Annotated in this window: 59 protein-coding genes (1 of these 59 only partly in view); 12 read left to right on the top strand and 47 right to left on the bottom strand. The window is 74.8% G+C overall.

Going from position 1 to position 55,494, the window contains the following annotated elements; translation table 11 throughout:
- Positions 1-909, bottom strand: partial view of a Mur ligase family protein gene (locus FHL79_RS12160; protein WP_138758850.1) — the 5' portion only. The gene continues 609 nt to the left of window position 1, outside the view; only the first 909 of its 1,518 coding nucleotides appear in the window; the start codon lies at positions 907-909; the stop codon falls past the left edge of the window.
- A 108-nt stretch (positions 910-1,017) separates the two neighbouring features.
- Here FHL79_RS12160 and FHL79_RS12155 point away from each other — a divergent pair, with 108 nt between their 5' ends.
- The gene (locus FHL79_RS12155) at positions 1,018-1,458 is read left to right on the top strand and encodes a hypothetical protein (RefSeq protein WP_138758849.1); all 441 of its coding nucleotides are present in this window, start codon (positions 1,018-1,020) and stop codon (positions 1,456-1,458) included.
- Here the strand turns inward: FHL79_RS12155 and FHL79_RS12150 are convergent.
- Positions 1,433-1,765, bottom strand: a complete 333-nt coding sequence (locus FHL79_RS12150) for a YnfA family protein (RefSeq protein WP_138758848.1) — start codon at positions 1,763-1,765, stop codon at positions 1,433-1,435. The two genes, FHL79_RS12155 and FHL79_RS12150, sit on opposite strands and share 26 nt — an antisense overlap.
- A gap of 49 nt (positions 1,766-1,814) precedes the next feature.
- Between FHL79_RS12150 and FHL79_RS12145 the strand changes: the two genes are divergently transcribed.
- A complete protein-coding gene (locus FHL79_RS12145) occupies positions 1,815-2,633 on the top strand; it encodes a DUF998 domain-containing protein (protein WP_138758847.1) in 819 nt (272 codons plus the stop codon).
- A 219-nt stretch (positions 2,634-2,852) separates the two neighbouring features.
- On the opposite strand, the gene FHL79_RS12140 is transcribed toward FHL79_RS12145, so the two are convergent.
- Complete coding sequence (locus FHL79_RS12140; protein ID WP_138758846.1) at positions 2,853-3,212, bottom strand: ArsR/SmtB family transcription factor; 360 nt, start codon at positions 3,210-3,212, stop codon at positions 2,853-2,855.
- A 96-nt stretch (positions 3,213-3,308) separates the two neighbouring features.
- On the opposite strand from FHL79_RS12140, the gene FHL79_RS12135 reads away from it, so the two are divergent.
- Together FHL79_RS12135 and FHL79_RS12130 are read left to right on the top strand one after the other, a co-directional pair.
- Positions 3,309-4,733 carry an FAD-dependent oxidoreductase gene (locus FHL79_RS12135; RefSeq protein ID WP_138758845.1) on the top strand — a complete coding sequence of 475 codons (1,425 nt, stop codon included), beginning with the start codon at positions 3,309-3,311 and terminating at the stop codon, positions 4,731-4,733.
- Positions 4,730-5,938: an MFS transporter gene (locus FHL79_RS12130; RefSeq protein WP_246080691.1), complete on the top strand. Its 1,209-nt coding sequence runs from the start codon at positions 4,730-4,732 to the stop codon at positions 5,936-5,938. Before FHL79_RS12135 ends, FHL79_RS12130 begins: the two co-directional genes overlap by 4 nt.
- On the opposite strand, the gene FHL79_RS12125 is transcribed toward FHL79_RS12130, so the two are convergent.
- The 5 genes from FHL79_RS12125 to arsB all read right to left on the bottom strand — a co-directional run bounded on the left by FHL79_RS12125 (position 5,935) and on the right by arsB (position 8,943).
- Positions 5,935-6,387, bottom strand: coding sequence for an arsenate-mycothiol transferase ArsC (locus FHL79_RS12125; protein ID WP_138758844.1), 453 nt, complete (start codon positions 6,385-6,387; stop codon positions 5,935-5,937). The genes FHL79_RS12130 and FHL79_RS12125 overlap by 4 nt on opposite strands.
- A complete protein-coding gene (locus tag FHL79_RS12120; protein WP_138758843.1) occupies positions 6,384-6,806 on the bottom strand; it encodes an arsenate reductase ArsC in 423 nt (140 codons plus the stop codon). Before FHL79_RS12120 ends, FHL79_RS12125 begins: the two co-directional genes overlap by 4 nt.
- On the bottom strand, positions 6,803-6,964 hold the full coding sequence (locus FHL79_RS25530; RefSeq protein WP_218938441.1) for a hypothetical protein: 162 nt from the start codon (positions 6,962-6,964) through the stop codon (positions 6,803-6,805). Before FHL79_RS25530 ends, FHL79_RS12120 begins: the two co-directional genes overlap by 4 nt.
- 201 nt (positions 6,965-7,165) lie before the next feature.
- Entirely contained in the window at positions 7,166-7,816 is a 651-nt protein-coding gene (locus FHL79_RS12110; RefSeq protein WP_138758842.1) for an arsenate-mycothiol transferase ArsC, read from the bottom strand.
- Complete coding sequence (gene arsB / locus FHL79_RS12105; RefSeq protein ID WP_138758841.1) at positions 7,813-8,943, bottom strand: ACR3 family arsenite efflux transporter; 1,131 nt, start codon at positions 8,941-8,943, stop codon at positions 7,813-7,815. The genes FHL79_RS12110 and arsB overlap by 4 nt, the downstream gene beginning before the upstream one ends.
- 177 nt (positions 8,944-9,120) lie before the next feature.
- On the opposite strand from arsB, the gene FHL79_RS12100 reads away from it, so the two are divergent.
- Positions 9,121-9,405, top strand: coding sequence for an ArsR/SmtB family transcription factor (locus FHL79_RS12100; RefSeq protein ID WP_138758840.1), 285 nt, complete (start codon positions 9,121-9,123; stop codon positions 9,403-9,405).
- A 1-nt stretch (position 9,406) separates the two neighbouring features.
- Here FHL79_RS12100 and FHL79_RS12095 read toward each other — a convergent pair whose 3' ends face one another.
- Positions 9,407-10,621 carry an amidohydrolase family protein gene (locus tag FHL79_RS12095; protein ID WP_218938440.1) on the bottom strand — a complete coding sequence of 405 codons (1,215 nt, stop codon included), beginning with the start codon at positions 10,619-10,621 and terminating at the stop codon, positions 9,407-9,409.
- A gap of 39 nt (positions 10,622-10,660) precedes the next feature.
- Positions 10,661-11,578: a DMT family transporter gene (locus tag FHL79_RS12090; RefSeq protein WP_138758839.1), complete on the bottom strand. Its 918-nt coding sequence runs from the start codon at positions 11,576-11,578 to the stop codon at positions 10,661-10,663.
- A gap of 139 nt (positions 11,579-11,717) precedes the next feature.
- Between FHL79_RS12090 and FHL79_RS12085 the strand changes: the two genes are divergently transcribed.
- Positions 11,718-12,116, top strand: coding sequence for an SRPBCC family protein (locus FHL79_RS12085; RefSeq protein ID WP_138758838.1), 399 nt, complete (start codon positions 11,718-11,720; stop codon positions 12,114-12,116).
- Between the two features lie 6 nt (positions 12,117-12,122).
- Here the strand turns inward: FHL79_RS12085 and FHL79_RS12080 are convergent, their stop codons facing one another.
- Positions 12,123-12,881, bottom strand: a complete 759-nt coding sequence (locus FHL79_RS12080) for an SDR family NAD(P)-dependent oxidoreductase (RefSeq protein WP_138758837.1) — start codon at positions 12,879-12,881, stop codon at positions 12,123-12,125.
- Between the two features lie 241 nt (positions 12,882-13,122).
- Between FHL79_RS12080 and FHL79_RS12075 the strand changes: the two genes are divergently transcribed.
- Entirely contained in the window at positions 13,123-14,457 is a 1,335-nt protein-coding gene (locus FHL79_RS12075) for an alkaline phosphatase (RefSeq protein WP_138758836.1), read from the top strand.
- 292 nt (positions 14,458-14,749) lie between these two features.
- Here FHL79_RS12075 and FHL79_RS12065 read toward each other — a convergent pair whose 3' ends face one another.
- Together FHL79_RS12065 and FHL79_RS12060 are read right to left on the bottom strand one after the other, a co-directional pair.
- Positions 14,750-16,198 (bottom strand): uracil-xanthine permease family protein, encoded by a 1,449-nt coding sequence (locus FHL79_RS12065; RefSeq protein WP_138758835.1) that lies wholly within the window; start codon positions 16,196-16,198, stop codon positions 14,750-14,752.
- A gap of 193 nt (positions 16,199-16,391) precedes the next feature.
- Complete coding sequence (locus FHL79_RS12060) at positions 16,392-18,287, bottom strand: PucR family transcriptional regulator (RefSeq protein ID WP_246080689.1); 1,896 nt, start codon at positions 18,285-18,287, stop codon at positions 16,392-16,394.
- A gap of 327 nt (positions 18,288-18,614) precedes the next feature.
- Here FHL79_RS12060 and FHL79_RS12055 point away from each other — a divergent pair, with 327 nt between their 5' ends.
- The gene (locus FHL79_RS12055) at positions 18,615-19,622 is read left to right on the top strand and encodes an oxamate carbamoyltransferase subunit AllH family protein (RefSeq protein ID WP_138758833.1); all 1,008 of its coding nucleotides are present in this window, start codon (positions 18,615-18,617) and stop codon (positions 19,620-19,622) included.
- 15 nt (positions 19,623-19,637) lie between these two features.
- Here the strand turns inward: FHL79_RS12055 and FHL79_RS12050 are convergent, their stop codons facing one another.
- The 12 genes from FHL79_RS12050 to def all read right to left on the bottom strand — a co-directional run bounded on the left by FHL79_RS12050 (position 19,638) and on the right by def (position 29,138).
- Complete coding sequence (locus FHL79_RS12050; protein ID WP_171058136.1) at positions 19,638-20,054, bottom strand: SSI family serine proteinase inhibitor; 417 nt, start codon at positions 20,052-20,054, stop codon at positions 19,638-19,640.
- A 160-nt stretch (positions 20,055-20,214) separates the two neighbouring features.
- On the bottom strand, positions 20,215-21,081 hold the full coding sequence (hisG, locus tag FHL79_RS12045; RefSeq protein WP_138758831.1) for an ATP phosphoribosyltransferase: 867 nt from the start codon (positions 21,079-21,081) through the stop codon (positions 20,215-20,217).
- Between the two features lie 33 nt (positions 21,082-21,114).
- Complete coding sequence (locus FHL79_RS12040) at positions 21,115-21,378, bottom strand: phosphoribosyl-ATP diphosphatase (RefSeq protein WP_138758830.1); 264 nt, start codon at positions 21,376-21,378, stop codon at positions 21,115-21,117.
- A complete protein-coding gene (gene ribH / locus FHL79_RS12035; protein WP_138758829.1) occupies positions 21,375-21,884 on the bottom strand; it encodes a 6,7-dimethyl-8-ribityllumazine synthase in 510 nt (169 codons plus the stop codon). The genes FHL79_RS12040 and ribH overlap by 4 nt, the downstream gene beginning before the upstream one ends.
- Positions 21,881-23,179 (bottom strand): bifunctional 3,4-dihydroxy-2-butanone-4-phosphate synthase/GTP cyclohydrolase II, encoded by a 1,299-nt coding sequence (locus FHL79_RS12030; protein ID WP_138758828.1) that lies wholly within the window; start codon positions 23,177-23,179, stop codon positions 21,881-21,883. Before FHL79_RS12030 ends, ribH begins: the two co-directional genes overlap by 4 nt.
- Complete coding sequence (locus FHL79_RS12025) at positions 23,176-23,820, bottom strand: riboflavin synthase (protein WP_138758827.1); 645 nt, start codon at positions 23,818-23,820, stop codon at positions 23,176-23,178. The genes FHL79_RS12030 and FHL79_RS12025 overlap by 4 nt, the downstream gene beginning before the upstream one ends.
- Position 23,821: 1 nt before the next feature.
- Entirely contained in the window at positions 23,822-24,877 is a 1,056-nt protein-coding gene (gene ribD / locus FHL79_RS12020; RefSeq protein ID WP_218938439.1) for a bifunctional diaminohydroxyphosphoribosylaminopyrimidine deaminase/5-amino-6-(5-phosphoribosylamino)uracil reductase RibD, read from the bottom strand.
- Positions 24,874-25,533, bottom strand: a complete 660-nt coding sequence (gene rpe, locus FHL79_RS12015) for a ribulose-phosphate 3-epimerase (RefSeq protein WP_246080687.1) — start codon at positions 25,531-25,533, stop codon at positions 24,874-24,876. Before rpe ends, ribD begins: the two co-directional genes overlap by 4 nt.
- Positions 25,534-25,577: 44 nt before the next feature.
- Positions 25,578-26,045: a hypothetical protein gene (locus FHL79_RS12010; protein WP_138758826.1), complete on the bottom strand. Its 468-nt coding sequence runs from the start codon at positions 26,043-26,045 to the stop codon at positions 25,578-25,580.
- A 185-nt stretch (positions 26,046-26,230) separates the two neighbouring features.
- Positions 26,231-27,646: an RsmB/NOP family class I SAM-dependent RNA methyltransferase gene (locus FHL79_RS12005; protein WP_138758825.1), complete on the bottom strand. Its 1,416-nt coding sequence runs from the start codon at positions 27,644-27,646 to the stop codon at positions 26,231-26,233.
- Positions 27,643-28,575 carry a methionyl-tRNA formyltransferase gene (gene fmt / locus FHL79_RS12000; RefSeq protein WP_218938442.1) on the bottom strand — a complete coding sequence of 311 codons (933 nt, stop codon included), beginning with the start codon at positions 28,573-28,575 and terminating at the stop codon, positions 27,643-27,645. Before fmt ends, FHL79_RS12005 begins: the two co-directional genes overlap by 4 nt.
- Positions 28,576-28,580: 5 nt before the next feature.
- Positions 28,581-29,138, bottom strand: a complete 558-nt coding sequence (gene def / locus FHL79_RS11995) for a peptide deformylase (protein ID WP_026845064.1) — start codon at positions 29,136-29,138, stop codon at positions 28,581-28,583.
- Between the two features lie 60 nt (positions 29,139-29,198).
- On the opposite strand from def, the gene FHL79_RS11990 reads away from it, so the two are divergent.
- Positions 29,199-29,693 (top strand): hypothetical protein, encoded by a 495-nt coding sequence (locus tag FHL79_RS11990; RefSeq protein ID WP_138758824.1) that lies wholly within the window; start codon positions 29,199-29,201, stop codon positions 29,691-29,693.
- A gap of 32 nt (positions 29,694-29,725) precedes the next feature.
- Here the strand turns inward: FHL79_RS11990 and FHL79_RS11985 are convergent, their stop codons facing one another.
- The 15 genes from FHL79_RS11985 to pyrR all read right to left on the bottom strand — a co-directional run bounded on the left by FHL79_RS11985 (position 29,726) and on the right by pyrR (position 46,942).
- Positions 29,726-30,274, bottom strand: a complete 549-nt coding sequence (locus tag FHL79_RS11985) for a hypothetical protein (RefSeq protein WP_138758823.1) — start codon at positions 30,272-30,274, stop codon at positions 29,726-29,728.
- A gap of 108 nt (positions 30,275-30,382) precedes the next feature.
- A complete protein-coding gene (locus FHL79_RS11980) occupies positions 30,383-32,329 on the bottom strand; it encodes a primosomal protein N' (protein ID WP_138758822.1) in 1,947 nt (648 codons plus the stop codon).
- Between the two features lie 56 nt (positions 32,330-32,385).
- The gene (gene metK, locus FHL79_RS11975; RefSeq protein WP_138758821.1) at positions 32,386-33,609 is read right to left on the bottom strand and encodes a methionine adenosyltransferase; all 1,224 of its coding nucleotides are present in this window, start codon (positions 33,607-33,609) and stop codon (positions 32,386-32,388) included.
- Between the two features lie 139 nt (positions 33,610-33,748).
- Positions 33,749-35,008: a bifunctional phosphopantothenoylcysteine decarboxylase/phosphopantothenate--cysteine ligase CoaBC gene (gene coaBC / locus FHL79_RS11970; RefSeq protein WP_500684520.1), complete on the bottom strand. Its 1,260-nt coding sequence runs from the start codon at positions 35,006-35,008 to the stop codon at positions 33,749-33,751.
- 93 nt (positions 35,009-35,101) lie between these two features.
- A complete protein-coding gene (gene rpoZ, locus FHL79_RS11965; protein ID WP_014741310.1) occupies positions 35,102-35,365 on the bottom strand; it encodes a DNA-directed RNA polymerase subunit omega in 264 nt (87 codons plus the stop codon).
- An 84-nt stretch (positions 35,366-35,449) separates the two neighbouring features.
- Positions 35,450-36,025 carry a guanylate kinase gene (gene gmk, locus FHL79_RS11960; protein ID WP_138758819.1) on the bottom strand — a complete coding sequence of 192 codons (576 nt, stop codon included), beginning with the start codon at positions 36,023-36,025 and terminating at the stop codon, positions 35,450-35,452.
- A gap of 44 nt (positions 36,026-36,069) precedes the next feature.
- Complete coding sequence (gene mihF, locus FHL79_RS11955; protein ID WP_138758818.1) at positions 36,070-36,426, bottom strand: integration host factor, actinobacterial type; 357 nt, start codon at positions 36,424-36,426, stop codon at positions 36,070-36,072.
- A 309-nt stretch (positions 36,427-36,735) separates the two neighbouring features.
- Positions 36,736-37,614 carry an orotidine-5'-phosphate decarboxylase gene (gene pyrF / locus FHL79_RS11950; protein WP_138758817.1) on the bottom strand — a complete coding sequence of 293 codons (879 nt, stop codon included), beginning with the start codon at positions 37,612-37,614 and terminating at the stop codon, positions 36,736-36,738.
- A gap of 73 nt (positions 37,615-37,687) precedes the next feature.
- The gene (locus FHL79_RS11945) at positions 37,688-38,653 is read right to left on the bottom strand and encodes a dihydroorotate dehydrogenase (RefSeq protein ID WP_246080684.1); all 966 of its coding nucleotides are present in this window, start codon (positions 38,651-38,653) and stop codon (positions 37,688-37,690) included.
- Positions 38,650-39,519, bottom strand: coding sequence for an iron-sulfur cluster-binding protein (locus FHL79_RS11940; RefSeq protein WP_138758816.1), 870 nt, complete (start codon positions 39,517-39,519; stop codon positions 38,650-38,652). Before FHL79_RS11940 ends, FHL79_RS11945 begins: the two co-directional genes overlap by 4 nt.
- Positions 39,520-39,554: 35 nt before the next feature.
- Positions 39,555-42,869 (bottom strand): carbamoyl-phosphate synthase large subunit, encoded by a 3,315-nt coding sequence (carB, locus tag FHL79_RS11935; protein WP_138758815.1) that lies wholly within the window; start codon positions 42,867-42,869, stop codon positions 39,555-39,557.
- Complete coding sequence (gene carA / locus FHL79_RS11930; RefSeq protein WP_246080682.1) at positions 42,869-44,026, bottom strand: glutamine-hydrolyzing carbamoyl-phosphate synthase small subunit; 1,158 nt, start codon at positions 44,024-44,026, stop codon at positions 42,869-42,871. Before carA ends, carB begins: the two co-directional genes overlap by 1 nt.
- A gap of 73 nt (positions 44,027-44,099) precedes the next feature.
- The gene (locus FHL79_RS11925; protein WP_138758814.1) at positions 44,100-45,386 is read right to left on the bottom strand and encodes a dihydroorotase; all 1,287 of its coding nucleotides are present in this window, start codon (positions 45,384-45,386) and stop codon (positions 44,100-44,102) included.
- Positions 45,387-45,455: 69 nt separating this feature from the next.
- Complete coding sequence (locus FHL79_RS11920; RefSeq protein WP_138758813.1) at positions 45,456-46,382, bottom strand: aspartate carbamoyltransferase catalytic subunit; 927 nt, start codon at positions 46,380-46,382, stop codon at positions 45,456-45,458.
- Positions 46,379-46,942, bottom strand: a complete 564-nt coding sequence (gene pyrR, locus FHL79_RS11915; RefSeq protein WP_138758812.1) for a bifunctional pyr operon transcriptional regulator/uracil phosphoribosyltransferase PyrR — start codon at positions 46,940-46,942, stop codon at positions 46,379-46,381. The genes FHL79_RS11920 and pyrR overlap by 4 nt, the downstream gene beginning before the upstream one ends.
- Before the next feature lie 255 nt (positions 46,943-47,197).
- On the opposite strand from pyrR, the gene bldD reads away from it, so the two are divergent.
- From bldD to FHL79_RS11900, 3 genes are all read left to right on the top strand, one after another.
- Positions 47,198-47,740 carry a transcriptional regulator BldD gene (gene bldD, locus FHL79_RS11910; RefSeq protein ID WP_014741324.1) on the top strand — a complete coding sequence of 181 codons (543 nt, stop codon included), beginning with the start codon at positions 47,198-47,200 and terminating at the stop codon, positions 47,738-47,740.
- Between the two features lie 126 nt (positions 47,741-47,866).
- Positions 47,867-49,081 (top strand): cytochrome P450 family protein, encoded by a 1,215-nt coding sequence (locus tag FHL79_RS11905; protein ID WP_138758811.1) that lies wholly within the window; start codon positions 47,867-47,869, stop codon positions 49,079-49,081.
- 32 nt (positions 49,082-49,113) lie between these two features.
- Positions 49,114-49,959, top strand: coding sequence for a class I SAM-dependent methyltransferase (locus FHL79_RS11900; RefSeq protein ID WP_138758810.1), 846 nt, complete (start codon positions 49,114-49,116; stop codon positions 49,957-49,959).
- Positions 49,960-50,007: 48 nt separating this feature from the next.
- On the opposite strand, the gene nusB is transcribed toward FHL79_RS11900, so the two are convergent.
- Genes nusB through aroC form a run of 7 tightly spaced genes read right to left on the bottom strand, consistent with a single transcriptional unit; the run spans position 50,008 to position 55,278 of the window.
- Positions 50,008-50,415 (bottom strand): transcription antitermination factor NusB, encoded by a 408-nt coding sequence (gene nusB / locus FHL79_RS11895; RefSeq protein WP_138758809.1) that lies wholly within the window; start codon positions 50,413-50,415, stop codon positions 50,008-50,010.
- A 4-nt stretch (positions 50,416-50,419) separates the two neighbouring features.
- On the bottom strand, positions 50,420-50,980 hold the full coding sequence (efp, locus tag FHL79_RS11890) for an elongation factor P (protein ID WP_026845080.1): 561 nt from the start codon (positions 50,978-50,980) through the stop codon (positions 50,420-50,422).
- Positions 50,981-52,084, bottom strand: coding sequence for a M24 family metallopeptidase (locus tag FHL79_RS11885; RefSeq protein ID WP_138758808.1), 1,104 nt, complete (start codon positions 52,082-52,084; stop codon positions 50,981-50,983).
- Positions 52,081-52,515 carry a type II 3-dehydroquinate dehydratase gene (gene aroQ, locus FHL79_RS11880; protein ID WP_138758807.1) on the bottom strand — a complete coding sequence of 145 codons (435 nt, stop codon included), beginning with the start codon at positions 52,513-52,515 and terminating at the stop codon, positions 52,081-52,083. Before aroQ ends, FHL79_RS11885 begins: the two co-directional genes overlap by 4 nt.
- Positions 52,512-53,576, bottom strand: a complete 1,065-nt coding sequence (aroB, locus tag FHL79_RS11875) for a 3-dehydroquinate synthase (protein WP_138758806.1) — start codon at positions 53,574-53,576, stop codon at positions 52,512-52,514. Before aroB ends, aroQ begins: the two co-directional genes overlap by 4 nt.
- Complete coding sequence (locus FHL79_RS11870; protein WP_138758805.1) at positions 53,573-54,103, bottom strand: shikimate kinase; 531 nt, start codon at positions 54,101-54,103, stop codon at positions 53,573-53,575. The genes aroB and FHL79_RS11870 overlap by 4 nt, the downstream gene beginning before the upstream one ends.
- Positions 54,100-55,278, bottom strand: a complete 1,179-nt coding sequence (gene aroC / locus FHL79_RS11865) for a chorismate synthase (protein ID WP_138758804.1) — start codon at positions 55,276-55,278, stop codon at positions 54,100-54,102. The genes FHL79_RS11870 and aroC overlap by 4 nt, the downstream gene beginning before the upstream one ends.
- Positions 55,279-55,494 lie beyond the last annotated feature (216 nt).

The raw sequence follows: 55,494 nt of genomic DNA, 5'->3' as shown, positions 1-55,494 counted from the left end.
GACCAGCGGCGAGCCGATCCAGTGCCGGCCGTCGGGGTCCTCGACGACCACGCTGGTGCCCTCCGCGCCGGTGCGCCAGCCGACCACCCGGACGTCGGCGTCCGCGGTGGGGTCGGTGCTGACCCGGGTCACCGGGATGCGCGCCTGGTCGGCCAGCCGCCGGCCCCACGGCTCGTCGACGACCACGACGGCGCGGTCGGCCCGCTCGGGGCTGAACAGCCGCGCCTTGCTGGCCCAGTACTGCTCGATGGTGCCGTGGTGGTCGAGGTGGTCCTCCTCGAAGCCGGTGAAGACCGCCACCTGGACGTGCACGCCGTCCACCCGGCCGACGTCGAGCGCGATCGAGGACGCCTCCAGCACGGCGCTGGTCGCGCCCGCGTCGAGCATCCAGCGCAGCAGGCCGTGCAGCTCGGGCGCCTCCGGCGTGGTCAGCCGGGTGCTGCGCTGCTGGCCACCGACCCGCGCACCCAGGGTGGTGACCAGCCCAGCGCACTCGCCCGCGGCGGCCAGCACGCCGCGGACCAGCGTGCTCGTCGTCGTCTTGCCGTTGCTGCCGGTGACCCCGACCAGCCGCAGCTGGTCGGCCGGGTCGCCGGCGAGCAGGGCGCCGAGCCGGCCGAGCACGGCGCGCACCGAGGGCACCAGCAGCTGCGGCGCTCCCCCGCTCACCGGACGGTCGACGAGCAGCGCAGCGGCACCGGCGGCCAGCGCCTGCTCGGCGAAGCGGTGCCCGTCGCTCCCCTGCCCGCGCACGCAGCCGAACAGGCAGCCCGGCGTCACCGCCCGGGAGTCGGTGACGAGCCGGCGCAGCACCAGGCCGTCGACCGCCCCCGAGGAGGTCACCGGCCCGGCGGCCACCGTCCGCGCGCGCTGCTCGACGGCCTGCCAGGGGACCGGGGGGAACACCACCCAGGGAAGGCTAGAGGGGAACTCGCTGGTCGGCAGCGCGAGATCCGGACGCGCGCAACCGGATGGCCGCGGTGGTCGCTGCCGGCGACGGGCTGGTTGGCTGGGCGGGTGCCACGACTGGAGCCCGGGGACGTCGCCTGCTGGGTGCTCAAGAGCCGATCCGCGCCAGAGGTGATCGCACCCGGCTGGACACCGGGCAGCGACCACGCGCTCGACCGGTGCGTCCGCCGCTCCTACCGGCTGGAGCTGATGGCCCCGGGCCAGCCCTGCCTGCTCTGGGTCAGCGGCGTCCACCTGCCAGGGGTGCACGCGCTGGGCGAGGTGACCGCCGCCGTGGCCGAGGGCGACGACGGCCCGGTCGTCGGCGTCCGGCTGACCCGGCTCGCCGAACCGGTGGCCCGCGCCGAGCTGCTGGCCCACCCGGCGGCCCGGGACGCGGAGGTGCTGCGGATGCCGGCCGGCAGCAACCCCTCGTGGCTGTCCGCCGCCCAGTACGCCGCCGTCCTCGACCTCCTCGGCCCGGTCAGGAGCCCCGCGGCGCGTACATGATCAGCGCGACGCCGACCAGGCAGACCAGCGCGCCGCCGACGTCCCACCGGTCGGGCCGGAAGCCGTCGGCCACCGCCGCCCAGACCAGCGACCCGGCGATGAAGACCCCGCCGTAGGCGGCGAGCACCCGGCCGAACGCGGCGTCGGGCTGCGCGGTGGCCACCACGCCGTACAGGACCAGCGCCACGGCCCCGGCGCCCACCCACGCCCACCCGCGGTGCTCCCGGAGGCCCTGCCAGACCAGCCAGGCGCCGCCGATCTCCAGGACCGCGGCGAGCAGGAACAGGGCGATGGAACGGGCGGTCACCCGGGACACTCTGCCGCCTGCACAGCTGCGGCTGGGACGATGGCTCCCCGTGACAGACAGCCGGTACCGGTGGGGCGGACTCGCCTGGGTCCTGACGTGTCAGTTCTTCGTCGTGGAGGCGATCGCGGCCGCGCGGTACGGCGGCTACTCCTACTCGGCGGACGTGATCAGCGACCTGGGGACGGCGGACTCCGCCGCCCGGCTGCTCATGAACGGCTCGTTCGTGCTGCAGGGGGTGCTCATCGCCGCCGGCGTCCTGCTGCTGGGGCCCGGGCTCGCCGGCAGCGGTGGGCGGCTGGCCCGGGTGCTGCTCGTGCTCGCCGGCCTCGGTGTGCTGCTGGTGGGGCTGTTCCCCTCCGACGGCAACGCCACGGTGCACCAGATCGCCGCCGGCACCCACCTGCTCGCCGGTGCGGTCGGGCTGATCGCGGTGGCCTACGCGGTCCGGCCGCGGTCGGAGGGCCTGGGCACCACCCTCGCCGTCCTCGGCCTGGTCGGCGTCATCGGCACCATCTTCTTCGGCTCGGCGGTCTTCCTCGGTCTCGGCGAGGGCGGCATGGAACGGGTCGCCGCCTACGTCATCCCGGTCGGGCTGGTGCTGGCCGGAGCCGCGCTGTGGCGGCAGAAGGACGACTGGCTCGAGCTGACCAACGCCGACGGGACCCCCAGCCGCCGGCAGCTGCGGGAGGACGCCCGGGTCGAGCGCGCCCTGCGGGCGGCCGAGCGGGACGCCGCGCTGGAGGAGGCCGCCCGCCGCGCCGCCGGGCGGCCCGCGGCCCCGGCGCCCCCCGCCTCGTCGTCGACCGCCCCGGCCGACGACGAGGACGACTTCGACCCCGACGACCCCTGGGCCCCTCGCCGCCGCTGACCGCGTCCCGGGATCAGCCGACCTGATCGCGCGTGCTCCTGGCTCAGCGTGTCGAGTGAGCCAGGAGCACGCCCGGTGAGCCAGGACGCGCGGCAGCTCGCCTCAGCGGTGCCGCCGGACCCCGGCCGCGAGGAAGGCCGTGCAGCGCGACCGTCGCCGGTCGTCCGTCCCCGCAGCCTGGCCGGGCACCACCGGCCACGACGTCACCGGACGACCGGGTCAGGAGCAGCAGGCGTCGGCACCCTCGGGGGTGAGCGCGGCGATCGTGGCAAGCGCCCTCACCGGCCCGGCCAGCGCCTCGCAGCACAGCGCGTAGACGTTGCTGCGCCCCCTCGGCGTGATCGTGACCAGGCCCTGCTCGCGCAGCGGCGCGAGGTGGTGGCTGACGAGCGTCTGGCTCATGCCGGCGGCGTCGGTGAGCTCGCGGACCGTGCGCGGCCCCTCGGCCAGCAGCAGCACCAGGTGCAGCCGGTTGGGGTCGGCGAGGGCCTTCAGCTGGGGGGCGAGCAGGCGCGCGCGGTCCGCCGGCGAGGTGAGCTCGTCGACGTCGAGCAGGCGGACGTCCAGGGCCTGGGGCATGGTCGGATTGTGCCACACGGACGTTGCTGACAACAGCATCGGCTGTTAACGTCCCTCGGCATTGGTGGACAACGGTGCACGAGGACGGAGCACGGCATGAGCGCGTACCGCACGGAGTCCCTGCCGGTCGTGGTGATCGGTGCCGGGCCGGTCGGCCTGGCCGCTGCCGCGCACCTGCTCGAGCGCGGCCTGGAGCCGCTGGTGCTGGAGGCCGGCGACCAGCCGGGCGCCGCGGTGCGCTCCTGGGGCCACGTCCGGCTGTTCTCCCCGTGGGAGTACGACGTGGACGCCGCGGCGGCCCGGCTCCTGGAGGCGACCGGCTGGGAGCTCCCCGACCGGGACGCGCTGCCCACCGGCGCCGAGCTGGTCGACCGCTACCTGGCGCCGTTGGCCGCGACGGCACAGCTGTCCGGGCGGATCCGCACCGGGACGCGGGTGGTCGCGGTGTCCCGGGTCGGGGTGGACAAGACCCGCACGGTGGGCCGCGAGGGTCGCGCCTACCTGGTGCGCACCGTCGCCGACGGCCGGGTGCTCGACCTGACCGCCCGGGCGGTCGTCGACGCCTCCGGCACGTGGGGTCAGCCGAACCCGCTGGGTGCCGCCGGCCTGCCCGCGGTCGGCGAGGCCGAGGCAGCCCCGTGGCTGGTCGGACCTCTGCCCGACGTGCTCGGCGCCGACCGGGCCCGCTTCGCCGGCCGACACACACTGGTGGTCGGCATGGGCCACTCCGCGGCCAACACCCTGCTCGCGCTGGTCGAGCTGCAGCAGGACGAGCCGGGCACCCGGGTCAGCTGGGCCATCCGCGGCCGCTCCCCGGCGCGGCTCTACGGCGGCGGGGACGCCGACGGCCTGCCCGCCCGCGGGCTGCTCGGCTCCACGCTGAGGACCGCGGTGCAGGCCGGGCACGTCGAGCTGCACCGCGAGGTGACCCTCACCCGGTTGACCCCGACGGCAGGCGGGCAGCTGCAGGTGACCGGCACCGGCCGCGACGAGGCGCCGCTGAGGTTGACCGTCGACGCCCTGGCCGCCGCAACCGGGTTCCGTCCCGACCTGGACATGCTGCGCGAGGTCCGGCTGGACCTGGACCCCGGCGTGGAGGCCCCCGCGCGGCTGGCTCCGCTGATCGACCCGAACCTGCACTCCTGCGGCACCGTGCCCCCGCACGGGCACCGCGACCTCGCCCACCCCGACGAGGGCCTCTACCTGGTCGGCATGAAGTCCTACGGCCGTGCTCCGACGTTCCTGCTGGCCACCGGCTATGAGCAGGTCCGCTCGATCGCCGCCGCGCTGGCCGGGGACGTCGAGGCGGCGGGCTCCGTCCAGCTGCAGCTGCCCTCGACCGGGGTCTGCAGCACCGACCTGGGTGCCCGGGAGGCGGCCGAGAGCACCGGCGTCGGGTTCGCCACCGGCAGCGAGCACGGGTACTCGGCCGAGGGACCGGAACTGGAGCCAGAGCCGGCCGCCTGCTGCGGCCCGGCCCCGCAGCCGGTGAGCATCGGGGCCCCGGCCGCGGGGCGGTGAGCGACCGGCCCGACACCACCGGCGTGGAGGTCGCCCGGCAGCCACCCCGGCGGGTGCTGGCGGCGCTGTGCCTCACCGAGGTGGTCAGCTGGGGCGTCCTGTACTACGCCTTCCCGGTCGCGCTGTCCTCGATCACCGCCGACACCGGCTGGTCGGCCTCGGCGGCCACCGCGGCGTTCTCCGCGGGGCTGGTGGTCTCCGCGCTGGCCGGCATCCCGGTCGGGCGGTGGCTGGACCGCGCGGGGCCGCGGCGGGTGATGACCGCCGGCTCCCTGCTGGCTGCACCGGCCGCGGCGGGGGTCGGGCTGGCGCCGAGCTTCGCGTGGTTCGTCACCGCCTGGCTGATCGCCGGGGTCGCGATGGCCGCGGTCTTCTACCAGGCCGCGTTCGCCGCGCTCACCCGCTGGTACGGCCCGGCCCGGGTGCGGGCGCTGACCACGTTGACCCTGGCCGCCGGCCTGTCCAGCACGGTCTTCGCGCCGCTGACCAGCCTGCTGCTCGAGCAGCTGAGCTGGCGGGCCACGTACCTGGTGCTGGCCGTCGTCCTGGCCGTGGTGACGGTGCCGCTGCACGCCTTCCTGCTCACGCCGCCGTGGACCCCGGCCCCGGAGGACCGGCACCGGGACGGCGCCCCGTCGTCGGTGCGGTCCGTCGTGCGCAGCCGCGCCTTCCTGCTGCTCTCCGGCTCGCTGACCGTCACCGCCTTCGGCCTCTACGCGGCGAGCCTGACGCTGATCCCGCTGCTCACCGGGCGGGGCATGTCCGCGTCGCTGGCCGCCACCACGCTGGGGCTGCTGGGCGCCGGGCAGCTGCTCGGCCGGGTGGGCTACGCGCCGCTGACCGCCCGCACCACCCCCACCACCCGGACGGTCACCGTCCTGGCCGCCTCGGCGGTGGCGATCGGGCTGCTGGCCGCGGTCCCCGGTCCGAGCGGGCTGCTGGTGGTGCTCGCGGTGCTCACCGGTGCGGCCCGCGGCGCCGGCACCCTGCTGCAGGCGACCGCCGTCGCCGACCGGTGGGGCACCGCCCGGTACGGGGCGCTGTCGGGCTGGTTCAGCGCGCCGATCACCGGCGCGGCCGCCCTCGCCCCGTGGGCGGGGACGGCGCTGGCGGAGTCCCTCGGCAGCTATCCCGCGATGTTCGCCGGGCTGACCGTGGTCGTGGCTGCGGCAGCCGGCGCCGCCGCGTTCAGCGCCCGGCCCTAGCCGGACAGCTCTCCCTCCCGATCGCGTGCCACGTCGGGCTGCACACCCAGTTCGGCGGCCAGGGACCGCACCCGGGCGGCGATGTCGTCGCGGACCAGCCGCATCCGCTCCATGCCCTCGATGCCGCGTGCCGAGGGCTCGTCGGTGTCCCAGGTCTCGAAGCGCGTGCCCTCGACCGGTTCGACCTGCGCCTCGAGGCCGAGGGTCACCACGACGTCGACGCCGCGCACCAGCTCGGGGCTGATCGGCCTGGGGCGCGCACCGGAGATGTCGATGCCGAGCTCGGCGAGGGACCGGGCGGACTGCTCGTTGACCGCGTCACCGGGTGCGGTGCCGGCGGAGTGGACGTCGATGGCGTCCCCGGCCAGGTCCTCCATCAGGCCGGCGGCCATCTGGGACTTGCCGGCGTTGTGCACGCAGACGAACAGGACGCTGGGCCTGCCCGTCACAAGGCATTGCTGACGCCGGGCACCTGCAGCTCGGCGAGCAGGCCGCGGATGCGGCCCTCGATCTCGTCGCGGATGGGGCGGACGGACTCCACGCCCTTGCCCGCCGGGTCCTCCAGCGCCCAGTCCAGGTACCGCTTCCCGGGGAAGACCGGGCAGGCGTCGCCGCAGCCCATGGTGATGACGACGTCGGAGGCCTCGACGGCGTCGGTGGTGAGCACCTTGGGGCGCTGGTCGGAGATGTCGATGCCGACCTCGGCCATCGCCGCCACGGCAGAGGGGTTGACCTGGTCCCCGGGGACCGAGCCGGCGGAGCGCACCTCGACGGCGTCGCCGGCCAGGTGCCGGAGCCAGCCGGCGGCCATCTGGGAGCGGCCGGCGTTGTGCACGCAGACGAACAGGACGCTGGGGCGGTCACTCACGGGGTCTCCTTGCTCACGGCGTCGGTTCGGCTGAGAACCGACGGCAGGGCGTCGATGCTGGGCGGTCGGTGTTCACGGCTCCAGGCCTGGGCGGCGATCTGGACTGCGTCCCAGGGTGAACCCAGCGGCGGGGTGTAGGCCAGGTCCAGGTCGGCCATGCCCTCCACGGTCATGGCATGGAACAGCGCCGTGGCGAAGACATCGGCCCGCTTGGCGATCTCGCTGCCCAGCCGGCCGACCAGTTGCGCGCCGAGCAGCCGACCGGTGTCGCGTGACCTCAGCGGTCGGGTCGAGCTCGCGGGCGCGCAGGCCGGCGGAGATGCCGGCGTCGCTGCCGCCGACGACGACCAGCCGGCGGCTCATGCGCCGAGCTCGGAGAGGAGCCCCCGGACGCGGGTCTCGATGTCGGTGGCGATCGCGTCGACCGCAGCCGGGTCCTGGCCGGCCGGGTCGGGAACGTCCCAGTCCAGGTAGCGCTTGCCGGGGTAGACCGGGCAGGCATCGCCGCAGCCCATGGTGATGACCACGTCGGCGGCCTGGACGACGTCGTCGGTGAGCGGCTTGGGAAAGGCGTCGGTCACCACCATCCCGCGGGCGGTCAGCACCTCGAGGACGACGGGGTCGATCTCGTCGGCGGGCATGGACCCGGCGGATCGGACGTGCACGCGCCCCTCCGAGAGGTGCTCCACCATGGCGGCGGCCAGCTGCGAGCGCCCGGCGTTCTGCACGCAGATGAACAGGACCTCGGGGGCTTCCTTGGCCAGCACTCCCTTGGCCTGCGCGAGGGCGGTGAGCCGCTCGGTCGCGAAGCGACAGGTGAGCACCGGCAGGTGGGCCTTGACCTTGGCGGTGCGGCCGAGTGCGGCGTAGGACTCGAACACCATCCGCTCGACGGTCTCGGGGCTCACCATCCCCGTGAAGCGGGCCGAGAGGTCCTCGACGTGGCGCCGCAGCACCAGGTTGGGATCCAGCAGTCCGGGGAAGCCGGCGGTCTGGTCGGTCTGGGTCATCGGGACGCTCCCTCGTCGATGCGGGCCGGGACGGTCGGGTCACCGGGGAACCAGCGCCGGGCGGCCCAGAGCGAGACGTAGACGAGCGCCACCAGGACCGGCACCTCGATCAGCGGGCCGACGACACCGGCCAGCGCCTGGCCGGAAGTGACGCCGAAGGTGCCGATCGCGACCGCGATGGCGAGCTCGAAGTTGTTGCCAGCGGCGGTGAAGGCCAGGGTCGCGGTCTTGGCGTAGCCCAGCCGCAGCCGCATGCCGAGCAGGAACGAGCCGCCGAACATCAGCGCGAAGTAGGCCAGCAGCGGCAGCGCGATCCGGACGACGTCCCAGGGCTGGGAGGTGATGGCGTCGCCCTGCAGCGCGAAGAGCATGACGATGGTGAACAGCAGCCCGTACAGCGCGACCGGCCCGATCCTCGGCAGGAAGCGGCTCTCGTACCAGGTGCGGCCCTTGGTGCGCTCCCCGATCGTCCGAGTCAGGAAGCCCGCGACCAGCGGGATGCCGAGGAACACCAGCACCGACAGCACGATGGCCCAGACGCTGAAGTCCGCCGACGTCGTCGACAGCCCCAGCCAGCCGGGCAGCACCTGCAGGTAGAACCAGCCGAGCGCGGCGAAGGCGACGATCTGGAACACCGAGTTGATCGCGACCAGGACCGCAGCGGCCTCCCGGTCACCGCAGGACAGGTCGTTCCAGATCAGCACCATGGCGATGCAGCGGGCCAGCCCCACGATGATCAGCCCGGTCCGGTACTCGGGCAGGTCGGGCAGCAGCGCCCACGCCAGGCCGAACATCAGCGCCGGGCCGATCAGCCAGTTCAGCACCAGCGAGGCGACCAGCAGCTTCCGGTCACCGGTCACCCGGTCGAGCTCGGAGTACCGCACCTTGGCCAGTACGGGGTACATCATCAGCAGCAGCCCGATCGCGATGGGCAGGCTCACGTCACCGACCTGCACCGCCTCGAGTGCGTCGTCCAGGCCGGGGATGAGCCGGCCGAGCAGCAGGCCGGCGGCCATCGCCACGATGATCCAGACCGGCAGGAAGCGGTCCAGCGTGGACAGCCGGGCGAGGACCGGGGTCGTCAGATCGGTACCGGACCGGGGGCTCTCGGCAACGGTGTCACTCATGCAGGGAGCACTCCTCCAGGTCATCGACATCGATCGATGTCTGCGGACGAGGATGCCTGGGGTATCGACAGTCGTCAATGTCCGGCTGATACTGGCCTGGTGGACAACAGGCGAACAGAGTTGCCGCTCCTGGAGCGGCCGAGCACCGCCTGCTCCCCTGCCGAGGTCACCAGGGCGATGGACGCCGAACGGGCCGGCGACCTCGCCCGCACGCTCAAGGCGCTGGCCGACCCCGCGCGGCTGCGGGTGCTGTCCCTGGTCGCCGGCAACGACGGGCGCGAGGTCTGCGTCTGCGACCTCACCGACCCGCTGGGACTGTCCCAGCCGACGGTCTCCCACCACCTGAAGGTGCTCGTCGACGCCGGGTTCCTGCAGCGGGACAAGCGAGGTGTCTGGGCGTACTACTCGCTCGTCCCCGGCGCACTGGCCCGCGTGACCGACGCGCTCCCCGGCGGGCGCTGAGTCACAGCACCCTGCCGCCGCGCACCACCACCCGTGGCGGGGCGTGGTGCGCCAGCAGGTCGACCGTGCGGGTCGCGTCGTGCACGAGCAGGTCGGCGGGGCCGCCGACGCGCAGCCCGTAGGACGGCAGCCCGAGCACCCGGGCGGCCGACGTCGTCACCAGGTCGACGAGCACCTCCTGCTGCCGCGCGGTGCGCATGTCGAGCAGGTGCGCGGCCAGGAAGGCGACCTCCAGCAGGCTGTGCCGGCCGAACGGGTAGTAGGCGTCCTCGATGTCGTCCTGCCCCAGCGCGACGTCGACACCCAGCGCGACCGCGCGCTCGACCGGCAGCGCCACCGGACCGGTGTGCGGGTCGCTGACCAGCCCCAGCCCGACCTCGCGGGCGAGTTCGAGCACCGCGGTCTGCCGCGCGGGGTCGTAGTGGCCCAGCGCGCGGGCGTGACAGGCCACGCCGCGGCCCTGCAGTCCGTGCCGCCGCAGGGCCTCGGCCAGCATCCGGGTCGTGTCCGAGGCCGGGTCGGAGGCGTCGTCGGTGAGCATGGCGACCCGCCGGCCCAGCCGGGCGGCGAGCGCGCACGCCCACTCGACGTGCGCCTCCTGATCGGCCACGGTCGCCTCGATCCACGGGATCCCGCCGACGACGTCGGCCCCGAGCGCGAGCGCCTCCTCCACCAGGTCGTCGGCACCCGGGTCGCGGAGCACGCCGTCCTGCGGGAAGGCGACCACCGAGACGTCCACCCGGCCGCGGAACTCCTCGCGTGCGGCGAGCACCGCCTGCACGCCCACCAGCCCGGCAGCGGTGTCGACGTCGGCGAAGGCCTGGACGTGCAGCACGCCGTGCCGTGCGCCGTCGGCGAGCGCCTGCCGGACGGCGGGCAGCAGCCGCTCGACGCTGTACTGCGCCTTGACCGCCCGGGCCAGGTCGATGCCGCGGGCGGAGTCGGCCATCCCGTCGCCGGTGTAGGCCTGCAGCGCCGCGTCACCGACCCACGGCAGCGTGCGCACCTTGTCCAGGTGCAGGTGCGCGTCCACGAACGGCTCGGTGACCAGCCCGCCGGCGGCGTCGACCACCGGGACCCCGGCCGTCCGGGGCAGCTCCCCGGCGGGGGCGAGCGCGGCCACCAGCCCGTCCGCGCACCGGACGTCGACGACGGTCCCGTCGCGCAGCCGCGCCTCGGTCACGATCAGGGACCCGGCACCGGCGGAGGTGGTCACCGGACAGTCGTAACAGGCGCAGATGTCGTCCCGGTGTCCTCAGACGGTGGAGCCGGCCTCCTGGGGCACCGCGACCGGCGCGGGCACCCGCCCGCGCCGGCGGGAGAGCGCGACACCGGCGAGGCAGACCACCCCGCCGACGACGGCGAGCGCCGGCGGCACCTCGTCGAGCAGCCACCAGCCGAGCAGCACGACGATCGGGGGCACCAGGTACGTCGTCGCGCCCAGCCGGCCGGCGTTCATCCGGGACAGCGCGTAGGCCCAGGTGCTGAAGGCCAGGGCCGTGGGGACGGCGCCGAGGTAGACCATCCCCCAGATCGAGGAGGCGGGCGACGATCCCAGGTCGTCGACCAGGGCACCGGCCCACGGCAGGCAGCACACCGCCCCCATCGCGCAGGCGGTGAAGGTCACCTGCAGCGGCGGGAGCCGGCGCAGCAGCGGCTTCTGCGCGACCACCCCACCGGCGTAGGTGACCGCGGCGACCACGCAGAGCACGACGCCGGCGAGGTCGGCCCCGGCGTCCCGGGTGGCGAAGCCGATGAGCAGGACCCCGCAGAACGCGACGCCGAGCCCCACGACCAGCCAGCGCGGGAAGCCCTCACCCAGCAGCAGCCCGGCGAAGACCGCGATGAGCACCGGACCGATGTTCACCAGCATCGCGGTGGTTCCGGCGTCGAGGTGCTGCTCGGCGGCGTTGAGCGCCAGGTTGTAGATGCCGAACCAGCCGACCCCGCAGACGGCCAGCAGCCGCCACTCCCCGGCGGTGGGCCGGGTCCAGCCCCGCGGGGCGAGCAGCGCGCCGAGCACGACCGTGCCGACGGCGAGCCTGCCCAACGCCAGTGCGCCGGGCGAGAGGTCCTCCCCCACCGCCCGGATGCCGATGAACGCCGACGCCCAGGCCAGCACGGTGACCGCGACGGCGAGCAGGGTCAGCGGGGCGCGGGTCGCGGTGGGCACGAGGAGGACCCTAGGGACACCCCCCGACGGGGACCGGCGGTTTCCGGCCGTGGCACTGCGGCTGGCCGTCCTGCCCCGGACATCGGCCGGATCGTTGCGGTCCCCCCGGGCTGTCGGTGCCGTGCGGCACCATGCCGGCATGCCGACGGAGTCCCGCCACCTGACCGTGTCCATCCAGCGACCGGCGGGCCAGGTGTACGCCTACGTCCGGGACCCTGCCCACCTGCCGGAGTGGGCGGCCGGCCTGGCCGCGGGGATCCGCCGGGAGCGCGGCGAGTGGGTGGCCGACTCCCCGATGGGCCGGGTCCTGGTGCGGTTCGTCCCGGTCAACGAGTACGGCGTCCTCGACCACGACGTCGTCGCGCCCGACGGGTCCGTGACGACCAACCCGGTACGGGTGCTCGCCGACGGCGGGACCAGTGAGGTGGTGTTCACGCTGCGGCGCCAGCCGGGCGTCAGCGACGACGCGTGGTCGGCCGACATCAGTGCCGTGACCGCCGACCTCGCCACCCTCAAGCGGGTGCTCGAGGCCGGCTGAGCGGGCTCAGCGCTGCTGGGCGGTGGGGCGGACGAGCACCTCGTTGACCGCCACGTGCGCCGGCTGGGTGACCAGGTAGAGCACCGCGCGGGCGATGTCCTCGGCCTGGAGGGGCACCATGTCGGTGTACATCCGCTGCGCGCCGGCCTTGGCGTCGGGCTGGGTGATGTGGTCGGTCAGCTCGGTGGCCACGGCGCCGGGCTCGACCAGGCCCACCCGCACGCCGCGCTGGGTGACCTCCTGGCGGAGCGACTCGCTGAACGCGTTGACCGCCCACTTGCTGGCGTTGTAGACCCCGGCGCCTGCGCGGGCCTGCCGGCCGGCGACGCTGGACATGTTCACGATGTCGCCCGACCCCTGCGCGACCATGCCGTCGATCGCCGCCGCGGTCATGTAGAGCACGCCCATGACGTTGGTCTGCAGCATCCGGCGCCAGTCCTCGGTGTCCGCGCCGACGATCGTGCCCAGCAGCATGACCCCGGCGTTGTTGACCAGGACGTCGAGCCCACCGAGCTCTGCCCGGGTGCGCGCCACCGCAGCCGTGCAGGCGTGCTCGTCGGTCACGTCGAGGTCCAGCTGCAGCACGTGCGCACCGCCGTCGCGGAGCTCGGCCGCCAGCGCGTCCAGCCGGTCCCGGCGCCGGGCCCCGATCGCCACGGCGGCACCGGCCCCGGCCAGCGCGACCGCCGTCGCCGCACCGATCCCCGACGACGCTCCGGTGACCAGGGCGACCTTCCCGGCAAGCGGTGAGCTGCTCTCGGTCATGGGTGCCTCTCCTCCGCCGCAGGGTGCGGCCGTCGTCCACTCTGCGGGACCGGCGCCGACCTGGCACACCGGCATCCAGAGCAGGTTGCTGAGAGCAACGAACCAGCCGCACACCGTGCCCGCCGAGCGGGGTCCACCCGGCTGTTCACCAGGTGTCCAGCACTGGCTCACATCCCGTTCGCAGCTCTCGCACAGCGTCGCCGGTGCGACCGGGCGCGGGGCCCGGCGCGGAGAGGACCTGATGTCGATCAACCGGATCGCCCGTCGGCGGGCCGTGCCCGCCGCCCTGGCTGCCGCACTCGTCGGCGCTGCCGTCGCGGTCGCACTGCCCACCACCGCCCTGGCCGGCGGAAACGACAACGGCCACGGCCACGGGCACCCGCGCAACGTCATCTTCGTCAACGGCGATGGCATGGGCGCCGCCCACCGGGAGGCCGCGCGGCTCGCCCTGGCCGGCTTCGAGGGCGACCTGGCGATGGACTCCCTGCCGGTGACCGGCCTGGAGACCACCGACCCGCGGGACCCGGACGACACGATCACCGACTCCGCCGCTGCGGCGACCGCGTGGGCGACCGGTGAGAAGACCTACAACGGGGCGATCAGCGTCGACGTGGACGGCAACCCGCTGGTCACCCTGGGCGCCGAGGCGGAGGCCGCAGGCAAGGCCACCGGCATCGTGACCACCGCCCAGGTCACCGACGCCTCCCCCGCCGCCTTCTTCGCCAACACCCCCGACCGCGGCCTGCAGGACCAGATCGCCGAGCAGTACCTCGAGGTCACCAAGCCCGAGGTCATCCTGGGTGGCGGCGAGGACTGGTGGCTGCCCGCCGGCAACGAGGGCGTCTACGCCCCGCGCACCGCGGCGGAGCAGGGCAGCGAGACCGACCCGGAGGTCAGCCGCAGCACCCGGGGCGACCTGGTCGCCGAGGCGCAGGGCCTGGGCTACGAGTACGTCACCGACGCCGCCTCGCTCGAGGCGGCCGAGGGCGACCAGCTGCTCGGCCTCTTCTCCAACGAGGAGATGTTCCAGCAGCGCCCGGAGGGCGAGGGCGACGAGTACGACCCGGTCGTGCCGCTGGCCGACATGACCTCGAAGGCGCTGGACACCCTCTCCGCGGACCGCGACGGCTTCTTCCTGCTGGTCGAGGAGGAGGCGGTGGACGAGATGTCCCACGCCAACAACGCCACCCGCATGCTGCAGGCCATGGCCGCGCTGGACGACGCGGTGCAGGTCGCCCGGGACTACGTCGCCGAGCACCCGGACACCCTGCTCATCGTCACCGGTGACCACGAGTGCGGCGGCCTGACCGTCGAGGACGTCGACGACGCCGACGAGAGCGGCCCCGGCGGGACGCTGGACGGCACCCCGGCCGTCGAGGACCAGATCTCCGGTGAGGACGGCCCGTTCGCGGTCGCCGACAGCGACGAGGAGTTCGTCCTGGACTGGACGACGTCCGGCCACACCGGCGTCCCGACCGTGGTCACCGCCGAGGGCGTCGGCAGCGACGCCCTGGTCGGCTACCACCCGAACACGCACCTGCACGACGTGGTGCACGAGGCGCTGTTCGGCCGCTGAGCACGGGGCCGCCCCGGGGACACCGGGGCGGCCCCTCCCGCGTTCAGCGGGACCAGGCCGCCGCCGTCGGTGGCGCGGGCGCCGGCGCCGGCGCTGCAGGGCCCGGCGTAGAAGTGCAGCAGCTCGACGTCCCGCACCCGGACGCCGTTGCGGTGAGGTCCCGGCCCACCCGGTCCAGGCCGGTGCGTCCCCGGCGGTCCGGCTCGTCGATCCCCGCGGTCCTGGCGTCCTCCTCCGGACACGGACCGGCCCGGCTCCCGGGGACGGGAGCCGGGCCGGCTGGGACGGACGATCAGCGCCGGTGGTCCTGCCGGTCGAGGTCGGAGGGGTCCGCCCCGCCCGCGTCCACCGTGTGCCGGCCGGAGGAGCCCAGAGCCGGCCCGGTGCCGCCCGCGAAGCCGTCCTCGGCGGCGAGCGCCGCCCGCATCTCGGCTGGCGCGACGGACCGTGCCAGGTGCCAGCCCGCCACCGCGACGATCGACCCGAGCGCGATGCCGCCGAGGGAGTACTCGTCGCTGAAGACCAGGTTGACGTTGCCGATCCCGATGATGATCCCGGCCGCCAGCGGCACCAGGTTGATCGGGTTGGCGAAGTCGACCCGGTTCTCCTTCCAGATCTTGGCGCCGAGCAGGCCGATCATCCCGTAGAGGACGACGGTGATCCCGCCGAGCACCCCACCGGGGATCGCGTTGACCAGCGCACCGAACTTCGGGCAGAGGCCGAGCAGCAGCGCCACGACCGCGGCGACGTAGTAGGCCGCGGTGGAGTAGACCCGGGTAGCGGCCATGACGCCGATGTTCTCCGCGTACGTGGTGGTCGGCGACCCACCCACCGAGGTCGCGATGACGGTGCCCAGACCGTCGGCGAAGATCGCCCGGCCCATCACCGGGTCGAGGTCGCGCTTGGTCATCGCCGCGACCGCCTTGACGTGACCGGCGTTCTCCGCGATCAACGCGATGACCGCCGGCAGCACCAGCAGGCTGAAGTTCACCGAGAAGTGCGGCGCGGTGAAGTCCGGCAGCCCGACCCAGTCCGCCGACCCGACGCCGGAGAGGTCCAGCCGGTCGTGCGTGGTCGCCTCGGTGGCGCCCCCGAGGACCGACGTGATCGGACCTGCCGTGGCGTCCAGCAGGGCGGAGAGCAGGTACCCGAAGACCAGGCCGAGCAGGATCGAGATGCGGGCCCAGAAGCCGCGCAGCAGCAGCGAGGCGAGGATGACGAAGACCATCGTCGCCAGCCCGACCCACTGGTCCTGCGGCCAGTAGGTGTTGGCGACGACCGGCGCCAGGTTGAACCCGATGATGAGCACGACGGCGCCGGTCACCGCCGGCGGCAGGACCTTGTTGACCAGCCGCGGCCCGGCGGCCTGGATGAGCAGGCCGACCAGCGCGAGCACGACGCCGGAGACGAGGATCGCCCCCACGACGTCGCCGGAGCTCCCGCCGTTGGCCCGGATCGCCAGCACGCCGCCGACGAAGGCGGCGCTGGTGCCCAGGTAGGAGGGCACCTGCCCCTTGACGACGAGCAGGAAGACGATGGTCGCGACACCGCTCATCATGATCGCGAGGTTTGGGTCCAGCCCCATGATCAGCGGGAAGACGAACGTCGCACCGAACATCGCGACGACGTGCTGGGCGCCGATCCCGATCGTGCGCGGCCAGGAGAGCCGTTCGTCCGGCGCCACCGACTCCCCTACCGGCGGGGTCTTGCCATCCCCGTACAGCTTCCAGCCCAACGCCATCAGGTCCTCCTCGAGCGGACGCTGAGCCAAGTAGCTCAGCGCTGAGGAATCGCACAGTGGCAGACCGGACGCGCCGACACCAGAGGCCTGGTGTCACGTTCCTGTTTCGTCCAGCGACGGGCTCCCGACCACGGCCTCGTCCCAGGGGCCCGCGGCGCGCGCAGCGTGGCGTGGGGAGGGACGAGGTCCTTCGTCAGACCAGGGACTCCAGGCCGTCGTCCAGCACCAGGGCCGCGATGCTCTCCACCGGTGGACGGTGCGGCTGGTCCAGCCCGCGCATGCGTGCCGCGTGCAGGGCGAGCAGCAGGTTCAGCCGTAGCGTGGGGTCGGTGGTGAAGGGCCCGAGCAGCCGCTCCAGCTTGCCGATCCGGTACCGCATCGTGTTGTAGTGGAAGTGCAGCCGGCGCGCGGACTCCGCGACGTTGAGGTTGGTCTCCAGCAGCACCCGCAGCGTGTCCCGCAGGTCGGTCGAGTCCGCGTCACCGGAGTCGGCCAACGGCCCGAGCACCTCGTCGACGTAGGAGCGCAGCTCGTTGCTGTCCGGGATCAGCGACAGCAGCCGGAACACCCCGAGCTGGTCAAAGTGGGTGACGGCGTGCCCGCCGTGGATCTCCTGGCCCACGACCAGCGCGCGCTGCGCCTGCTGGTAGGCCTCGGCCAGCGCGGACAGCGACTCCGCCGGGCGCCCGATGCCGGTGCCCAGCAACCGGCCGACCCGGCGCAGTCGCGCGTTGACCCGGGCGGTGACCGCGGCGACCAGGGCGGAGAGCTCCTCGGGGCTGCGCCCGTCCAGCGGCAGCACGGTGACGATCTCGGTCGCCAGCCCGGCCACCGCAGCGCCGGCCACCTCGGCGTCCACCGCGGCGCGCCAGCCGTCGGCGAGGCGGTCGAGCACGTCCAGGGCCCGGGTCGGGTCGGCGCTGGCATCGGCCACCGTCTCGGTGCCGCTCACCAGGACCACGACCGGTCCGTCCAGCCGCCAGCCGAAGGACCGGGTGTAGGCCAGGGTCCGCTCGGTGTGCCCGACGACGCCGCCGACCAGCCGGCGCACCAGGTCACCCTGGAAGCGCAGCTCGACCGAGTGCACGGCCTGCGAGCGGATCTCCGACAGCGCGGCGATGACAGCGGCCTGCTCGAGGACCGCCCCCGCACCCAGCAGCATCGGGCCGTGCCGGTTGACCGCGACCAGCCAGCCGTGCCGCTGCTCACCGGCCATGATCGGCGCGACGGCGTACTCGCCGGTACCGCCGGGCAGCTCGTGGTGCCCGGGGACGAGCAGGATGCCGTCAGCGGGCGACAGGTCGGCGTCGGCGAGCACGTCCGCCGGGGTGACCACGCTCTGGTCGGCCCGGTTGCCCGACAGCCGCCGGGACGGCGTCAGGTCGGCGAAGGCGTCGTCCGCCGCCGCGTCCAGCAGCCACAGCCAGTCACGGATCTCCGTGACCTCCTCCGGCGGTCCGGCGCTGAACGCGACCTCGCGGTCCGGCCCGAGCCCCAGCACCGCGGCGCCGGCGAGGATGGTGGACGCCTGGGCGGTCACCTCGGCCAGCCCCCCACCGGACAGCGCGACGTCGATGAACTGGTTGTGCATCCGGTTGGCGAGCGAGAGCGCCTGGGTCTGCTTGTCGATGATCGCGCCGAGCACCTCGGCCACGACCTCGTCGAGCCGGGTGCTGCTGGGCAGCGCGAGCACCGGGAAACCGCGGCGGTCGGCCTCGGCGAGGACCTCGGCCGGCATCTCCCCCGCCACGCTGGCCGCACCGACCTCCGAGCGGTAGGCCAGCGCGCCGTTGCCGCCGCGGTGCAACCGCTCGATGAGCGCCCGGCTCTGCGCCGGGTCCGCCTGCGGCAACCGGCCGGCCAGCACGACCAGCACGTCCGGGCCGGCCCCGGCCAGCGGCTGCGCCGGGTCGTCGACGGCGACGTGCCGCACGATCCGCCGGGTGCCCGTGGCGCCGCCGACGACGATCGAGCCCTCGAGGCCGGGGAGCTCCAGCAGCTGGTCGACGGTCAGCCCCATGCTGTCCTGCAGGGTGCTCCGGTCCGCCGGGGCGACCTGCGACAGCACCGGTTCCGCGGACGCTGACACGGTACTGAAAGTAGCTGCTCGATCGCTCTGAGCGGCGTAGATCACGGATGCCTCACGTTCAGTCACTGTACGTACCCCCAAAACACCGCGCACGAGACATCTGCGCGAGATTCTGTCAGACGTCTCTGGACGGCAGTAGCCGAGCTTGGCGAGAATCGCCATACAGGCATCGGGGACGCGCCACCTAGGTTCGTTGCCCGGGACCTGTGCCGGCTCGGATGGTAGGCCGCCTGTGTTCCCGCGGGTCGGTCGACCACCGTCCGGCGGAGAGGACCGGGACGGGGTCAGCCCGAGAAGGGCTCCGTCGACCGCACGGGTGGAGGGCACATGCGCACCTACGAGAGCACCGGCGGACAGACGGCCGCGGGTACCCAGCAGACCACGACCCACGGCACTCCGCACTCCGGGCGGGCGTCGCGGGCGGGTGTACCCACGATCCACCTGCCACACACGACGGAGCGGCACGGATCGGGCCCCGGCCGGGCTTCCGTGCCCGCCCAGGCCAGCACCGGCATCGCCGAACTGCTCCGTGGCCCCGTCCGGTCGGCCCGGGTGCTGCTCAGCGTCCCGGCCGCGGTGTACCTCACGGTGCAGACGCCCGCAGGTCCCGACGTCGTCGGCGTGCTGACCTCCGACGCGGCCCGGCTGCCGCTGGGCTGCGTGCTGTTCCGGCCCTCGAACGGGCGGCCACTGGTGTCGGTGCCCAGTGGCGCACCCGCGCAGGTGGGCGGTGGCCGGCTGGTCGTCGGCGACCTGACGGTGAGCGCCGCGTCCTGGTGGGACCCCCGGCCCAAGCTGCCCACCGCGCAGCCGGCGCTGCTGCCCGAGGGCGTGCGCCAGTTGCGCGCGGCGCTCTACGGCGAGGGCGTGCCGCACAGCGCGTTCGTGCTGCCCGGCTTGCCCAGCGGCCCCAGCGGCCCGCTCGCAGCGCTGCGGGGCGCGGTTCGCCGCGCCGACCTCGACGCCGCGCTGCGCACCGCCACCCGGCTCGTCGGGCTCGGCCCCGGGCTGACCCCGGCCGGCGACGACGTGCTGGCCGGGACCACCGCCGGCCTGGTGCTGCTCGGCCATCCGGCGGCCGAGCGCTTCGGCGCCGGGGTGACCGCGCTGGCCGCCGGCCGGACCACCGAGCTCTCCCGGGCACTGCTGCGGCACGCCGCGGCCGGTCGGGTCAGTGGCGAGTTCGCCGCGGTGCTCCGCGGACTGGTCGGCGACGGGGCGCTCGCCCCGGCGATCCGGGCGCTGCTGGCGACCGGTTCGACCAGCGGCCGGGCTCTCGGGCTGGGGCTGTGCACCGCCATCGACCTGGTGGACCGCACCACCCGCCCGCGCTGACCGCAGCGGCCCGGGTCAGCCGCCCGGGCCGGGGAGCAGCGGGCCCAGGGAGGCCCACTGCGCCAGCTGGCAGCCGTTGGTGCGGGCGAGCAGCAGGTCGACGTCGTCCCCGGCCCACCGGCCGGTGACGTGCGCGGTCTGCGGCCCGCCGTACTGCTGGCTGCACACCTGGTCGCCGGGGATGGCCGCGAAGGGGTCGGCCAGGCCCTGCAGGTGGGCACAGGTCCCGGCCGGGTCCGGCAGGTCGCCGGTCACCGGCTCGGCGCAGCTCAGCGTGTAGCGCTCGGGCTGCGCACCCTCCCCGCGGTCCAGGACGACGACCAGCTCCCCGGTCGCCGGCGCGGTGGACGACGGAGCCGACGACGGCCCCGCGGCGGTGCCGCCGTCCGACCCGCAGGCGGAGAGCAGCACGGTCAGCGCGCCGAGGACCACGGCCGCCGGGATGCCCGGTGACGTGCGGGAACGGTGCTCCAGGGCCCCGCCGGCCCCCGTGCAGGGTCCCGCCGCGAGCCTGCGAGTGGCGGGGGGCACGGCGGCCCCCGTGCAGGGTCCCGCCGCGAGCCTGCGAGTGGCGGGGGGCACGGGGGTCCTTTCAGATGCGGGAGGCGGCGATGCTGGTGACCAGGATCGCCCGCGCGCCGAGCTCCCACAGCTCGTCCATCACCCGGTTGGTGTCGTCCTTGAGCACCATGGCGCGCACGGCGGACCAGTTCTCGGTCTGCAGCGGGCTGACCGTCGGCCCCTCGAGACCGGGGGTGATGGCGGTGGCCTGGGCCAGGATCTCGTCCGGGCAGTCGTAGTCGAGCATCACGTAGCGCCGGGCGACCAGGACGCCCTGCAGCCGGCGGCGCAGCTGGGCGACGGCGGGGACGTCCTCGGCACCAGCCCGGCGGACCAGCACCGCCTCGCTGGCCAGCACCGGGTCGCCGATGATCCGCAGGCCGGCGGCGCGCAGCGTCGTCCCGGTCTCCACGACGTCGCAGACCGCGTCGGCGACACCGAGCCGGCAGGCGGTCTCCACCGCGCCGTCCAGCTTGACCACCGAGGCCTTCATGCCCGTCTCGTCCAGGAAGCGCTGCAGCAGCCCCGGGTAGGCGGTGGCGATCCGCCTGCCCTCGAGCTTGGCGACCTCGTCGACCGGGGAGTCGGCCGGGCTGGCGAAGCGGAAGGACGAGCGGCCGAAGCCCAGCGGCATGACCTCGGCGGCGACCGTGCCCTCGCCGTCGGTCCGCGTGGTCTCCAGCAGCATGTCGCGCCCGGTGATCCCGACGTCCAGGGTGCCGGCGGCGACGTAGACGGCGATGTCCCGCGGCCGGAGGTAGAAGAACTCGGTGTCGTTCTCCGGGTCGTACACCGCCAGCTCGCTGGTGGTGCGGCGCTGCCGGTACCCGCTCTCGGCGAGCATCGCCGCCGCGGGTTCGCTCAGGACGCCCTTGTTCGGGACGGCGACGCGCAGCACGAGGGAGCTCCTAGCGGGGGTTGCGGGCGGTAATCACAGGTGAGCGTAGACGTCGTCCAGCGACAGCCCACGCGTCAGCATCAGCACCTGGACCCGGTAGAGGAGCTGGCTGATCTCCTCCGCCGTCCGGCCGGCGTCCTCGAACTCGGCGGCCATCCAGGACTCGGCGGCCTCCTCGACGACCTTCTTGCCGGCGGCGTGCACGCCGTCCCGCACGGCGGTGACCGTGCCCGAGGTGGGGTCGCCGGCCGCCACCTTGCCGCTCAGCTCGGTGAAGAGCTCGTCGAAGGACTTCACGCCTGCGCCACGCCGAAGCCGGTGCTCTGCCGGGGGGTGCGCAGGTCGCGCAGGACCAGCGCGGTCTGCAGCGCGGCGGCGGTCGCCTCCCAGCCCTTGTCCTCGGCCGAGTCGTCCATGCCGGCCCGGTCGCGGGCCTGCTGCTCTCCCTCGGTGGTGAGCACGCCGTTGCCCACCGGCTTGCCCGAGTCCAGCGCGACGCGGGTCAGCCCGGCGGTGAAGGAGTCGCAGACGTACTCGAAGTGCGGGGTCCCGCCGCGCACCACGACGCCGAGGGCGACGACGGCGTCGTGGGTGGCGGCCAGCGCCTGGGCGACCACGGGCAGCTCGAGGGCGCCGGGCACCCGGACGACGGTCGGCGTGGGAACGCCCGAGGCCTCGGCGCAGGCCACGGCCCGGCGCAGCAGCGACTCGGTGATCTCCGCGTGCCAGGTGGTGGCCACGATGCCCAGGGTCAGGCCCGCGCCGTCGACCGGCTGCTGGGCGGGCGCTCCGGAGCCGCTCATGCGGGCTGCTCGTTCTGGCGCATCGGGACGTCGCTCCCCTCGGCGGCCGCGGGGCCGTCCGGTTCGATGATCTCCAACAGGTGTCCCATCCGGTCCCGCTTGGTGCGCAGGTAGCCGACGTTGTCCGCCGTCACGTGCGTGGGCAGCGAGACCCGGCCGGTGATCTTGAGACCGTAGCCCTCCAGCCCGGCACGCTTGGCCGGGTTGTTGGTCAGCAGCCGCATGGTGTGCACGCCGAGGTCGACCAGGATCTGCGCGCCGGTGCCGTAGTCGCGGGCGTCGGCGGGCAGGCCGAGGTCGAGGTTGGCGTCGACGGTGTCCACGCCGGTGTCCTGCAGCTGGTAGGCCTGCAGCTTGTGGAGCAGGCCGATCCCCCGGCCCTCGTGCCCGCGGATGTAGAGGACGACGCCGCGGCCCTCGTGCGCGACGGCGGCCAGCGCGGCGTCCAGCTGGGGGCCGCAGTCGCAGCGCAGCGAGCCGAACACGTCCCCGGTCAGGCACTCGGAGTGCACCCGGACCAGGACGTCGGCACCGTCGGCGATGTCGCCGTACACGAAGGCGACGTGCTCGCGCTCGTCGTAGGAGCTGCGGTAGCCCACGGCGGTGAACTCCCCCGCCCGCAGCGGCACCCGGGCCTCGGCCACCCGCTCGACCAGCTTGTCGAAGCGCTTGCGGTAGGCGATCAGGTCGGCGATCGACACCATCACCAGGTCGTGCTCGTCGGCGAAGACGCGCAGTTCCTCGCCCCGCGCCATGCCGATCGGGTCCTTCTCGCTGACGATCTCGCACAGCGTCCCGGAGGGACGCAGGCCGGCCAGGACGGCGAGGTCGACGGCGGCCTCGGTGTGACCCGGGCGGCGGAGCACCCCGCCGTCCTTGGCGCGCAGCGGCACGATGTGGCCGGGGCGGGCCAGGTCGGCGGCGTCGGTCTCGGCCGAGGCGAGAGTGCGGATGGTGAGTGCCCGGTCCGACGCCGAGATGCCGGTGGTCACGCCCTCCCGGGCGTCCACGGTCACGGTGTAGGCGGTGCCGCGGCGGTCCTGGTTCACCCGGAACATCGGTGGCAGGTCCAGCCGGTCGGCGTCCTCCTCGGTGACGGCGACGCAGATGTAGCCCGAGGTGTAGCGGACCATGAAGGCCACCAGCTCGGGGGTGGCGAGCTCGGAGGCGAAGATCAGGTCGCCCTCGTTCTCACGGTCCTCGTCGTCGATGACCACGACGGGGCGGCCGCTCTTGATCGCCGCGATGGCGCTCTCCACGGAGTCCAGGAGGAACCCGCTCTGCACCTCGGTCACCGGCGTGCTCCCAACAGTCGCTCGACGTACTTCGCGATCACGTCCACCTCCAGGTTGACGGTGTCACCGGGAGCGCGCTCGCCCAGGGTGGTCTCACGCAGCGTGGTGGGGATCAGGCTGACCTCGAACCACGGCTCCGGGTCTGGGTCCGTCGGCCCGTCCCCGCCCAGACCGCTCACCGTCAGTGAGACGCCGTCGACGGTGATCGAGCCCTTCTCCACCACGTAGCGGGCCAGGTCGGCCGGGACGGCGATCCGCACGACCTCCCAGTCGTCGCCGGGCGTGCGGGACACCACGGTGCCCACCCCGTCGACGTGGCCCTGCACGATGTGGCCGCCCAGCCGGGTCTGCGGGGTGACGGCGCGCTCGAGGTTGACCGGGTCACCGGCCTGCACGGCGCCCAGGCTGCTGCGCCGCAGCGTCTCGGCCATGACGTCGGTGCTCCAGACGCTCGCCCCGTCGGTGGCGCCCGGATCGGGCTGCACACCGGTGACGGTGAGGCAGACGCCGTTGACCGCGATCGAGTCGCCCAGCGCGACCCCCTCCAGCGCCTTGCGAGCCCGGATGCGCAGCACGGCGCTGTCCGCGCCGTCCTCGCGCACGACCAGGCTGCCGACCTCTTCCACGATCCCGGTGAACACCTCAGCTCCCTCCGCCGGTCGTCCCTGGTCCCCCAGTGTGCCGGGTGGACCGCAACCGGATCTGCACGTCCCCGCCCAGGCGGGTGACATCGGTGACGTGCAGGTGCAGCGCGGAGCTGATCGTGCTGATTCCCAGGTCCCCCACCAGCGAGGCGCCGGCGCCCAGCAGCTGCGGTGCGACGTGCACCACGGCCTCGTCGACCAGGCCCGCGGCGAGAAAGGCGGCGGCCAGCGTGGGACCGCCCTCGAGCAGCACCCGGCGGACGTCGCGGTCGTGGAGCTCGGCGAGCAGGGCGGCGGGGTCCGGCGCGCGGCTGACCAGGGTCGGGGCGGCGTCGTCGTGCACCCGGGCGGTGGCCGGCACCCGGCCGCGGCGGTCGAGGACCACCCGCAGTGGCTGGCGCTCGACGTTGCGGCCGTCGGCGTCGCGGACGGTGAGCTGCGGGTCGTCGGCCAGCGCCGTCCCGGAGCCGACCAGCACGGCGTCGCAGCCGGACCGCAGCCGGTGCACCTCGGCCCGGGCCTCGGGTCCGGTGATCCACCGGCTGGAGCCGTCGGCCGCGGCGACCCGGCCGTCGAGGGTGCTGGCCACCTTCCACACCACGTGCGGCCGGTGCTCGGTGACGCCGGTGAGCCAGGCGGCGAGCGCACCGACCTCCGCCTCGGCCTGCTCGACGCCGAGCTCGACGTCGATGCCGGCCGCGCGCAGCCGGGTGGCCCCGCCACCGGCGAGCCGGGTCGGCTCGGGGACGGCGACGACCACCCGGGCGACCCCGGCGGCGACCAGGGCGTCGGCGCAGGGCCCGGTGCGGCCGGTGTGCGCGCAGGGCTCGAGGGTGACCACGGCGGTGCCGCCGCGGGCGCGCTCGCCGGCCTGCGCCAGTGCCTGCACCTCCGCGTGCGGTCCACCCGGGGGCGACGTGGCACCCTCCCCCACCACGGTGCCGGCGGCGTCGAGCAGCACCGCACCGACCGGCGGGTTGGGGCTCGTGGTGCCCAGCACCCGGAGCCCGAGCTCGCGGGCCCGGGCCATCGCCGCCTGCTCGGCGGGGGTCACCGGGCGGCCAGTGCCCGCAGTCCGGCGATCGCCGCGGCCGGGTCCTCGGCGCCGTAGACGGCCGACCCCGCCACGAAGACGTCGGCCCCGGCCTCGGCGGCCTCGGCGATCGTGTCGGCGTTGATGCCGCCGTCGACCTCGAGGAAGAGCCGCAGGTGACCGGTCTGCACCAGCCGGCGGGCCTCCCGGACCTTCGGGAGCACCTCGGGCCGGAAGGACTGGCCACCGAAGCCGGGTTCGACGGTCATCACCAGCAGGGTGTCGAACTCCGGCAGCACGTCGAGGTAGGTCTCCAGCGGGGTGCCCGGCTTGAGCGCCAGCCCGGCGAGGGCCCCGGCGGCCCTGAGGTCGCGCGCCACGGCGCGCGGGTCCGTGCACGCCTCGGCGTGCACCGTGACGTTGCGCGCGCCGGCCTCGGCGTAGCCCGGGGCCCAGCGCTCGGGGTCGGTGATCATCAGGTGGCAGTCCAGCGGCACCGGGCTGACCCGCTGGATCGCCTGCACGACCGGCAGGCCCAGGGTCAGGTTGGGCACGAAGTGGGCGTCCATGACGTCGACGTGCACCCAGTCGGCGGCGGCGATCCGCTGGACCTCGTCGGCGAGCCGGGCGAAGTCCGCGGACAGCAGGCTGGGCGCGATCATGGGTTCCCGGGGCACGGGGAGATCGTAGGTGGCCCGTGCCCGCCACCCCGTCGAGCGCGTCAGCCCGCGCGGACGACGGCCCGCTCGCGCGCGGCCGCCCACAGCAGCCGGCTGATCTGCTCCTCGTGGGGGTCGGTGACCTGGTCCCCGTTGAGGTGCCGCCGCCGGTGGGACAGCGACGCCGTCACCCCGATCCACGGGGTGTGCAGCTCGGCCGGGTACCAGGCCACCTGGCTGCCGAAGACCCCGTGCAACCGGCGCCGCTGCGCGGACCGGGCGATGACGACGGTCGGCGCCCCCGCCGGCCGCTGGCGCAGCAGCCAGCGCAGGGCGGCCAGGCCCTCGGCGTGGTGGACGTAGACGTCGCAGATCGAGATGACCGCGGGCTGGTCGTCCAGCGCCCGCACCGCGAGGCCGACCAGGTCGCTCAGCGCCCCGGCGTCCCCGCGCAGGTCGCCGTGGGCGGCCACCACCACGACACCGTCGCGGTGGCGCACCTCCACGGTGAACCCGTCCGCCATCGCCACCCCCGGTCCGCGGCCCGCGCCGACTGCTGGGCGGGCTCGTTGCATCGGCGGGCGGGGGTCCCGGCAAACCTGCCTGCGGGGACCCGGGCGGGAGGCGTGACTCGGCGCGCGCGCTCGACTGCGCTGCGTCCGCGCGCGGGACCGGACGTGGTCGCCGGCGACCCGCAGGCGGTGGAAGTCCTGGCTCAGGCCCTCCGGCGCAGCAGGGCCATGAACATCGCGTCGGTGCCGTGCCGGTGCGGCCAGAGCTGCGCAGAAGCCCCGCGCGCCAGCCCGGGCACCTCGGGGAACAGCGGCGCCACGGGCAGCACCTCGACGTCGTCGCGCGCCGCGGCCGCCGCCACGACGTCCACGGTCTCGGCGTCGTGCGGCGAGCAGGTCACGTAGGCCACCACTCCCCCGGGCCGCACCGAGGCCAGCGCGCTGTCCAGCAACCGGCGCTGCAGGTCGGCCAGCGGCGCGACGTCGGCCGCGGTGCGCCGCCAGCGCACCTCGGGCCGGCGGCGCAAGGCACCGAGCCCGGTGCAGGGCGCGTCGAGCAGCACCCGGTCGAAGGAGCCCGCGGGCCAGCTCGGCTCGGTGCCGTCGGCGACCAGCACCTCGACGTCGTCCTCCCCGGTGAGGGAGTTGCGCACGAGCTCGGCACGGTGCTCGCTGCGGTCGGCGGCGGTGAGCCGCACCCCCGCCGGGCGGACGGCGGCCAGCAGCCCGGCCTTGCCGCCGGGGCCGGCGCACATGTCGAGCCAGGCGGCGTCCGGCCCCTCCAGCGGCGCGCGGACCAGCGCGAGCGCGGCGAGCTGGCTGCCCTCGTCCTGCACCGCCGCGGTCCCGGACCGGACGGCGGCCAGCTTGCCGGGGTCACCGCTGGGCAGCCGCACCGCGTAGGGCGACCACGGACCGGGCTCCCCGCCCGAGGCGGTGGCCAGCTCGTCGCGGTCGACGTGCCGGGCGACCAGGTGGACCTCGGGTGCGGCGTCGTCGGCGAGCAGCGCTGCCTCGACCTCGGCTGGGTCGTCCAGCGCCTCCCGCCAGGCCTCGACGATCCAGCGCGGGTGGTCGGTGCTCAGCGACAGCCGTGCGTCCTCGTCGGCCGGGGCGAGCCGCTCCAGCCAGGCGGCCCGGTCGCCGCCCGCGGCCACCTTCCGCAGCACCGCGTTCACCAGGCCCGAGGCACCGGTGCCGACGATCGCCCGGGTGAGCGCCACCGTGGTGTCGACCGCAGCGTGCGCCGGGACCCGCAGGTCGATGAGCTGGTAGGCGCCCAGCCGCAGCAGGTCCAGCACCTTGGGGTCCAGCTCGGCCAGCGGCCGGGAGACCAGGGTGGTGAGCACGGCGTCCAGGGTGCCGGTGGCCCGCAGCGCGCCGTAGGCGAGCTGGGTGGCGAAGGCGGCGTCGCGCGGCTCCAGCCGGCGCTCGCGCAGCAGCTGGGGCAGCAGCAGGTTGGCGTAGGCGTCCCGGCTGGAGACGCCGTCGAGCACGTCGTAGGCGGTGAGCCGGGCACCGTCCAGGACCGGCCGGTGCCGCCGGGACTGCGGCCGCTGGTTGCCGGTGCCGGGGTCGTTGCGCCGCTTGGAACCGGCGCGCCGGGCCGGGCCGGTCATGCGACCACCTGCTCGCCCAGTCGCTCGCCGGCCTCGGGCCGCGCACCGCGGGCCCAGTCGAGGGCGGGCAGCATCCGCTTGCCCGCCGGCTGGACCTCGGTCAGCCGCACCGCGCCCCGCCCGGTGCCCACCAGCACCCCGGTCGGGCCGACCGACAGCTCGCCCGGCTCCAGCGACAGCGAGGACGACAGCGGCTCGACCGGTGCCAGCCGCAGCCGGTCGCCGCGCCAGGTGGTCCAGGCACCGGGCGCCGGGGTGACCCCGCGGACCCGGCGGTCGACCACGTGGGCCGGCAGCGTCCAGTCGACCCGCGCGTCCGCCGTCCCGATCCGCGGTGCGAGGCTCACCCCCTCGGCCGGCTGGGGCTCGGCGCGCAGCGATCCGTCGGCGATGCCGTCGAGCGTGGCGACGAGCAGTCCGGCGCCGCTGACCGCGAGCCGGTCGAGCAGGTCGCCGGCGGTGTCCCGGGCACCGATCGGCTCGGTGACGACGCCGAAGACCGGGCCGGTGTCCAGGCCGGCCTCCAGTTGGAACGTCGCCGCGCCGGTGACCTCGTCACCGGCCATGACCGCGTGCTGCACCGGGGCAGCACCGCGCCAGGCGGGCAGCAGGGAGAAGTGCAGGTTGACCCAGCCGTGCCGGGGCAGGTCCAGCGCGGCCGGGGGCACCAGCGCGCCGTAGGCCACCACCGGGGCGCAGTCGACGGCGAGGTCGCGCAGGGCCTCCAGGAACTCCGGCTCGCGGGGGGACCGCGGCTGGAGCACGGGGATGCCGGCGGCGTCGGCCCGCTCGGCCACCGGGGAGCGGCTGGTCCGCCGGCCCCGACCGGCTGGTGCGTCGGGCCGGGTGAGGACGGCGACCACCTCGTGGTCCGACCCGAGCAGCGCGTCCAGCGCCACCACGGCCGGGGCGGGGGTGCCGGCGAACAGGAGCCTCAGTGGGGGCTCACCTTCACGACCGGCGCCGGGAGGGGCGAGCCGTCGGGCAGGTAGGCCTGCTCCCCCTGCCACGGAGCACCCTGCAGCACCGACAGCGCCGCCTCGCGGGCCTCGGCGTCCAGCCGGTCGACGAACAGCACGCCGTCGAGGTGGTCGGTCTCGTGCTGGATCGCGCGGGCCAGCTTGTGCGAGCCCTCGACCCGGATGGGCTCGCCGTGCATGTTCCAGCCGGTGGCGGCCACGTAGAGGTGCCGACGGCAGTCGAAGCGGAAGCCGGGGATCGACAGGCAGCCCTCGGCGTCCTCCTCGGTCTCCTCGCCCACCGGCGTGACGTCGGGGTTGACCAGGTGACCGACCTCGCCGTCGACGTACCAGGTGAAGACGCGCAGGCCGACGCCGATCTGGGGCGCGGCGATGCCCGCCCCGCCGGCGGCGTGCATGGTGTCGGTCAGGTCGGCGACGAGCTGGCGCAGCTCCGCGTCGAAGTCGACGACGGGGGCGGCCGGGGTGCGCAGCACCGGGTCGCCCATGATCCGGATGGGGGTGACGCTCACCGGACGATCGTAGGTGCCGCGCCGCGCGCCTCCGCAGGGCGACGTCGCTACGGTTCTCCGGTGACCCCGTTCACGGCCCATCACGCCCGCGCCCTGGTGAGCAGCACGGTCGACGGCCTGTCGGTCGGACTGGCCGAGGCGGCCCTCGACCACCCGGCCCGATCGCCCGCCCGCCGGCGGCTGTACCTGGCCGCCGGTGCCGCCGCGACCCTCGACGCCGCGGTCCAGGAGCTGCCCACGCTCCGGCTCGCGGTGCGCGGGGTGGAACCAGAGCCGGTGAGCCCCGGCGAGCTGGCGAACTGGCTGGACCAGGGGCTGGTCACCGGCGCCTGGGGACTGGCGGTCACCGTGGCCGACGGGCCGCTGGCCCGGCTGCTGCGGGAGCGCGGCGCGCGGCGCCCGCACCTGCTGCTCGGGGTGGCCGTCGGCCTGGCCACCGCTGTCTCGACGCTGCCGGCCCGCTGGCGGCAGGCCACCATGCGCGCCCTCACCGACCGCGGGACGGCGACGCTGGACGACGAGCTCGCGGCGTTGCTGGACTCACCGACCAACTGAGCCGGATCCGTCGAGGAGGACGGGTTGGTCCGTCAGGACAGCTGGAGGTCCGCTCGGTCGACCTCGACGTGCTGGCCCTGCGCGACCAGCTGGGCTGCTCCCCCGGCGTCGTCCACGCCGGCTGCCGCGGCGAAGCCGGCGTCGTGCGCGACGACCGTGCCGGTGAGGTCGACCAGGTCCCCCTGACGCACCGGGTCCGGGGACCCGCCGGCCGGGCCGGTCAGCTGGACCCAGAGCCGCTGACTGGTCGAGCGGCCGATCCAGAAGCCCTCGTCGGCCGGGACCGAGAGCACCTGCACCGCAGTCCCGGTGACGGTCTGGCCGGAGACCCGGGACAGGACGACGGTGGGGTCGGCTGGGGCCGCGGGGTCGAGCACGGCCGTGCCGTCGGCGGCGACGAGACTGCTGGGCCGTCCGCTCGCTCGGGACACCGACGTGGACGCCGGCGGGGCGCTGCCCGCCGGGGTGGTCGCGCCGGCGCCCGCCGCGGAGCCCCCGGCGGGCTCTTCGCCGCCGCAGCGGGCCAGCAGCAGGAGCAGCAGGACCACGGCCAGCACCAGGCCGGCGACCAGGAGGGCCAAGCTCCTCCGGCGACCCGTCGGCTCGCCGTCGACCCGCGTCGCGCCGGCTGCCCGCATGCCGTCCGGCTACCCGAGCGGTTTACGTTGTAAACCGCCCAGGTCAGCCGGTTAGGCCAGCTCGAGCGGGTCCAGCTGCACGCGGACGTGCTCGGGTGCCTTCTTCGCACTGCGGACCCCTTGCACCTCGTGCAGCGCCCGGGCCAGCGCCACCCCGTCGCTGCGCCGCACCCGCACCAGGTACCGCTCGCGCTCGCCCTCCTGCCCCGGGCGCGGCGGCTCGGGCACCGGCCCGAGGACGTCGGCCCCCTCGGGCAGCCGCAACGCCGCCAGGAACTCGGCGAGCGCCGCCGGCGACGCCGACAGCGAGGCCATCCGGGTGACCGGCGGGAAGCCCAGCTCCCGCCGGTCGGCCAGCTCCCGCGTGGCCAGCCCGGCCGGGTCCCAGCGCACCAGGGCCTGCACCACCGGGTGGGCGGCGTCGGCGGCGACCACCACCTGACCGCCGGGGCGGACCAGCGCGGCCGCGTTCATCCAGCGGCGCATCGTCTCCTCCCCCGCCCGCAGGTCGGCGCGGCCGAGCAGCGCCCAGGAGTCCAGCAGCAGGGCGGCGCCGTAGCCGCCCTCGGCGACCGGCTCGGCCCCCGGGGTGGCGACGACGATCGCCGCGCCGCCGGGGACCGTGGCCAGCACCCCGGAGGTCCGGCCGGACACCCGCACGGCGGCGCCCGGGAACGCCCGGCCCAGCTCCTCCGCGGTGCGGGAGGCGCCGATGACGGCGGCCCGGAGCTTGGTGCCGTGGCAGTGCGGGCAGTCGAAGGTCGCCGCCGGCCGCGCGCACCAGCGGCACGCGGCGATCCGCACCCCGCCGGCCCCGGGCGACGGCGCGATCCCGAGCGGTCCGGCGCAGTGCGCGCAGCGGGCCGGCGCCCGGCAGCGGTCGCAGACCAGCGAGGGGACGTAGCCGGACCGGGGCACCTGGATCAGCACCGGCGTCCCGTCGGCCAGCGCCCGGCGGGCGGCGGCGAACCCGAGGGTGGGCAGCCGGGCGGACCGCGCGCCCGGGTCCCGGGCGAGCTCGAAGTCGCTGCCCAGCGCCTCCACCCGGGGCGCGGCCGCCCGCAGCGTGGCGCGGTCGGCGACCAGCTCGTGCGCCCAGCCGGACTCCACCAGCAGCGCGGCCTCGGCGGTGCGGGCGGTGCCGGCGACCACGGCGGCGCAGGACGCCAGGTGCGCCCGGTGCACCAGCACGTCCCGGGCGTGCGGGTAGGGGGCGCGCGGTTCGGCGTGCAGATCGTCGCCGTCGTCCCAGATCACCACCAGGCCGAGGTCGCGGACCGGCGCGAACACCGCCCCGCGGGTGCCCAGCACGACCTGCGCGGTGCCCCGGGAGGCCGACAGGAAGCGCCCGTAGCGGGTGTCGGGGGCGGCGTCGGCGCGCAGCACCGCGACCGACCCGGCCGGCAGCAGCCGCTCGGCCGCGGCGGCCAGCCGGTCCAGGTCCTTGCCGTCGGGGACGACGACCAGCGCCCCCCGGCCACCGGACAGCGCCGCCTGGGCCAGCTCGGCCAGCCGGGTGGGCCAGTCCTCCCCCGGCAGCGCGGTCCACACCGCCCGGGCGGGATGCCCCCCGGCGACGGCGCCGAGCAGCTCAGGGCCGGTCGGGTAGCGGGCGAACCCCGCCGGGTCGGGAGCCGCCGGCGGCGGGGGCGGGTCGAGCCGCTGCTTCTTCTCCGGCGCGCCCCGGCGGGGCGGCAGGGCCAGCCGCAGCACGTCGGTCATCGACCCGGCGTAGCGGTCGGCGACCGACCGGGCCAGCTCGGCGACCTCGGGGGTGAGGACCGGCTCGGCGGAGACCACCTTGGCCAGCGGAGCGAGCTTGCCGGTGTGGTCGGTGCTGCCGGCCAGCTCGACGACGACGCCGTCCACCAGCTTGCCGGCGAACCGCACCCGGACGCGGCAGCCGGCCACCACCTGCTCGGCCAGCTCGTCCGGGACCGCGTAGTCGAAGGGCCGGTCCAGGTGCGCCAGGGGCACGTCGACGACGACCCGGGCCACTCGAGTCGTTCGGGTCCCCGGGTCGTCGGTCGCGAGCTCCTGCTGACTCAGCGCCGTCAGGCCCCCACGGCGTCGCGCAGCACGTCGACGCGGTCGAGCCGCTCCCAGGGCAGCTCGACGTCGGTGCGGCCGAAGTGGCCGTAGGCCGCGGTCGGCGCGTAGATGGGGCGGAGCAGGTCCAGGTCGCGCACGATCGCGCCGGGGCGCAGGTCGAACACCGAGCTGATCGCCTTCTCCAGCTGCTCCTCGGGCACCGTGTTGGTGCCGAAGGTCTCCACGAACAACCCGACCGGGTGGGCCGCGCCGATCGCGTAGGCGACCTGCACCTCGCAGCGGCGCGCCAGGCCCGCCGCGACGACGTTCTTGGCGACCCAGCGCATCGCGTAGGCGCCGGACCGGTCGACCTTGGAGGGGTCCTTGCCGGAGAAGGCGCCGCCGCCGTGCCGGGCCATACCGCCGTAGGTGTCAACGATGATCTTGCGGCCGGTCAGCCCGGCGTCGCCCATCGGGCCGCCGATGACGAACTTGCCGGTCGGGTTCACCAGCAGCCGGTAGCCGGTGGTGGGCAGGCCGAGCGCGGCCAGCTCCGGCTCCACGACGAGCTCCTGCACGTCGGGGGCGAGCAGGGTGTCGATCGAGATGTCCTCGGCGTGCTGGCTGGAGACCACCACGGTGTCGACCGCGACCGGGCGGTCGTCCTCGTACACGACGGTGGCCTGGACCTTGCCGTCCGGGCGCAGGTAGGGCACGGACCCGTCCTTGCGCACCGCCGACAGCCGGCGCGCCAGCCGGTGGGCCAGCGCGATCGGCAGCGGCATCAGCTCGGGCGTCTCGTCGGAGGCGTAGCCGAACATCAGGCCCTGGTCCCCGGCGCCCTGCCGCTCGATCAGGTCGTCGACGACCGCCGCGCGGTGCTCGTCGTCGCTGAGGCCGGCGGTGCGCGCCTCGTAGGCGGTGTCGACGCCCTGGGCGATGTCCGGGGACTGCGCGCCGAGGGAGACGCTGACGCCGCAGGAGGCGCCGTCGAAGCCCTTGCGCGAGGAGTCGTAGCCGATGGCGAGGATCGTCCGGCGGACGATGTCGGCGATGTCCACGTAGCCGGAGGTGGTGACCTCACCGGCGATGTGCACCTGGCCGGTGGTGATGAGGGTCTCGACGGCCACCCGGCTGCGGGGGTCCTGCTCGAGCATCGCGTCCAGGATCGAGTCGCTGATCTGGTCGGCGATCTTGTCGGGGTGGCCCTCGGTCACCGACTCGGAGGTGAAGAGACGGCGTGGCACTCGGTTCTCCCTGCGATCGGCGGCCGCACGCGGTGGTCGCGTCCGGTTGATGGGTGGCCCCGTCGGCTGAGGTTACCGGCGCTGACCGGCAGGCGTCCGGCGCGGCCGAGCGGTGTGGACGGGCGGTGCGGTGGGGCGGTCAGCCCGAACCGGTGGGGTCTGCGGTGACCGCGTCCCAGATGCCCGCCGCGACGACGTCCTTGGGAGCTGCCGGGACGGGCGTGACGGTGCCGTCGGCGGCGAGCACCGTGACCTCGTTGTCGGCGCGGCCGAAGACCTGCCCGGCCGAGACGTCGTTGACCACGAGCAGGTCGACGCCCTTGCGGGCCAGCTTGGCGCGGGCGTGGGCGAGCACGTCGCCCTCGGCGTCGCCGGTCTCGGCAGCGAAGCCGACGACCCGCTGCCCGGCCCGGCGGGCGGCCACCAGCTCGACGAGGACGTCGGGGTTGCGGACCAGGTCGACCGACGTCGGCTCGCCCGCGCTGCCCTTCTTGAGCTTGCTGGCGGCGACCGTGCCGGGGCGGAAGTCGGCGACCGCGGCGGCCATCACGACCACGTCGGCCGCCGCGGCCTCGGTGTGCACGGCGGTCCGCAGCTCCTCGGCGGAGCCGACCGGGACGACGCGCACCCCGAACGGCGCCGGCGCCTCCACGTTCGCGGCGACCAGCACGACCTCGGCGCCGCGGGCGGCGGCGACCCGGGCCAGTGCCCAGCCCTGCATGCCCGAGGAGCGGTTGCCCAGGAAGCGCACCGGGTCCAGCGGCTCGCGGGTGCCGCCGGCGCTGATGACGACCCGGCGGCCGGCGAGGTCCTGCCGCAGCGCCGGGGCACCGGCGGTGAGGACCACCTCGGCCAGCGCGGCGACGTCCGCGGGTTCGGGCAGCCGGCCGGGACCGGAGTCCGGGCCGGTGAGCCGGCCGACGGCGGGCGGCAGCACGACCGCGCCGCGGCGGCGGAGGGTGGCGACGTTGTCCTGGGTGGCCGGGTGCAGCCACATCTCGGTGTGCATGGCGGGCACGAACACGACCGGGCAGTGCGCGGTGAGCAGGGTGGCGGTGAGCAGGTCGTCGGCCCGGCCGGCGGCGGCGCGGGCGAGCAGGTCGGCGGTGGCCGGGTTGACCAGGACCAGGTCGGCCATCTGCCCGATCCGCACGTGTGCCACCTCGGGGACGTCGTCCCAGACCTCGGTGGCGACGGGGTTGCCGCTCAGCGCCTCGAACGTCGCCGCGCCGACGAAGCGCAGCGCGGACGCGGTGGGCACCACCCGCACGTCGTGGCCGCGCTCGGTGAGGGCGCGCAGCAGCAGCGCGGACTTGTACGCGGCCACGCCGCCGCCGACGCCCAGCACGATCCTGCTCATGCGGTCATCCTCCCGTGCACATGACAGCGCCCCCGGCACCAGGTGCCGGAGGCGTCATCACAACGAGCTGGAACGGCCACCCTTCAGGGGCCCGCGCCGAGCCTGCGAGGCGTGGGGGGAAGGGTGGTCCTCTCAGTTCTCGCCGGCGGTGTGGGTCAGCAGGCCCTCGTTGATCTCGCGCAGGGCGATCGAGAGCGGCTTCTCCTGGGGCGCGGTGTCGACCAGCGGGCCGACGTACTCCAGCAGGCCCTCGGAGAGCTGGCTGTAGTAGGCGTTGATCTGACGCGCGCGCTTGGCGGCGTAGATGACCAGCCCGTACTTGCTGCTGGTGCGCTCGAGCAGCTCGTCGATGGGCGGGTTGGTGATGCCCTCAGGGGCGGGTGCGACTCCGGACACGGGCGGGCGTGCTCCTCAACTCGGTGTGCGGGCGGGCGGCGGATGTGCTCCGCACGGTCGCCTCGGGTGCGCCCTCGGCAGCGGTCAGGGACCAGCGGGCGGAGGCGCAGTCAGCAAGCCTACCAACTCGTCGGCAGCTCTGGCCACGTCGTCGTTGACGACGATCACGTCGAACTCCCCGGCGGCGTCCAGCTCGGCCTGCGCGAGGGCCAGCCGGCGCTCCTGGACCTCCGGGTGCTCGGTGCCCCGGCCGGCCAGCCGGCTGACCAGCTCGCCCCACGACGGCGGGGCCAGGAAGACCAGCTGGGCCTCCGGTGCCCGCTCCCGGACCTGCCGCGCTCCCTGCAGTTCGATCTCCAGCAGCGCCGGGGACCCCGCGGTCAGCTGCTCCTCCACCGGCCCCTTCGGGGTGCCGTACCGGTTGCCGGCGAACTCGGCCCACTCCAGGAGGCCGTCGTGGGCGATCAGCCAGTCGAAGTGCTCGTCGTCGACGAACCAGTAGTGCTCGCCGTCCACCTCACCGGGCCGCGGGTTGCGGGTGGTGACCGACACCGACACCCAGACCGCGGGGTGCCGGCGCCGGACCTCGGCGACGACCGTGCCCTTGCCGACCCCGGAGGGACCCGACAGGACCGTCAGACGGGCCTGCGGACGGGCCACTGCGGGCGTCCTCGCGGCGGGTGTCGGTCGGGACAGCGACGTGCTCAGACGAGGCCCTCGGCCGGGACCTGGTCGGGCTGCACCTGCTCGCCGGCGAACTCGGCCTCGAGCGCCTTGCGCTGGTTCGCGCCCAGCCCCCGGACGCGACGGGTCGGCGAGATCTCCAGTCGCTCCATGATCTTGGCCGCGCGGGCCTTGCCGACGCCCGGGAGCGACTCCAGGACGGCGGAGACGCGCATCTTGCCGATGACCTCATCGGTCTCGCCCTGCTTGAGGACGTCGCCGACCGTGGTGCCCTTGCTCTTGAGCTTCTCGCGGAGCTCAGCACGCGCCTTGCGGGCCGCAGCGGCCTTCTCCAGGGCTGCGGCGCGCTGTTCGGGGGACAACTCGGGAAGGGGCACGGAGCAACCCAATCGTGTTCATGCCGGTGGTGGTACCCGGCGGTGTTCTTCGGTCTGGGGCACTGCTGCCGAACGGCTCGTTTGCGAACCTGGCGTCAACCTAGTCACCTCGAACGGGCTGGTCACCCGGTACCCCGCTGTCTCAGCCGTCGATGCGTGTGCTCACCCTCCCGGACGGCGGACCGTACGGTGCCGTAACCACAGCATCACCGCTGGTCAGCGAGCCGTCCCCTACCCGCCACCTCCCCGTCACCCGGCCGTCACCCAGCGTCCACAGCGCGGGTGTCACCGCCCAGCAGCCAGCCCGCCTCACGCGGTGAGCTCGGCCGTCCAGCGGTCGGCGGCAGCACGCAGCGCGGCGACGTCCGGCCCGGCCCGGAGCACGTCCCGGGAGACGGTGGGGACGACGGCGCGGCCGGCACCGAACAGCCTGCGGAGGTCGGCGACCGACCCGCCCTGCGCGCCCAGCCCCGGGGCGAGCACCGGGCCGCCCAGCCCGTCGAGCTCGACGTCCAGCTCGGGGAGGGTGGCACCGACCACGACGCCGAAGGACCCGGTGGAGGGGCCCCAACGCCCAGCGACGTCCCGGACGGCGCCGATGTCGGGCAGCGGGTCGCCCACCACCCACGCCGGGGTGTTCCAGCCGCGCACGGTGTCGACCACGGCCTGGGCGACGGTCCGCTCCCCCACCAGGGCGTGCTGGAAGGTGCCGGCGTCGGGGTTCGACGTCCGCGCGAGCAGGAACAACCCGCCGCCGGTGAGCCGTGCGGTGTCCACGGCCGGCTGCAGCGACCCCGGGCCCAGGTAGGGGCTGACCGTCAGCGCGTCGACCGCCAGCGGGTGCTCCGGGCGCAGGTAGTCGGCGTAGGCGTCCATCGTCGAGCCGATGTCACCGCGCTTGGCGTCCAGCAGGACGAGGGCCCCGGCGGCGCGGGCGCGCGCCACGGCGTCCTCCAGCACGGCCAGCCCCCGGGAGCCGTGCCGCTCGTAGAACGCCAGCTGCGGCTTCAGGACGGCGACCTGCCCGGCCAGGGCGTCGACGACGGCGTCGGTGAACCGGGCCAGACCGTCAGGGCTGTCCGGCAGCCCCCAGTCGGCCAGCAGCGGCACGTGCGGGTCGATGCCCACGCACAGCGGGCCGCGGGCGGCGACGGCGTCGGCCAGCCGCTCGCCGAACGGGGCGTTCACTCGTCCTCCTCGCTGGCGCTCGTCGGCCTCGCGACCGCCGTTGCTGTGCTCCTGGACGACCTCGCGAGCTCGGTCATCGGTGCGCGTACCCGACGGCGTCGGAGAGCGTCCCGAAGCCGCGGGCGGCCAGCGCCTCGGCGAGCTCGGCGTGGACCCGGGCCGGGGCGGAGGGGTCGTGGAAGACCGCCGTCCCGACCGACACGGCGCTGGCGCCGGCGAGCACGAACTGCAGGGCGTCCAGGCCGCTGCGGATGCCGCCCATGCCGAGGACGGGCACCTCGGGCAGCGCCTGGTGCACCTGCCAGACGCACCGCAGCGCGACCGGGCGGATCGCCGGGCCGGACAGCCCGCCGGTGACCCCGCCCAGCACCGGGCGCATGGTGTCGGGGTCGATGACCAGCCCGAGCAGGGTGTTGATCATCGACAGCCCGTCGGCACCGGCGGCGGTGACCGACCGTGCGATCGAGACGATGTCGGTGACGTCGGGGCTGAGCTTGGCGAAGACCGGCTGGGCCGGGTCCGCCGCCTCCCGCACCGCGGCCACCACGTCGGCGGCGGCGACGGGGTCGCAGGCGAAGACCTCGCCGCGGCTCTCGACGTTCGGGCAGGAGATGTTGACCTCCAGGCCCAGCACGCCGGGCACGCCGCGCAGCCGGCCCGCCAGCTCGGCGAAGTGCTCGACCCGGGTGCCGGCGATGGAGACGAACGCCCGGGCGCCGCGCCGGGCCAGCCAGGGCAGCTCGTCGGCGAGCAGGCCGTCGATGCCCGGCCCCTGCAGGCCGATGGAGTTGAGCATCCCGCTGGGCGTCTCGGCCATCCGCGGGGTGGGGCGGCCCGAGCGCGGCTGCAGCTGGACCGACTTGGTGACCACCGCGCCGAGCGCGCCGAGGTCGACGAAGGGCTCGAGCTCCTGACCGAACGCCGAGCACCCCGAGGCGGTGAGCACCGGGCTCGGGATCGGCGCGAACGCCAGCGCCGTCCCCATGTCGACGTCCGGTTCGCCTTTGTGGCCACTGTGGCGGGCTTGGACGACGGTCATGCCGGCAGCACCCCCATCGCGGCGGCGCCGACGACGTCGGCGGTCAGCGTGCCGACGTCGGCGAACCTGACCCGGTCGCCACCGAACACCGGCCCCTCGGTGCAGGACCGGCTGAACCGGGTGCGCCCGTCGGCGCCGACGACCGGCAGCACGCACGTCATGCAGACCCCGATCCCGCAGGCCATCGACTCCTCCACCGCGACGTAGGACGGCACCCCGGCCGCGGTGGCCAGCTCTGCGACCGCGCGGAGCATCCCCATCGGCCCGCAGGCGTAGACGACGCCGACCTCGCCGACCAGCTCGGCGACGGCGTCGGTGACCCAGCCTCGGCGGCCGGCGCTGCCGTCGTCGGTCAGCACGGTCACGTCGGCCAGCGCGGTGAGCTCGTCGACCGAGCAGAGCCGGTCGGCCGAGGCGGCGCCGGTGACGGCGGCGACGTCCGAGCCGCGCTCGCGCAGCGCCGCCGCGAGCCCGACCAGCGCGGCCGCGCCGTAGCCCCCGCCGACCAGCAGCGCAGGCGTGCCGGGCTCCGGGAGCGGGAACGGGCGGCCCAGCGGGCCGACGACGTCCACGGTGGCGCCCGGCTGCTGCCCGGCCAACCAGGTCGACCCGGGTCCGTGCGGGGCGACCACGACGGTCAGCCGCCCCTCGCCGGTGCCGGCGATCGCGATCGAGCGGCGCAGCAGCATCGCCGACTCCCGGCCGCCGACGGCGAACGCGACGAACTGCCCAGGCACCGCGCGGGCGGCCACCTCCGGAGCGTCGAAGGTGAGCTCCACGTACGCGCCGACCGGCCGGCGGCCGACCACCTCGACCACCCGCTGCACCGGCGCGCTCGGCGCCCGCGGCGCCGGCTCGGTCAGCAAGGGGCCATGGTGGCCGACATGGCCCCCGGGGTCGGTCACGACTGGGCCCGCTCGGCGGCCTGGGCGGCGGCGAGCGCCCGGTGCAGGTCCTGCAGGCTGCGCACGCCGAGCTCCCCGCGGCGCAGCGCCTCCACCCCCTGCACGGTGGCGGCCATGCCCTGCACCGTGGTGATGCACGGGACGCCCATGCCCACGGCGGCGGCGCGGATCTCGTACCCGTCGAGCCGCGGGCCGCTGTTGCCGGGCGTCCCGAACGGGGTGTTGACGACGATGTCGACGTCCCCGGCCAGGATCCGCTCGACCACGTTGCCCGGACCCTGCGAGAACTTGCCGACGACCTCGCAGGTCACCCCGTTGCGGCGGAGCACCTGGGCGGTGCCGACGGTGGCCAGCACGGTGAACCCGAGGTCGGCCAGCCGCTTGATCGGGAAGATCGCCGCCCGCTTGTCCCGGTTGGCCAGCGAGACGAACACCGTGCCGGTGGTGGGCAGGTTGCCGTACGCAGCGGCTTGGGACTTCGCGAACGCGGTGCCGAACTCCGCGTCGATGCCCATCACCTCGCCGGTCGACTTCATCTCCGGCCCGAGGATCGTGTCCACGCCGTGGCCCTCGACGGTGCGGAAGCGGTGGAAGGGCAGCACCGCCTCCTTGACCGCGATCGGCCCGTCGACCGGGAGGTCGGTGCCGTCGCCGGTGGCCGGCAGCACCCCCGCCTGCCGCAGCGAGGCGATGCTCTCCCCCACCGCGATCCGGGCGGCGGCCTTGGCCAGCTGCACCGCCGTCGCCTTGGAGACGAAGGGAACGGTGCGGCTGGCCCGGGGGTTGGCCTCCAGGACGTAGAGGACGTCGTCCTTGAGCGCGTACTGCACGTTCATCAGCCCGCGCACGCCGATCCGGGCGGCCAGCGCCTCGGTCGCGCGGCGGATGGCGGCGAGGTCCGCGCCGCCCAGCGTGATCGGCGGCAGCGCGCACGCCGAGTCACCGGAGTGGATGCCGGCCTCCTCGATGTGCTCCATGACCCCGCCGAGGTACAGGTCGGTGCCGTCGAAGAGCGCGTCGACGTCGATCTCGATGGCGTCCTCGAGGAACCGGTCGACCAGCACCGGGTGGTCGGTGCTCACGTCGGTGGCCTTGGTGATGTACGCCTCGAGCATGGCGTCCTCGTAGACGATCTCCATGCCGCGACCGCCCAGCACGTAGGAGGGCCGGACCAGCACCGGGTAGCCGATGGCGGCCGCGATCTCCTTCGCCTCGGCCGACGTGGTGGCCATGCCGTGCTTGGGCGCGAGCAGTCCGGTGTCGCGCAGCACCCGGGAGAAGGCGCCGCGGTCCTCGGCGGCGTCGATGGCCTCCGGCGAGGTGCCCAGCACCGGGACGCCGGCGTCCTTGAGCCGCTGCGCCAGCGCCAGCGGCGTCTGCCCGCCGAGGGTGCAGATGACCCCGGCGACCGGCCCGGCGGCGCGCTCGGCCTCGACGACCTCCAGCACGTCCTCGAAGGTCAGCGGCTCGAAGTACAGCCGGTCGGCGGTGTCGTAGTCGGTGGAGACGGTCTCCGGGTTGCAGTTGACCATCACCGCCTCGTAGCCGGCGTCCTGCAGCGCCATGACCGCGTGCACGCAGGAGTAGTCGAACTCCACGCCCTGCCCGATCCGGTTCGGGCCCGAACCGAGGATGAGCACCGCCGGGCGCTCGCGCGGCTCGACCTCGTTCTCCTCGTCGTAGGAGGAGTAGTGGTACGGCGTCCGGGCGGCGAACTCCGCGGCGCAGGTGTCCACGGTCTTGTAGACCGGCCGGATGCCCAGCCGCCAGCGCAGCCGGCGGACGCCGTCCTCACCGGCGAGCTCCGGGCGCAGCTCGGCGACCTGCCGGTCGGACAGGCCGTGCCGCTTGGCCGTCGCGAGCAGCTCCGGGGTCAGCGCCGGCGCCTCGCGGACCTGCTCCCCGATCTCGGTGACCAGCGCGATCTGGTCGACGAACCAGGCGTCGAAGCCCGACGCCGCCGACACCTGCTCGACGGTGACGCCGGCGGCCAGCGCGCGCTGCGCGGTGTACAGCCGGCCGTCGACCGGGGTGCGCAGCGCCTCGAGCAGCTCCTCGGCGCTCGACCCGTCCTCCGGCGTCGTCCAGAACCCGGCGGCCGTGGTCTCGGTCGACCGCATCGCCTTGCCCAGCGCCTCGGTGAAGTTGCGGCCCATCGCCATGACCTCGCCGACGCTCTTCATCGTCGTGGTCAGCCGCGGGTCGGCGCCCGGGAACTTCTCGAAGGCGAAGCGCGGGATCTTCACCACGACGTAGTCCAGCGACGGCTCGAAGGACGCCGGGGTGACCCCGGTGATGTCGTTGGTGATCTCGTCGAGGGTGTAGCCGATGGCCAGCTTCGCGGCGATCTTGGCGATCGGGAAGCCGGTGGCCTTGGAGGCCAGCGCGCTGGACCGGGACACCCGCGGGTTCATCTCGATCACGACCAGCCGGCCGGTCCCGGGGTGGACGGCGAACTGGATGTTGCACCCGCCGGTGTCCACGCCGACCTCGCGCAGCACCGCGATGCCGACGTCGCGCATCTGTTGGTACTCGCGGTCGGTGAGGGTCATCGCGGGGGCGACGGTCACCGAGTCGCCGGTGTGCACGCCCATCGCGTCGATGTTCTCGATCGAGCAGATGACCACCACGTTGTCGCTGCGGTCGCGCATCAGCTCCAGCTCGAACTCCTTCCAGCCGAGCACCGACTCCTCGATCAGCACGGTGTGGACGGGTGAGTCGGCCAGTCCGTGGCCGGCCATCCGGCGCAGCATCGGCTCGTCGGTCGCGATCCCCGAGCCCAGCCCGCCCATGGTGAAGCTGGGCCGGATCACGACCGGGTAGCCGACCTCCTCGGCGGTGGCGATCGCCTCGTCGACCGTCGAGCAGACCGTGGAGCGGGGGGCGTCGGCGCCGATGGACCGGACGATGTCCTTGAACCGCTGCCGGTCCTCACCGCGGTTGATCGCCTCGACGTCGGCGCCGATGAGCTGGACGCCGTACTTCTCCAGCACGCCGTTCTCGAAGAGCCCGATCGCGATGTTCAGCGCCGTCTGCCCGCCCAGGGTGGCGAGCACCGCGTCGGGCCGCTCGGCGGCGATGACCCGCTCGACGAACTCCGCGGTCAGCGGCTCGACGTAGGTGGCGTCGGCGACCTCGGGGTCGGTCATGATCGTGGCCGGGTTGCTGTTGACCAGGCTGACTCGCAGCCCCTCGGCCTTGAGCACCCGGCAGGCCTGGGTGCCGGAGTAGTCGAACTCGCTGGCCTGGCCGATGACGATCGGACCGGAGCCGATGACCAGCACGTGCTCCAGATCGGTGCGCTTGGGCATCAGGCCTTCTCCCCCGTGCTCGAGTCGACGACGGGTGCTGGGGTCACCGCGCTGCCTTCCCTGGTCGCCGCCATCAGGTCGACGAACCGGCCGAACAGCGGGTTGGCGTCGTGCGGGCCGGCGGCGGCCTCGGGGTGGAACTGGACGCTGAACGCCGGCGCCCCGGTGAGCCGCAGGCCCTCGACCACGTCGTCGTTCAAGCCGACGTGGCTGACCTCGACCGGGCCGAACGGGGTGTCCACCGGGCGGTCCAGCGGGGCGTCGACGGCGAAGCCGTGGTTGTGGCTGGTGACCCGGACGGTGCCGCTGACCCGGTCCAGCACCGGCTGGTTCAGGCCGCGGTGGCCGAAGCGCAGCTTGTAGGTGCCCAGCCCGAGCGCGCGGCCCAGGATCTGGTTGCCGAAGCAGATGCCGAACAGCGGCCGACGGGCCTCGAGCACCCCACGCACCGCCTCGACCGCGTAGTCGGCGGCCGCCGGGTCGCCGGGGCCGTTGGAGACGAAGACCCCGTCGATGCCCGCCTCGAGCAGCTGCTCGGCGGTCGCCCGCGCGGGGAGCACGTGGGTCTCCACCCCGAGCTCGGCCAGGGCGCGCGGGGTGGCGGTCTTGATGCCCAGGTCCAGCGCGGCGATCGTGAACCGCTTCTCCCCCACCGCCGGGACGACGTAGGGCTCGCTCGCGCTGACGCTGGGAGCGAGGTCGGCGCCGCTCATGCTCGGGCTGCCGGTGACCTGCGCCAGCAGCTCCTCGGCCCCCAGCTCGGTGCTGATGCCCGCGCGCATGGCGCCGCGGTCGCGCAGGTGCCGGGTCAGCGCCCGGGTGTCGATGCCGCTGATCCCGACCACGCCCTGGGCGACCAGCTCGTCGTCCAGGCTGCCGGTGGCCCGCCAGTTCGCCGGGCGGCGGGCGGGGTCGCGGACGACGAAGCCGGCCACCCACATCCGGCGGCTCTCGTCGTCCTCGCCGTTCACGCCGGTGTTGCCGACGTGCGGTGCGGTCATCGCGACGATCTGGCCGGCGTAGCTGGGGTCGGTGAGGGTCTCCTGGTAACCGGTCATCCCGGTGGAGAACACCGCCTCGCCGACCGTCGTGCCGGGAGCGCCGTAGGTCTCGCCACGGAACGTGCGCCCGTCCTCGAGCACCAAGATCGCGGTCACGATGCCACCGTTCCCGGCCACGCTCGCTCCGCTCCTCGCTCGTTCCTCGCTGCGATGCTCACTCGCTGCCGGTTCACCGTTGTGCCTTTCCGTCGAGCACCGTCGGTGCTCCTCTCAGGAACGTGTGGACGACGCGGCCGGGGAGCTCCCGGCCGGCATAGGGGCTGTTGCAGCTGCGGCTGGCCAGCGCGGCCGGGTCGACGGTGGCCCGGTGCGCGGGGTCCAGCAGCAGCAGGTTGGCCGGCTCGCCGACGGCGAGCGGGCGGCCGTGGGACTCGAGCCGGCCGATCGCCGCGGGGGCGACCGACATCCGCTCGGCGACACCGCGCCAGTCGAGGAGCCCGGGCTCGACCATGGTCTGCACGACCACGGCCAGCGCCTGCTCGAGGCCGAGCATCCCCGGGCGGGCCGAGGCCCACTCGCTCTCCTTGTCCTCCACCGCGTGCGGCGCGTGGTCGGTGGCGACGGCGTCGATCGTGCCGTCGGCCAGCCCGGCCCGCAGCGCCTGCACGTCGGCCTCGGTGCGCAGCGGCGGGTTGACCTTGTACACGGGGTCGTAGCCCTCGGCGCACTCGTCGGTGAGCAGCAGGTGGTGCGGGGTGACCTCGGCGGTGACCTGCACGCCGCGGCTCTTCGCCCAGCGCAGGATCTCCACCGAGCCCGCCGTCGACACGTGGCAGACGTGCAGCCGGGCGCCGACGTGCCCGGCGAGCAGCACGTCGCGGGCGATCACCGCCTCCTCGGCGGCGGCCGGCCAGCCGGTCAGGCCGAGCCGGGCGGATCGGTCGCCCTCGTTCATCTGCGCGCCGACGGTGAGCCGGGGCTCCTCGGCGTGCTGCGCGACCACGCCGTCCAGCGCCTTGACGTACTCCAGCGCGCGGCGCATCAGCGCCGGGTCGGCCACGCAGTGCCCGTCGTCGGAGAAGACCCGGACCCGGGCGGCGGAGTCGGCCATCGCGCCGAGCTCGGCCAGCCGCTCACCGCGCAGGCCGACGGTCACCGCACCGACCGGGACGACGTCGACCAGGCCGGCGTGGCGGCCCAGCCGCCAGACCTGCTCGACGACGCCGGCGGTGTCGGCGACCGGGTCGGTGTTGGCCATCGCGTGGACCGCGGTGTACCCGCCCAGCGCGGCGGCGCGGCTGCCGGTCTCGACGGTCTCGGCGTCCTCCCGGCCCGGCTCGCGCAGGTGCGTGTGCAGGTCGACCAGGCCGGGCAGGGCGACCAGCCCGGCGGCCTCGACGACGTCGGCGCCGGGCACGGTCAGCTCGTCGCCGACCGCGGCGATCCGGCCGCCCGTGACGAGGATGTCGACGGCGTCCTCGCCGTACGGGCGGGCGCCCTTGATCAGCGTGCTCATGCTCCGACCCCCGCCTCGCTGGCGCTCGTCGTTCGCTCCGCGCCTCGCTCGCTGGCGCTCACTCGATGCTCACTCACTTGCGGATGCGCCTCCCAGCAGCAGGTACAGGACGGCCATGCGCACGGAGACGCCGTTGCCGACCTGGTCGACGATCGTGGAGCGCGCGGAGTCGGCCACCACGGCGGCGATCTCCATGCCCCGGTTCATCGGCCCCGGGTGCATGACGATCGCGTCGTCGGGCAGCGCGCCCATCCGCCGGCCGTCGAGGCCGTAGCGGCGGCTGTACTCGCGGGCGCTAGGGAAGAACGAGGCGTTCATCCGCTCCGCCTGGACCCGCAGCATCATCACCACGTCGGCCTTGGGCAGGACGGCGTCCAGGTCGTAGCCGACCTGCACCGGCCAGCTCCCGACGCCGACCGGCAGCAGCGTCGGCGGGGCGACCAGGGTGACCTCGGCGCCCAGCGTGGCGAGCAGCCAGACGTTGGACCGGGCCACCCGGCTGTGCAGCACGTCGCCGACGACCACCACCCGGATGCCGTCGAGCCGGCCCAGCCGCTGCCGGATCGTGTACGCGTCCAGCAGCGCCTGCGTGGGGTGCTCGTGGGTGCCGTCGCCGGCGTTGACCACGCTCCCCTGCACCCACTGCGCCAGCCGGTGCGGGGCCCCGGAGGCGCCGTGCCGCACCACGATCGCGTCGCTGCCCATCGCCTCCAGGGTCAGCGCGGTGTCTTTGAGGCTCTCGCCCTTGGAGACGCTGCTGCCCTTGGCGGAGAAGTTGATGACGTCGGCGCTCAGTCGCTTGGCGGCCAGCTCGAAGGAGATCCGGGTGCGGGTGGAGTCCTCGTAGAAGAGGTTGACCACGGTACGGCCGCGCAGCGTGGGCAGCTTCTTGACCTCGCGGCCGGCCAGCGCGGACTCGATCTGCGCCGCGGTGTCGAGCACCAGGGTGGCGTCGTCCCGGTCCAGGTCGGCGGCCTCCAGCAGGTGCCGCTTCACTGGGTGACCGTCACCGAGTCGGCACCGTCGACCTCGGCGAGGCGCACCTTCACCGACTGGCTGCGGGACGTCGGCACGTTCTTGCCGACGTAGTCCGCGCGGATCGGCAGCTCCCGGTGGCCGCGGTCGACCAGCACCGCCAGCTGCACGGCGCGGGGCCGGCCGAGGTCGCGCAGCGCGTCCAGCGCGGCGCGCACCGAGCGGCCGGAGAAGAGCACGTCGTCGACGAGCACGACCAGCCGGCCGTCGATGCCGGTCTCGGGCAGCCGGGTGTCCTCCAGCGCCCGCACCCCGCGCAGCCGCAGGTCGTCGCGGTAGAGGGTGATGTCGACGGTGCCGACGTCGACCTGCACGCCACTGAACGCCTCGATCCGGGCGGCGAGCCGGCGGGCCAGCGGGGCACCGCGGGTCGGGATGCCGACGAGCACGAGCCCGGCGAGGTCCGGCCCCGCCTTCTCGATCAGCTGGTGGGCGATCCGGTCGACCACCCGGGCCAGGTCCTCGGCGGACAGCAGCGGAGCGGGCGACGGTTCGACGGGCAGCGCGGATGACTCGGTCATCGCAGCCTCCTTCCCCGCCTCACGGGACGGGTCGTTAAAGGAGTGGGCCGTCGTCGACGCGGCTGCGCCGGCGGCGGTGTGGACCGCGGACGACGGTACTGCACAGCGCGTTGTGACCCCGCTCGCGCCCGTTCACCCGGTCCTGGTGAGAGATCTGACCCATCGGGGCCACCTGACTGTTGCCGCCACCCCGCAACCAGTACTCTGCGTCACCAGTACCGTCCCGATACGACGACAGTCAGTGAGCAGAGGGTCATGAGCACCGACTACTCCAGGGCGCTTGGCGCCCGCCTGCGGGCCATCCGCAACCAGCAAGGACTGTCGTTGCAGGGCGTGGAGGACAAGTCCCACGGCCGGTGGAAGGCCGTCGTCGTCGGCTCGTACGAGCGCGGCGACCGTGCTGTCACCGTGCAGCGGCTCTCCGAGCTCGCCGTGTTCTACGGCGTGCCGGTCTCCGAGCTCCTGCCCGACCCGCGGCCCAGCTCCGCGGTCACCAAGAGCACCAAGATCGTGCTGAACCTGGAGTCGCTGGGCTCGCTGCCCGCCGACGAGGCCGGCCCGCTCGCGCGCTACGCCTCGACGATCCAGGCGCAGCGGCACGACTACAACGGCAAGGTGCTGTCGATCCGCGCCGAGGACCTCAAGTCCCTGGCGATCATCTACGACATGAGCCCCGACGAGCTGACCACCCGGCTCATCGAGTGGGGCGTGCTCTCCCCCGGCGCCGACGGCAGCATCTACGCCGACGTCGACGACGACGAGCCCGCCTGGGGCGATCGCCGCCGCTCCCCGCGCTGACCGGAGGGCCCCACCGCCTGCAGGTCTGCGGCGGGGCCGGCACCAGGGGCCGGAGCAGGGTGTTCCCGAGGGCCCGGAGCGAGCACGCTGGGCACCGTCGACCGCCGCCGCACCCACGGGACCGCCATGACCACGGACAGCGCGCGCACTCCCTTCGCCGCGACCACCCTCGCCGAGCGCCACGAGGTCCACGCCGACCTCGCGGCCAGCGGCACGGTGCACCGTGTCCGCCTGCCGGACGGCGAGCCGGCGTGGCTGGTGACCGGCTACGACGAGGTGCGGCAGGCACTCGCCGACCCGCGTCTGGTCAAGGGCGGGCCGCCGCCCGTGGTGCCCGGCCAGCCGCTGCCCGCCGACGTGCACCACGCCATGATGAGCGACCTGCTGCACCTCGATCCTCCCGACCACACCCGGCTCCGTCGGCTGGTGTCGTCGGCCTTCACCCGGCCACGGGTGGAGGCCCTCGGCCCGCGGATCGAGCAGGTCGCCGACGAGCTGCTGGACCGGATGCTGGCCGACGCCGCGTCGGAGACCGACCTGATCGCGGCGTACGCCTTCCCGCTGCCCATGACCGTCCTGTGCGAGCTGCTGGGCATACCCGCCGACGACGCACCCGCGTTCCGCGGCTGGTCGACCACGCTGATCAGCGGCTCGCTCGCGCCCGTCTCCGACTGGGTGCACTCGGCCACCGCGTTGGTCGGCTACGTCCGGGACCTCCTCGACCGCAGACGACGGACGCCGGCCGACGACCTGCTCGATGCGCTGGTCGCGGCGCGCGACGGGACGGACCGGCTCAGCGAGGACGAGCTGACCAGCATGGTCTTCCTGCTGCTGATCGCCGGGCAGGAGACGACGGTGAACCTGATCGCCAACGGCACGCTCACCCTGCTCGTGCACCCCGAGGAACTGGCGGCCGTCCGCACCGACGCGACCCTGCTGCCCGCGGTGGTGGAAGAGGTGTTGCGCTACGAGGGACCGGTGCAGGTCGCCACCCCTCGGATCGCCGCCGCCCCGGTCGAGCTCGCAGGCACCCCGATCGCCCCGGGCGACGTCGTCGTCCCGTCCGTGCTGGCCGCCGGCCGCGACCCGCGCCACCGAGGGGCCGATGTGTTCCAGCCGCGGCGGAGGCCGCCGCTGCCCCACACGGCGTTCGGGCACGGGGTGCACCACTGCCTGGGCGCACCGCTCGCCCGGCTGGAAGGGCGGATCGCCCTCGAGCGTCTGCTCGGCCGGTGTCCCGACCTGCGGCTGGCCACCGACCCGGACCGCCTGCTGCTCCGCCCGAGCATGCTCATGCACGGGCTGACCTCGCTCCCCGTGGCGGTGTCCCGCCCGGGCTGACCGATCCCGCCGCCGGCCTCCAGGAGGAGCGCATGTCGCAGGACGTGACCGTGGACCCGTCGAACCGGGAGCAGGCGCACGCCTGGAACGGGACGGCGGGCGCCACGTGGGCCGCGGAGGCGCAGCGCTTCGACACCAGCGTCAGCGGCTACCGCGAGGCCCTCCGGGCGGCGGCCGCCGTGCCTGCCGGGGGCGCCGTCCTCGACGTGGGCTGCGGCACCGGCCAGGTGACGCGCGATGCCGTGCGTGACGGCGCGTCGTCCGCCCTCGGCGTGGACCTGTCCGCCCGGATGATCGAGGTCGCCCGTGACCTGGCTCGGCAGGAGGGCCTGCCCGGCGCCCGTTTCCTCCAGGCGGACGCGCAGGTCCACCCGTTCCCCGAGGCGTCCGTCGACCTGGTCCTCAGCCGGACCGGGACGATGTTCTTCGGGAACCCGCCGGCCGCGTTCGCGAACCTCGCCCGGGCCACCCGCTCGGGTGGCCGGCTCGTCCAGCTGGTGTGGGGTCCCCTGCAGGCGAACGAGTGGCTGCCCGCGCTCGCCGGTGCCCTCGCCGGCCGGGCGCTGCCGGCACCCGCGCCGGACGCGCCGGGACCGTTCTCGCTCAGCGACCCCGAGCGCGTGCACGGTCTGCTCGCCGGGGCCGGCTACACCGACCGTCGCCTGGAGCAGGTCAGCGCGCCGCTGGTCCTCGGACGGGACCCGGACGACGCGGAGCGCTTCGTGCTCGGCTTCCTCGGCTGGCTGCTCGACGGGCTGGACGACGCCGGACGGGCCGAGGCCCGCGGTCGGCTCCGGATCAGCCTGGAGGAGCACCGGGACGGGGACCGGGTCGCCTACGGCTCGTCGGCCTGGCTCGTCACCGCCCGTCGTCCATGACGCGCCCCGGTGGCTCCCGCACGGGACCGGGGCGAGCGGGAGGGATCCCTACTGGGTGGGGATCTCGGCCTTGACGATGCCGCCGAGCACGCCGTTGACGTAGGCCGGGGAGTCGTCGGTCGAGAGCGCCTTGGCCAGCTCCACCGCCTCGTCGATGACCACCGCATCGGGGACGTCGTCGACCCACAGCAGCTCGTAGACCGCCATCCGCAGGATCGCGCGGTCCACGTCGGGCAGCCGGTCCAGCGACCAGCCCTGCGCGTGCTCCTCGATCAGCTCGTCTATCCGGGCGCCCTGCTCGACCGCGCCCTCGACCAACCGGACGGCGTGGTCGGGCACCGGGGGGTTGCCGTCGGCGATGCGGTCGCGCAGCACGGCGAGCGGGTCGTTGCGGCGCAGGTCGGCCTCGTAGAGGACGTCGACCGCGCGCTTGCGCGCCTTGGAACGAGCGCTCACGAGGTCAGCTGACCCGGCCGAGGTAACGACCGTCGCGGGTGTCCACCTTCAGCTTCTCGCCGGTGGTGATGAACAGCGGGACCTGGATCTCCGCGCCGGTCTCCAGGGTGGCGGGCTTGGTGCCACCGGTGGAGCGGTCGCCCTGCAGACCCGGGTCGGTGTGCTGCACCACGAGCTCCATGGTCACCGGCAGCTCGACGTACAGGGGGGTGTCGTCGTGCACCGCCACGACGACCTCGGTGTTCTCCAGCAGGTAGCTCGCGCCGTCGCCGAGGGTGGCGGCCGGGACGTAGATCTGCTCGAAGGTGTCGCCGTCCATGAAGACGTAGTCGGTGCCGTCGGCGTACAGGTAGGTCATCGAGCGCTTGTCGACGTTCGCCGTCTCGACCTTGGTGCCGGCGTTGAAGGTGCGGTCGACGACCTTGCCCGAGAGCACGTTCTTGAGGGTGGTGCGCACGAAGGCGCCGCCCTTGCCCGGCTTCACGTGCTGGAAGTCGGTCACGGTCCACAGCTGCCCGTCCAGGTTGAGGACGGTGCCGTTCTTGAGGTCGTTGGTGGTAGCCATCTAGAGGACCAGCAGTTCCTTGCTCGTGAGGGTCAACAACTCGGGCTCGTCGTCCGTGACCACCAGGGTGTCCTCGATCCGGACACCGCCGTGGCCGGGCAGGTAGACGCCAGGCTCCACGGTGACGGCCATGCCAGCGCTCAGGGTACCTGCGCCGAGCGCGGAGATGCCCGGTGCCTCGTGGATCTCCAGGCCCACCCCGTGCCCGAGGCCGTGGGTGAAGTGGTCGCCGTGACCGGCCTCGACGATCACGTCGCGGGACGCGGCGTCGACGGCGATGACGTCGGCTCCCACCGCCAGCGCCGCGCGGCCGGCGGCCTGCGACGCCGCGACCAGCTCGTACACCTCGCGCTGCCAGTCCGCGGCGTGCCCGAGGACCAGCGTGCGGGTCATGTCGGAGTGGTAGCCGGCGACGGTGGCACCGAAGTCGAGCTTCAGGAGGTCGCCGTCGCGGAGCACGGAGGTGTCGGGTCGGTGGTGCGGGATCGCCGAGTTCGCCCCGGTCGCCACGATGGTCTCGAAGCTGGGGGCCTCGGCGCCCAGGGTGAGCATCCGGGCGTCCAGCTCCCGGCCGACCTCCAGCTCGCTGCGGCCCGGCCGGAGCGCGCCCTCGGCGGCGAGCTCGGCCAGCGCCCGGTCGGCGACCGCGCACGCCTGGCGCAGCGCCTCGATCTCGGCGTCGTCCTTGACCGCGCGCAGCGCCTCGACCGCCCGCCGGATGCTCACCAGCTCGGCGGCCCGGCCGCTGCCGGCGGTGTCGGTGAGCACCCGCTCGAGCCCCCGCAGCCCGTCGACGGTCACGTCGTGGGACTCGTAGCCGATGCGCCCGGAACCGCGCCGCACCGCCTCGGCCGCCAGCGCCGAGGTGGTGGCCCGGTCGACCAGCAGCTCGACGTCGGGCACCTGGGTGCCGGCCTGGGTCGTGTACCGGCCGTCGGTCCCGAACAGGTCCGCTCCGTCGGTGCGCAGCAGCAGCGCACCGTTGGACCCGGTGAACCCGGTCAGGTAGCGGACGTTGAGCAGGTTGGTGACCAGGACGGCGTCCAGCCCCGCCTCCGCAGCGGTGGCCCGCAGCCGGTCGCGGCGCCCTGCCTCCCGGGTCATCGGACGCCCTTTCCGGCCAGGTAGCGCAGCGCCAGCTCGTACCCGGCGATGCCCAGCCCGGCGATCACGCCGTCGGCGACGCCCGAGACGTAGGAGTGGTGCCGGAAGGCCTCCCGGCGGTGGATGTTGCTGATGTGCACCTCGACCAGCGGCCCGGTCAGCGCGGCGAGCGCGTCGGCCAGCACCACCGAGGTGTGCGACCAGCCGCCGGGGTTGATCACCACGGCGTCCCCGGCGTCGGCGGCGTCGTGCACCCAGCCGAGCAGCTCGGCCTCGGAGTCGGTCTGCCGGACGACGACGTCCAGCCCGAGTTCCGCGGCGGCGGCCTCGATGAGCCCGACCAGCTCGGGGTACGTCGTGTCGCCGTAGATCAGCGGCTCGCGGCTGCCGAGCCGGCCGAGGTTGGCGCCGTTCAGCACCTGGATGGTCATGCGGCCTCTCCGTTGACGGCTGCCCAGGCGGCGTCGAGCCAGGCCTGGTCGGGGTCGGTCAGGATCGTGGGGTTGCCGAGCCCGTCGAGGACGACGAAGCGCAGCGACGCACCGCGGGCCTTCTTGTCGATCCGCATCACCGACTGCAGGGCCGCCCAGTCGCCTCGGTAGCTCGTCGGCAGGCCCATCGCGGCGACCAGCTCGCGGTGCCGGTCGGCATCGGCCCGGCTCAGCCGCCCGGCGGCCGCGGCCAGCTCGGCGGCGAAGACCAGGCCGACCGCGACGGCCTCGCCGTGCCGCCAGCCGAAGTCCTCGACCCGCTCGATGGCGTGCGCGAGCGTGTGGCCGTAGTTGAGGAACTCGCGGCGGCCGGTGTCGTAGAGGTCCTCGCCGACGGCGTCGGCCTTGACCTGCACCGCCCGGGCGATGAGCTCGGCGGTGTCGGCGCGCCCGGTCGGGTCGGCCTCGAGCAGCTCCAGCACCCGCCCGTCGGCGATGAAGCCGCACTTGACGACCTCGGCGAGCCCGGACCGGAACTCCGCCCCGGGCAGCCCGGCGAGTGCGTCGGTGTCGGCCAGGACGGCAGCAGGCGGGTGGAACGCGCCCACCAGGTTCTTCCCGGCGGCGGTGTTGATGCCGGTCTTGCCGCCCACGGCCGCGTCGACCATGCCGAGCAGGCTGGTCGGCACCTGCACCACCCGCACGCCGCGCAGCCAGGTGGCGGCGAGGAAGCCGGCCAGGTCGGTCACCGCTCCCCCGCCGATGCCGACGACCGCGTCGGAGCGGGTCAGCCCGAGCCGGCCGAACTGCTCCCACGCACCGGCGGCCACCTCGGCGGTCTTGGCGGCCTCGCCGTCGGGGACGACGACCGCCTCGGCGGCGATCCCGGACTGCTGCAGGGTCTCCACCGCCGCGCCGGCCGCGGCGACCAGGGCACGGCTGTGCACCACGGCGGCCCGGGCGGTGCCGTCGAGCACGAGCCCGAGCTGCGCCTGCACGCCGGGGCCGATGAGGACGTCGTAGGGCCGGTCGCCGGCCACCGTGATCCGCCGCGCGGTCACCGCTGCACCGACCCGACGGCGGCCAGCACCTCGGCCACCACGTCGGTGACCGGGCGGCCGGAGGTGGAGACGGTCACGGTGGCGACCTCGGCGTACAGCGGGGCGCGGGCCTCGAGCATGGTGCGCAGCATGGCGCGTGGGTTGACCGCGAGCAGCGGCCGGTCCCGGGAGAGCCCGGCGCGCTTGGCCGCCGAGGCCACGTCGACGTCCAGCCAGAGGACCTCGCTCCCGGCACGACCGGCGGCGACCAGCAGCTGCCGGGTCGCCGCGCTGGTCACCGCACCGCCGCCGAGGGCCAGCACGCCGTCGTGCTCGGCGAGCGCCCGGGCGACCGCGCGCTCCTCCAGGGCCCGGAAGTGCGGCTCGCCGGAGGAGACGAACAGGTCGGCGACGGTCGTGCCGGTCTCGGCCTCGACGTCGGCGTCGGTGTCCCGGAACGCCAGGCCGAGCGCGGCCGCGACCGCCGTCCCGACCGTGGTCTTGCCCGAGGCAGGCGGGCCGACGACGACGAGGGCGGGCCCGGTCACCGGTAGCTGAGCCCGTCGAGGTAGCCCGCGACGTTGCGCCGGGTCTCGGGCACCGAGTCACCGCCGAACTTCTCCAGCACCGCGTCGGCGAGCACCAGGGCCACCATCGCCTCCATCACGACACTGCCCCGGGGGACGGCGCAGGCATCGCTGCGCTGGTTGATCGCGACCGCGGCCTCTCCGGTGGCGGTGTCGACGGTGGCCAGCGCGCGGGGCACGGTGCTGATCGGCTTCATCGCGGCCCGGACCCGCAGCACCTCGCCGTTGGTCATGCCGCCCTCGATGCCGCCGGCCCGGTCGGTGCGGCGGGACAGCTCGCCCTCGATCACGTCGATCTCGTCGTGGGCCACCGAGCCGCGGCGCCGCGAGGTCTCCAGCCCGTCGCCCACCTCGACGGCCTTCACCGACTGCACGCCCATCAGCGCACCGGCCAGCCGCGAGTCCAGCCGGCGGTCCCAGTGCACGTGGCTGCCCAGGCCCGGCGGCAGGCCGTGCACGACGACCTCGATCACCCCGCCGAGGGTGTCGCCGGACCGGCGGGCGTCGTCGATCTCCGCGGTCATCCGCTCGCTGGTCGCCGGGTCGGCGCAGCGCACCGGGTCCTCGTCGAGCCGCGGGTTGTCCTCCGGCCCGGGCAGCACCCCGTCGGGGACGACGACCGGTCCGATCGCGACCACGTGGCTGACCACCCGGACGCCGAGCACCTGGTGCAGGAACGCCTGGGCGACCGTGCCCAGCGCCACCCGCGCGGCGGTCTCCCGGGCGCTGGCCCGTTCGAGCACCGGGCGGGCGTCGTCGAAGCCGTACTTCTGCATCCCGGGCAGGTCCGCGTGGCCGGGCCGGGGCCGGGTCAGCGGGGCGTTGCGGGCCTGACCGGCGAGCACCTCGGCGTCGACCGGGTCCGCCGCCATCACCGTCGACCACTTGGGCCACTCGGTGTTGCCGACCTGGATCGCGATCGGGCCGCCCTGGGTGACGCCGTGGCGCACCCCGCCGGTGATCGTGACCTCGTCGGTCTCGAAGCTCATCCGGGCGCCGCGGCCGTGGCCGAGCCGGCGCCGGGCCAGCTGGAGGTCCACGTCGGCGGTCTGCACCTGCACCCCGGCCGGCAGCCCGTCCAGCACGGCGGTGAGCTGCTGACCGTGCGACTCACCTGCGGTCAGCCAGCGCAACATGCGCGCGATTCTGCCAGCAGCCCCGTCGGGCGCTGCCCCGGCACCCACGGATCAGCTGACCGGCAGCGGTCCGGCGAGCCATAGCGCCACGTAGGCGCCCACCAGCAGCGGCGGGCCGAACGGCACCCGGGTGCGCCAGCCGGCCCGGCCGAGGGCGATCAGCAGCACCGACCCGAACGCGCCCACGAGCAGCCCGGCGAAGACCCCGCCCAGGAG

The sequence above is a fragment of the Modestobacter altitudinis genome, from assembly GCF_005930475.1.
In the GTDB taxonomy this organism is placed as follows: Bacteria; Actinomycetota; Actinomycetes; order Mycobacteriales; family Geodermatophilaceae; genus Modestobacter; species Modestobacter altitudinis.
The sequence above is the reverse complement of the archived record's forward strand: the minus strand, read 5'-3'. Positions and strand labels throughout refer to the sequence as shown.

Coding starts and splice junctions, on each gene's coding strand:
- FHL79_RS12100 (WP_138758840.1), top strand. CDS start 9,121: ATGGACGCCGAACGGGCCGGCGACCTCGCCCGCACGCTCAAGGCGCTG.
- ribH (WP_138758829.1), bottom strand. CDS start 21,884: ATGAGCGGCTCCGGAGCGCCCGCCCAGCAGCCGGTCGACGGCGCGGGC.
- FHL79_RS25530 (WP_218938441.1), bottom strand. CDS start 6,964: ATGGCCGACCTGGACCTGGCCTACACCCCGCCGCTGGGTTCACCCTGG.
- FHL79_RS11945 (WP_246080684.1), bottom strand. CDS start 38,653: ATGACCGTCGTCCAAGCCCGCCACAGTGGCCACAAAGGCGAACCGGAC.
- aroQ (WP_138758807.1), bottom strand. CDS start 52,515: ATGACCATCCAGGTGCTGAACGGCGCCAACCTCGGCCGGCTCGGCAGC.
- arsB (WP_138758841.1), bottom strand. CDS start 8,943: ATGAGTGACACCGTTGCCGAGAGCCCCCGGTCCGGTACCGATCTGACG.
- FHL79_RS12055 (WP_138758833.1), top strand. CDS start 18,615: ATGCGCACCTACGAGAGCACCGGCGGACAGACGGCCGCGGGTACCCAG.
- aroC (WP_138758804.1), bottom strand. CDS start 55,278: ATGTTGCGCTGGCTGACCGCAGGTGAGTCGCACGGTCAGCAGCTCACC.
- FHL79_RS12080 (WP_138758837.1), bottom strand. CDS start 12,881: ATGACCGAGAGCAGCTCACCGCTTGCCGGGAAGGTCGCCCTGGTCACC.
- FHL79_RS12075 (WP_138758836.1), top strand. CDS start 13,123: ATGTCGATCAACCGGATCGCCCGTCGGCGGGCCGTGCCCGCCGCCCTG.
- carB (WP_138758815.1), bottom strand. CDS start 42,869: ATGCCCAAGCGCACCGATCTGGAGCACGTGCTGGTCATCGGCTCCGGT.
- bldD (WP_014741324.1), top strand. CDS start 47,198: ATGAGCACCGACTACTCCAGGGCGCTTGGCGCCCGCCTGCGGGCCATC.
- FHL79_RS12135 (WP_138758845.1), top strand. CDS start 3,309: ATGAGCGCGTACCGCACGGAGTCCCTGCCGGTCGTGGTGATCGGTGCC.
- pyrR (WP_138758812.1), bottom strand. CDS start 46,942: ATGACCGAGTCATCCGCGCTGCCCGTCGAACCGTCGCCCGCTCCGCTG.
- FHL79_RS12110 (WP_138758842.1), bottom strand. CDS start 7,816: ATGACCCAGACCGACCAGACCGCCGGCTTCCCCGGACTGCTGGATCCC.
- FHL79_RS11925 (WP_138758814.1), bottom strand. CDS start 45,386: ATGAGCACGCTGATCAAGGGCGCCCGCCCGTACGGCGAGGACGCCGTC.
- FHL79_RS12005 (WP_138758825.1), bottom strand. CDS start 27,646: ATGACCGGCCCGGCCCGGCGCGCCGGTTCCAAGCGGCGCAACGACCCC.
- FHL79_RS12085 (WP_138758838.1), top strand. CDS start 11,718: ATGCCGACGGAGTCCCGCCACCTGACCGTGTCCATCCAGCGACCGGCG.
- FHL79_RS11900 (WP_138758810.1), top strand. CDS start 49,114: ATGTCGCAGGACGTGACCGTGGACCCGTCGAACCGGGAGCAGGCGCAC.
- FHL79_RS11905 (WP_138758811.1), top strand. CDS start 47,867: ATGACCACGGACAGCGCGCGCACTCCCTTCGCCGCGACCACCCTCGCC.
- FHL79_RS12140 (WP_138758846.1), bottom strand. CDS start 3,212: ATGCCCCAGGCCCTGGACGTCCGCCTGCTCGACGTCGACGAGCTCACC.
- FHL79_RS11885 (WP_138758808.1), bottom strand. CDS start 52,084: ATGACCCGGGAGGCAGGGCGCCGCGACCGGCTGCGGGCCACCGCTGCG.
- FHL79_RS12065 (WP_138758835.1), bottom strand. CDS start 16,198: ATGGCGTTGGGCTGGAAGCTGTACGGGGATGGCAAGACCCCGCCGGTA.
- efp (WP_026845080.1), bottom strand. CDS start 50,980: ATGGCTACCACCAACGACCTCAAGAACGGCACCGTCCTCAACCTGGAC.